The sequence below is a fragment of the Streptomyces sp. NBC_00086 genome, assembly GCF_026343255.1.
GTDB lineage: Bacteria > Actinomycetota > Actinomycetes > Streptomycetales > Streptomycetaceae > Streptomyces.
Map to the genome: position 1 here is coordinate 5,415,500 of NZ_JAPELZ010000001.1, position 57,265 is coordinate 5,472,764.

At 72.5% G+C, this 57,265-nt stretch carries 51 protein-coding genes and 1 tRNA gene; 15 read left to right on the forward strand and 37 right to left on the reverse strand.

The annotated features are described in order from the left end of the window. Positions 1-82: 82 nt before the first annotated feature. Complete coding sequence (locus tag OG276_RS24335; protein ID WP_266908719.1) at positions 83-2,383, reverse strand: MMPL family transporter; 2,301 nt, start codon at positions 2,381-2,383, stop codon at positions 83-85. 368 nt (positions 2,384-2,751) lie between these two features. On the opposite strand from OG276_RS24335, the gene OG276_RS24340 reads away from it, so the two are divergent. Continuing rightward, positions 2,752-3,735: a BTAD domain-containing putative transcriptional regulator gene (locus tag OG276_RS24340; RefSeq protein ID WP_266908721.1), complete on the forward strand. Its 984-nt coding sequence runs from the start codon at positions 2,752-2,754 to the stop codon at positions 3,733-3,735. Positions 3,736-3,834: 99 nt separating this feature from the next. Here OG276_RS24340 and OG276_RS24345 read toward each other — a convergent pair. Beyond that, positions 3,835-3,907 (reverse strand) — tRNA-Arg (locus OG276_RS24345). Between the two features lie 332 nt (positions 3,908-4,239). On the opposite strand from OG276_RS24345, the gene OG276_RS24350 reads away from it, so the two are divergent. The 5 genes from OG276_RS24350 (at position 4,240) to OG276_RS24370 (ending at position 11,213) form a co-directional block, all read left to right on the forward strand. Next, positions 4,240-5,865, forward strand: coding sequence for a GTPase domain-containing protein (locus OG276_RS24350; protein WP_266908723.1), 1,626 nt, complete (start codon positions 4,240-4,242; stop codon positions 5,863-5,865). A gap of 4 nt (positions 5,866-5,869) precedes the next feature. Beyond that, positions 5,870-7,696, forward strand: coding sequence for a GTPase (locus tag OG276_RS24355; RefSeq protein ID WP_266908725.1), 1,827 nt, complete (start codon positions 5,870-5,872; stop codon positions 7,694-7,696). A 136-nt stretch (positions 7,697-7,832) separates the two neighbouring features. After that, complete coding sequence (locus OG276_RS24360) at positions 7,833-8,240, forward strand: single-stranded DNA-binding protein (RefSeq protein WP_243334947.1); 408 nt, start codon at positions 7,833-7,835, stop codon at positions 8,238-8,240. Between the two features lie 68 nt (positions 8,241-8,308). Further along, positions 8,309-9,649: a thioester domain-containing protein gene (locus OG276_RS24365; RefSeq protein ID WP_266908731.1), complete on the forward strand. Its 1,341-nt coding sequence runs from the start codon at positions 8,309-8,311 to the stop codon at positions 9,647-9,649. 70 nt (positions 9,650-9,719) lie between these two features. Next, on the forward strand, positions 9,720-11,213 hold the full coding sequence (locus OG276_RS24370; RefSeq protein ID WP_266908733.1) for a bifunctional phosphatase PAP2/diacylglycerol kinase family protein: 1,494 nt from the start codon (positions 9,720-9,722) through the stop codon (positions 11,211-11,213). Between the two features lie 67 nt (positions 11,214-11,280). On the opposite strand, the gene OG276_RS24375 is transcribed toward OG276_RS24370, so the two are convergent. The 18 genes from OG276_RS24375 to OG276_RS24460 all read right to left on the reverse strand — a co-directional run bounded on the left by OG276_RS24375 (position 11,281) and on the right by OG276_RS24460 (position 24,988). Then, a complete protein-coding gene (locus OG276_RS24375) occupies positions 11,281-11,874 on the reverse strand; it encodes a hypothetical protein (RefSeq protein WP_266908735.1) in 594 nt (197 codons plus the stop codon). Between the two features lie 231 nt (positions 11,875-12,105). After that, on the reverse strand, positions 12,106-13,371 hold the full coding sequence (locus tag OG276_RS24380; RefSeq protein WP_266908737.1) for a tyrosine-type recombinase/integrase: 1,266 nt from the start codon (positions 13,369-13,371) through the stop codon (positions 12,106-12,108). A 73-nt stretch (positions 13,372-13,444) separates the two neighbouring features. Continuing rightward, positions 13,445-13,681, reverse strand: coding sequence for an AlpA family transcriptional regulator (locus OG276_RS24385; RefSeq protein WP_266908739.1), 237 nt, complete (start codon positions 13,679-13,681; stop codon positions 13,445-13,447). A gap of 452 nt (positions 13,682-14,133) precedes the next feature. Next, positions 14,134-15,609, reverse strand: a complete 1,476-nt coding sequence (locus OG276_RS24390) for an ATP-binding protein (protein ID WP_266908741.1) — start codon at positions 15,607-15,609, stop codon at positions 14,134-14,136. A gap of 2 nt (positions 15,610-15,611) precedes the next feature. After that, complete coding sequence (locus tag OG276_RS24395) at positions 15,612-16,454, reverse strand: bifunctional DNA primase/polymerase (protein WP_266908743.1); 843 nt, start codon at positions 16,452-16,454, stop codon at positions 15,612-15,614. Beyond that, on the reverse strand, positions 16,451-17,185 hold the full coding sequence (locus tag OG276_RS24400) for a DNA methylase (RefSeq protein ID WP_266908745.1): 735 nt from the start codon (positions 17,183-17,185) through the stop codon (positions 16,451-16,453). The genes OG276_RS24395 and OG276_RS24400 overlap by 4 nt, the downstream gene beginning before the upstream one ends. 97 nt (positions 17,186-17,282) lie before the next feature. Continuing rightward, complete coding sequence (locus tag OG276_RS24405) at positions 17,283-17,438, reverse strand: hypothetical protein (protein ID WP_266908747.1); 156 nt, start codon at positions 17,436-17,438, stop codon at positions 17,283-17,285. A gap of 12 nt (positions 17,439-17,450) precedes the next feature. After that, complete coding sequence (locus tag OG276_RS24410; RefSeq protein ID WP_266908749.1) at positions 17,451-17,786, reverse strand: hypothetical protein; 336 nt, start codon at positions 17,784-17,786, stop codon at positions 17,451-17,453. A gap of 130 nt (positions 17,787-17,916) precedes the next feature. Beyond that, positions 17,917-18,375 carry a hypothetical protein gene (locus OG276_RS24415; protein WP_266908751.1) on the reverse strand — a complete coding sequence of 153 codons (459 nt, stop codon included), beginning with the start codon at positions 18,373-18,375 and terminating at the stop codon, positions 17,917-17,919. After that, positions 18,372-20,543: a type IV secretory system conjugative DNA transfer family protein gene (locus OG276_RS24420; protein WP_266908752.1), complete on the reverse strand. Its 2,172-nt coding sequence runs from the start codon at positions 20,541-20,543 to the stop codon at positions 18,372-18,374. Before OG276_RS24420 ends, OG276_RS24415 begins: the two co-directional genes overlap by 4 nt. A gap of 13 nt (positions 20,544-20,556) precedes the next feature. Further along, the gene (locus OG276_RS24425) at positions 20,557-20,949 is read right to left on the reverse strand and encodes a hypothetical protein (protein WP_266908754.1); all 393 of its coding nucleotides are present in this window, start codon (positions 20,947-20,949) and stop codon (positions 20,557-20,559) included. Positions 20,950-20,957: 8 nt separating this feature from the next. Further along, complete coding sequence (locus tag OG276_RS24430) at positions 20,958-21,965, reverse strand: hypothetical protein (RefSeq protein WP_266908756.1); 1,008 nt, start codon at positions 21,963-21,965, stop codon at positions 20,958-20,960. Between the two features lie 148 nt (positions 21,966-22,113). After that, positions 22,114-22,329 (reverse strand): hypothetical protein, encoded by a 216-nt coding sequence (locus OG276_RS24435; protein ID WP_244291186.1) that lies wholly within the window; start codon positions 22,327-22,329, stop codon positions 22,114-22,116. Position 22,330: 1 nt separating this feature from the next. Then, the gene (locus OG276_RS24440) at positions 22,331-22,951 is read right to left on the reverse strand and encodes a hypothetical protein (protein ID WP_266908759.1); all 621 of its coding nucleotides are present in this window, start codon (positions 22,949-22,951) and stop codon (positions 22,331-22,333) included. Positions 22,952-23,020: 69 nt separating this feature from the next. Beyond that, entirely contained in the window at positions 23,021-23,383 is a 363-nt protein-coding gene (locus OG276_RS24445; RefSeq protein WP_266908761.1) for an RRQRL motif-containing zinc-binding protein, read from the reverse strand. Then, positions 23,380-24,390, reverse strand: coding sequence for a DUF2637 domain-containing protein (locus OG276_RS24450; RefSeq protein WP_266908763.1), 1,011 nt, complete (start codon positions 24,388-24,390; stop codon positions 23,380-23,382). The genes OG276_RS24445 and OG276_RS24450 overlap by 4 nt, the downstream gene beginning before the upstream one ends. Continuing rightward, the gene (locus tag OG276_RS24455) at positions 24,387-24,722 is read right to left on the reverse strand and encodes a hypothetical protein (RefSeq protein WP_266908765.1); all 336 of its coding nucleotides are present in this window, start codon (positions 24,720-24,722) and stop codon (positions 24,387-24,389) included. Before OG276_RS24455 ends, OG276_RS24450 begins: the two co-directional genes overlap by 4 nt. After that, the gene (locus tag OG276_RS24460; protein WP_266908767.1) at positions 24,719-24,988 is read right to left on the reverse strand and encodes a DUF6284 family protein; all 270 of its coding nucleotides are present in this window, start codon (positions 24,986-24,988) and stop codon (positions 24,719-24,721) included. The genes OG276_RS24455 and OG276_RS24460 overlap by 4 nt, the downstream gene beginning before the upstream one ends. Before the next feature lie 500 nt (positions 24,989-25,488). On the opposite strand from OG276_RS24460, the gene OG276_RS24465 reads away from it, so the two are divergent. Then, positions 25,489-26,355 (forward strand): GntR family transcriptional regulator, encoded by an 867-nt coding sequence (locus OG276_RS24465; RefSeq protein WP_266908769.1) that lies wholly within the window; start codon positions 25,489-25,491, stop codon positions 26,353-26,355. Next, entirely contained in the window at positions 26,339-27,055 is a 717-nt protein-coding gene (locus tag OG276_RS24470) for an HAD family hydrolase (RefSeq protein WP_266908771.1), read from the forward strand. Before OG276_RS24465 ends, OG276_RS24470 begins: the two co-directional genes overlap by 17 nt. Here the strand turns inward: OG276_RS24470 and OG276_RS24475 are convergent. Next, positions 27,052-27,387, reverse strand: coding sequence for a hypothetical protein (locus OG276_RS24475; RefSeq protein ID WP_266908773.1), 336 nt, complete (start codon positions 27,385-27,387; stop codon positions 27,052-27,054). The two genes, OG276_RS24470 and OG276_RS24475, sit on opposite strands and share 4 nt — an antisense overlap. Before the next feature lie 298 nt (positions 27,388-27,685). On the opposite strand from OG276_RS24475, the gene ettA reads away from it, so the two are divergent. The 3 genes from ettA to OG276_RS24490 are packed head-to-tail and all read left to right on the forward strand — an operon-like array spanning position 27,686 to position 30,552. Continuing rightward, entirely contained in the window at positions 27,686-29,350 is a 1,665-nt protein-coding gene (ettA, locus tag OG276_RS24480; protein ID WP_266908775.1) for an energy-dependent translational throttle protein EttA, read from the forward strand. Positions 29,351-29,368: 18 nt separating this feature from the next. Continuing rightward, positions 29,369-29,842 carry a thioesterase family protein gene (locus OG276_RS24485; protein ID WP_266908777.1) on the forward strand — a complete coding sequence of 158 codons (474 nt, stop codon included), beginning with the start codon at positions 29,369-29,371 and terminating at the stop codon, positions 29,840-29,842. Continuing rightward, positions 29,839-30,552, forward strand: a complete 714-nt coding sequence (locus OG276_RS24490; protein ID WP_266908779.1) for a hypothetical protein — start codon at positions 29,839-29,841, stop codon at positions 30,550-30,552. Before OG276_RS24485 ends, OG276_RS24490 begins: the two co-directional genes overlap by 4 nt. A 52-nt stretch (positions 30,553-30,604) precedes the next feature. Here OG276_RS24490 and OG276_RS24495 read toward each other — a convergent pair whose 3' ends face one another. Further along, positions 30,605-31,009, reverse strand: coding sequence for a globin (locus tag OG276_RS24495; protein ID WP_266908781.1), 405 nt, complete (start codon positions 31,007-31,009; stop codon positions 30,605-30,607). A 123-nt stretch (positions 31,010-31,132) separates the two neighbouring features. On the opposite strand from OG276_RS24495, the gene OG276_RS24500 reads away from it, so the two are divergent. From OG276_RS24500 to OG276_RS24510, 3 genes are read left to right on the forward strand one after another with little or no spacing between them, the layout of a single operon-like run. Then, the gene (locus tag OG276_RS24500) at positions 31,133-32,119 is read left to right on the forward strand and encodes a methyltransferase domain-containing protein (protein WP_266908783.1); all 987 of its coding nucleotides are present in this window, start codon (positions 31,133-31,135) and stop codon (positions 32,117-32,119) included. Positions 32,120-32,162: 43 nt separating this feature from the next. Further along, positions 32,163-32,576: a PadR family transcriptional regulator gene (locus OG276_RS24505; RefSeq protein WP_266908785.1), complete on the forward strand. Its 414-nt coding sequence runs from the start codon at positions 32,163-32,165 to the stop codon at positions 32,574-32,576. After that, positions 32,573-33,460 (forward strand): hypothetical protein, encoded by an 888-nt coding sequence (locus OG276_RS24510; protein ID WP_266908787.1) that lies wholly within the window; start codon positions 32,573-32,575, stop codon positions 33,458-33,460. The genes OG276_RS24505 and OG276_RS24510 overlap by 4 nt, the downstream gene beginning before the upstream one ends. Before the next feature lie 92 nt (positions 33,461-33,552). Here the strand turns inward: OG276_RS24510 and OG276_RS24515 are convergent, their stop codons facing one another. The 14 genes from OG276_RS24515 to OG276_RS24580 form a co-directional block, all read right to left on the reverse strand. Further along, positions 33,553-34,665 (reverse strand): FHA domain-containing protein, encoded by a 1,113-nt coding sequence (locus OG276_RS24515; RefSeq protein ID WP_266908789.1) that lies wholly within the window; start codon positions 34,663-34,665, stop codon positions 33,553-33,555. A 119-nt stretch (positions 34,666-34,784) separates the two neighbouring features. Then, a complete protein-coding gene (locus tag OG276_RS24520; RefSeq protein ID WP_266908791.1) occupies positions 34,785-36,110 on the reverse strand; it encodes a VWA domain-containing protein in 1,326 nt (441 codons plus the stop codon). A gap of 26 nt (positions 36,111-36,136) precedes the next feature. After that, positions 36,137-37,729 carry a protein phosphatase 2C domain-containing protein gene (locus OG276_RS24525; protein ID WP_266913078.1) on the reverse strand — a complete coding sequence of 531 codons (1,593 nt, stop codon included), beginning with the start codon at positions 37,727-37,729 and terminating at the stop codon, positions 36,137-36,139. A 426-nt stretch (positions 37,730-38,155) separates the two neighbouring features. After that, a complete protein-coding gene (locus OG276_RS24530) occupies positions 38,156-40,885 on the reverse strand; it encodes a tetratricopeptide repeat protein (protein WP_323182413.1) in 2,730 nt (909 codons plus the stop codon). Between the two features lie 20 nt (positions 40,886-40,905). Then, complete coding sequence (locus OG276_RS24535) at positions 40,906-42,204, reverse strand: hypothetical protein (RefSeq protein ID WP_266913082.1); 1,299 nt, start codon at positions 42,202-42,204, stop codon at positions 40,906-40,908. Between the two features lie 101 nt (positions 42,205-42,305). Then, positions 42,306-43,241 (reverse strand): glutamate ABC transporter substrate-binding protein, encoded by a 936-nt coding sequence (locus tag OG276_RS24540; RefSeq protein ID WP_266913084.1) that lies wholly within the window; start codon positions 43,239-43,241, stop codon positions 42,306-42,308. A gap of 152 nt (positions 43,242-43,393) precedes the next feature. Beyond that, on the reverse strand, positions 43,394-44,719 hold the full coding sequence (locus OG276_RS24545; RefSeq protein ID WP_266913086.1) for a hypothetical protein: 1,326 nt from the start codon (positions 44,717-44,719) through the stop codon (positions 43,394-43,396). Between the two features lie 234 nt (positions 44,720-44,953). Continuing rightward, a complete protein-coding gene (locus OG276_RS24550) occupies positions 44,954-45,979 on the reverse strand; it encodes an N-acetylglucosamine kinase (protein WP_266908793.1) in 1,026 nt (341 codons plus the stop codon). Continuing rightward, positions 45,970-47,235, reverse strand: a complete 1,266-nt coding sequence (locus OG276_RS24555; RefSeq protein ID WP_266908795.1) for a 6-phospho-beta-glucosidase — start codon at positions 47,233-47,235, stop codon at positions 45,970-45,972. The genes OG276_RS24550 and OG276_RS24555 overlap by 10 nt, the downstream gene beginning before the upstream one ends. Positions 47,236-47,240: 5 nt before the next feature. Next, positions 47,241-48,158, reverse strand: coding sequence for a carbohydrate ABC transporter permease (locus tag OG276_RS24560; protein WP_266908797.1), 918 nt, complete (start codon positions 48,156-48,158; stop codon positions 47,241-47,243). A gap of 5 nt (positions 48,159-48,163) precedes the next feature. Continuing rightward, positions 48,164-49,114 carry a carbohydrate ABC transporter permease gene (locus OG276_RS24565; protein WP_266908799.1) on the reverse strand — a complete coding sequence of 317 codons (951 nt, stop codon included), beginning with the start codon at positions 49,112-49,114 and terminating at the stop codon, positions 48,164-48,166. 4 nt (positions 49,115-49,118) lie between these two features. Beyond that, positions 49,119-50,453, reverse strand: a complete 1,335-nt coding sequence (locus tag OG276_RS24570; RefSeq protein WP_266908801.1) for an ABC transporter substrate-binding protein — start codon at positions 50,451-50,453, stop codon at positions 49,119-49,121. 246 nt (positions 50,454-50,699) lie between these two features. After that, positions 50,700-51,947 (reverse strand): ROK family transcriptional regulator, encoded by a 1,248-nt coding sequence (locus OG276_RS24575; protein ID WP_266908803.1) that lies wholly within the window; start codon positions 51,945-51,947, stop codon positions 50,700-50,702. A gap of 146 nt (positions 51,948-52,093) precedes the next feature. Further along, a complete protein-coding gene (locus tag OG276_RS24580; RefSeq protein ID WP_266913088.1) occupies positions 52,094-53,131 on the reverse strand; it encodes a mechanosensitive ion channel family protein in 1,038 nt (345 codons plus the stop codon). A gap of 324 nt (positions 53,132-53,455) precedes the next feature. Between OG276_RS24580 and OG276_RS24585 the strand changes: the two genes are divergently transcribed. Continuing rightward, entirely contained in the window at positions 53,456-54,010 is a 555-nt protein-coding gene (locus OG276_RS24585) for an HNH endonuclease (RefSeq protein WP_266908805.1), read from the forward strand. A gap of 202 nt (positions 54,011-54,212) precedes the next feature. Here OG276_RS24585 and OG276_RS24590 read toward each other — a convergent pair whose 3' ends face one another. Continuing rightward, positions 54,213-57,263, reverse strand: a complete 3,051-nt coding sequence (locus tag OG276_RS24590) for a beta-N-acetylglucosaminidase domain-containing protein (RefSeq protein ID WP_323182364.1) — start codon at positions 57,261-57,263, stop codon at positions 54,213-54,215. Between the last annotated feature and the right edge of the window lie 2 nt (positions 57,264-57,265).

Below are 57,265 nucleotides of genomic sequence, written 5' to 3' on the forward strand. Positions count from 1 at the left end.
GTAGTGGACGGCGGCGGAGCCCACCAGCATGAGCGCCGTCACTCCGAATCCCAGCATGTCCCTCTCCCTCGCGCCGGATGGATCAGGCGCGGTCGGCGCCGACGCCGACCCTTGCCGTGGAGGGCTGCCCGGAGGCACCGGCACCGGCACCGGCACCGGCACCGGCATCGACGGCCGGTGCGACCGGCGCCGACGCCTCGGAGATGCCGAACCGCTCGTGGAACGCGCGCAGAGGCGCCGGCGCCCACCAGTTGGCCTTGCCTGCGAGTCGCATGGAGACCGGTACGAGGACCGCGCGGATCAGCGTGGCGTCGACCAGGATGACCACGACCATGCCGATGCCCAGCATCTTGAGGAAGACGATCTCGGACGAGGCGTACGTGGCGAACGAGGCCGCGAGGATGACCGCCGCCGAGGTGATCAGCGGTCCGCTGCGCTCCAGGCCGACGGCCACCGCGCCCGCGTTGTCGCCGGTGAGCTCGTACTCCTCCTTGATCCGCGACAGCATGAAGACCTCGTAGTCCATGGAGAGGCCGAAGGCCACGCAGAACATCAGGATCGGGATGCTCGGCTCGATCGAGCCGCTCGGAGTGAAGCCGAACAGGCCGGCCAGGTTGCCCTCCTGGAAGATCCACACCAGGACGCCGAACATCACGCCCATGCTCAGGGCGTTCAGGAGCATGGCCTTCGCCGGGAGGAGCAGGCTGCCGGTCATCAGGAACAGCACGAGGAACGTGGTCACCAGGATCAGCTCGAAGACCAGCGGCAGCCGGTCGACCAGCTCGGAGCGGAACTCGCCCAGTTCGGCGGGGTAGCCGCCGATCTTCACCGCGCCCGGCTCGGCGCCCTGGGCGGCGGCGGAACGGATCTCGGAGTGGGCCCGGTCGATGTCCCGGGCGACCGTGCGGTGCGTGGCGACCACCGAGTACCAGGTGCTGCGCTCGCCCGCGAACCGGCGGGAGGATTCACCGGGTTCGGCGATCTTCCGCCCCCGCGCGTACGAACCGGTGAGGGCGTCGACCTGGTGGATGCCGGACACCTGGGACAGCTCGGTGGCCGTGGCCTCGATCGAGGACCGGTTGGCGTCGGTCCCGGCCTGGCCGGTGCGCAGGACCTTGATCGCGCTGGTTTCCTCGGCGGCGAAGTTGTCGAGGATCTGCTGCTGGACCACCCGGCCGGACACGTCACGGGGCAGCACCTGCGCACCCGGCACGCCGAAGGCGAGCCCCAGCGCCGGTGAGGCCAGCCCCAGCAGCACCACCAGTGCCGGGATTCCGTACAGCAGCGGCCGGCGCATCATGCGCAGCGCGGTGTGGTGCCACCAGCCCTGCTCGGGACGGGAGTTCTCGTTCCTGCGGGTGACCTTGCGGCCGAGGCGGGCCAGCGAGGCGGGCAGGATCACCAGGGCCGCGAAGACCGAGGTGAGGACCGTGGCGATACCGGCGTACGCGAACGAGCGCAGGAAGGGGAACGGGAAGAGCAGCAGCGCGGCCAGCGACAGGATCACGGTGAGACCGCTGAAGGCGACGGTGCGGCCGGCGTTCGCGACGGACCGCTCGACGGCGTCGGGGACCGACAGGCCGGCGCGCAGTTCCTCGCGGAAGCGGTTGATGACGAAGAGGCTGTAGTCGACGCCGAGCCCGATGCCCATCACCAGGGCCAGGTTGGCGGCGAAGGTCGAGACGTCGGTGATGTACGTGAGCCCGCGCATCAGCGCCAGCGTGGTGATCACGGAGAACAGGCCCATGCCGAGGGTGAGGAAGGCGGCCGAGAACCGGCGGTAGAGGGCGAACAGCAGGAGCAGCACCAGGGGGAGGGCGATCATTTCGGCCCGCAGGAAGTCCTTGCGGGACTGCTCGGCGGCCTGCCGGAACACCTCGTCACCGCCACCGACCTGGACCTTCAGCCGGGCGCCGTCCCGGGTGAAGGCGGGCGAGATGTCCGCCAGCCTGGTCCGGGCCTCGGTCACCGTGCCCGACATGCGGGCGATGATCAGGGCCTGCTTGCCGTCCGTGCCCCGCATGGTGGGCGAGTTGCCCCGCGACCAGTACGAGAAGACCTCGGCGACCCCGGCCTGCCCGGCGAGCTCCCGCTCCAGGGCGCGGCCCTCGGACGCGACGGCGGCCTCGTCCACGCCGCCCCGCTTGGCCGTGACCATCAGCAGCACGCTGGGCGTGCCCGCCTCGAACTCCTCCTCCAGGACGGCCCGGGTGGTGACCGACTCGGATCCGGGGGTCTCGAAGCGGCTGAGGACGAGGCGGTTCATGGTCCCGGCGGCCAGGACCAGGCCCAGTACGGCCAGACCGATGCCGACCCGGACCACGAGCCGGGAGCGCGAGGCGGTCACCCGTCCCCAGCGCTGCAGTGCGGGGGGACGTTCCACGGGGTCGGTGCCAGGGGACTGCGGCGTTCTCGGCATGCTCTGCTCTCTGGGTGAAGGGGGATCCGCGGGTGGCGGGCGGAGCCGCGGGGGTGGCGTCCGGCACGCTCGCGATCACCTTGGAGGACGGGGTTTGACCAGCCGCTGGAGTAATCGCTGACCGTCCGCAGGAGGGCCTCCGGGCGACGTCCGGCCGATCTCCGGACGGCACTTGGCGCGCCGTCGCCGCGGACGCGCACCGTCCTCCGATCTCAACTACCGGACGGCGTCAAGACGTCACGCGATATGACCTCCCTCTCATCCCGTTGTCGGACGGTGAGAACCAGTCGGTAATGCCTAGCCTTGCGAAGGCTTTACTCGGGGGAGCGGAAATGTCTGGTGTATTGCTGCGCGAGCGCGGCTTCGAAGAGGGCGACGGATGCTCGTCGGGACTGCGGTTCCGCCTGCTCGGACCGCTCCAGACCAGTCGGGGAACGAAGGTGCTGGAGCTGGGTCCGCCCAAACAACGGGCCCTGCTGGCGGTGCTGTTGCTCAGGCCGGGCCTGGAGACCGGTGTCGATCAGCTGATCGAGGCCCTCTGGGGGGAGGACCACCCGGCCTACGCGAAGAACCTGATCCAGAAGTCCGTCTCGGGCCTGCGCGGCCTGCTGTCGTCCGAGGAGGTCGGCAAGGACGGCAAGGACGGCAAGGGCGGCAAAGACGGCAAGGACGGCAGGGTCGGTAAAGGCGGCAAGGGGGACGCCCGGGGGGTCGTCCTGGAGTGGTCCGCCGGCGGCTACCGGATGGACATCGGCGACTCCGAAGTGGACCTGTACGCGTACGAACGCCTGGCGTCCGCCGGCATCGCCGCCGCGCGCAAGGGGGAGATCCCGCAGGCGGTCGCGCTGCTGGAAAAGGCGCGCACGATGTCCACGGGTCCGCTCGCGGAAGGCCTTGAGGGCCCCATGCTCGACCGTGAACGGCTCTACCGCCAGGAGCGTTTCCTCGCGGACATGGAGGTGCGCGCCGAGCTGGAACTGGAGCTGGGCAGGCACCGCAACGCCGTTCCGTACCTGTACTACGCGGTGGACAAGTACCCGCTGCGGGAGCGCTTCCTGTGGCTGCTGATGCTCGCGCTCTACCGCTCGGACCGCGGCAACGAGGCGCTGACGGTGTACGGAGTCCAGCGCGCCCGTGTGGTCCAGGAGCTCGGCGTGGAGCCGGGCCGGGCCTTGCGGGCGCTCCACGGGCGACTACTGCTCCAGGACCCCCAGCTGATGGTCATGTCGGCCCTGCGCCAGGACAGCGGGGCGGCGGAGGACGAGTTCGTCCCCGTGCCCGGCCTCCCGCCGGCCCGTCGCGGCCCCTTCGGCTGACCGCCGGGCTTACGCCACCGCTACGGCATCGGCGCTAAAGTGCCCTGACCTGCACGAAAGCCCTCCGCGGGGGAGGGCTTCGGGGTGGTGCGGAAGAAGTGCCCCCGGCAGGACTCGAACCTGCGGCCAAGTGCTTAGAAGGCACCTGCTCTATCCACTGAGCTACGGGGGCCGGAAGGTGGCCGTGGTGGCCTGGAGCCCCTGGGCGGGGGTGGGGCTTTGGTCCGTGCCGGGTCAAGGATAGGGCTCCGGTTGCCTTGTCCCGGTTGCTTCACTCGCGTGCCACGATGTGGAGGTTCGGTGAAGCGGTCCCGATAATCGCAGGCAGGTGCGATTCTCGCACCGCTTTTGCGTCGTGGCGCCCCGGGTGTTGTGCACTCGTTATGCCTGCGCCCCACTCGTCCGCTGTGTCCGGGATGTGCCGCTGGAGTAGCGCTCGGCGCGCAGAGGACGTATAAGCTTCAAAAATGCTCCTAAATTGGGCATTCTTCGCATGTGGTGACCTTGGATGTTCGGCCTCAGCTGCTCGATGCCCTGTCCGCCCTGCGCGACCGGGTCGCGTCCGTGCGTCTGCCGCTGCCCCTGCCCGGCGCCCCTCGCGCCCGCCAGACCAGAGCGGAGCTGCTCGCGCAGCTCGACGACTATCTCGTACCCCGGCTGAAGGCGCCGGAGGCGCCGCTGCTCGCCGTCGTCGGCGGGTCCACCGGGGCCGGTAAGTCCACCCTCGTCAACTCCCTCGTGGGGCGCCAAGTGAGTGAAGCCGGCGTGCTCCGGCCCACGACGCGCACCCCCGTCCTCGTCTGCCATCCGGATGACCACCACTGGTTCGCCGGAGTGCGGGTACTGCCCGATCTGATGCGGGTCTGGGCACCCCAGGACGACGAGGACACCCCCGCGTCCGCCCGCAGGCCCCACCGGCCGGGCGGCCACCACGGGCACGGGTACCCGCCCGCCACCCGCGAGGTGCGGATCGAGACCGTCTCCACCCTGCCCCGCGGCCTCGCGATCCTCGACGCCCCCGACATCGACTCCCTCGTGGTCGACAACCGCACGCTCGCCGCCCAGCTCATCTGCGCCGCGGACGTCTGGGTGATGGTCACCACCGCCTCGCGGTACGCGGATGCCGTGCCCTGGCACCTGCTGCGCACCGCCAAGCAGTACAAGGCCACCCTCGTGACCGTCCTCGACCGGGTCCCGCACCAGGTGCTCGCCGAGGTCTCCCGTCAGTACGGGGCCCTGCTCACGCGGGCCGGGCTGGGCGAGGTGCCCCGGTTCACGGTTCCCGAGCTGCCCGAATCCGCCGGCGGGGGCGGGCTGCTGCCCGCCAGCGCCGTGGCCCCGCTGTTCGCCTGGCTCGCGCACCACGCGCAGGACCCGGCCGCCCGCCAGTACGCCGTCGGGCGCACCGCGCTCGGCGCGCTCGACTCCCTCGGGCGCCGGATGCCGGAGCTCGCGTCGGCCGTCGCGGCGCAGCACGCCGCCGCCGTACGGCTGACCTTCGCCGTCGAGGACGCCTACAAGCGGGAGGGCAAGCGGGTCCGGGGCCGCCTGGACCGGGGCGCCGTACTCGCCGGGGACGCGCTGACCCGCTGGCGCGGCTACCCGCTCGACACCAGCGCCGACGAACTGCTCGACTCCCTCGCGGAATCCCTCGCGGCGCTGCTCCAGTGCGCCGTCGCCGCCGCCGACGAACGCATCGCGGAGGCCTGGCGGCGCGAGCCCGCCGCCGGCGCCGTGTCCCTGCCCGCCCCCGACCGCGAGGCGGCGGAACGTATCGGCATGGCCGTACGCCGCTGGCGGCGCGTGCTGGAGGAACTCGCCGAGGAAGAGGTCGCGCGGCTCGACAAGCAGCCCGCGCCCGACCCCGACGGGGTCGCCGCCCTGCTCGTCGCGGCCCTCCTCGGCGGCAAGCGGGCCCGGCCGGCCGGGGAGAAGCTCGCCGAACGGATCGGAGTACAGGCCGCCGTACGCCTGCGAGACCGCGGCGGCGAGCTCGTCGCCGAACACCTCGACCAGGTGCTGCGCGCCGAACGTGACCGCCGGCTCGCCCCGATCGAAGCGCTCGAAGTGAGTCCCGAACCCCAGGCCGAGCTGATCGCCGCGCTGTCCGTACTGCAGAAGGAGAGGTGACGCGGTGACCGCCCTGACCGACCGCACCGACGACCGCTGGGACGACGGACTGATCGCCCGCTCGCGCCCCCGGACCAGCGAGGACGACTGGCCCGCGAGCGGTGACGAGGAGGGCGACGAAGCACTCGTACGGGCGGTTTCCGGCGCCGGAAGCGACGGCGGCAAGGCCCCCGCGCCCCCGCTCAGCCCCGAGGCGCAGGCCCTGCGCGTCCGCCTCGACGCGCTGCGCCAGCTCATCGGGCTGTCCCGGACCAGGATCCTCGACGGAAAGACCCTCGCCGAAGCCGGACGCGTCCTCGACGAGGCGGCCGCGCGTCGCGGGCTGTCGGCGCAGCACACCGTCGTCGCCATCGCCGGAGCCACCGGAAGCGGCAAGTCCACGCTCTTCAACTCGCTCGCCGGAGTGCAGATCTCCGAGACCGGGCTGCGCAGGCCGACGACCGCCGCACCCATCGCGTGCAGCTGGTCCGACGGCGCCGCGGGACTGCTGGACCGTCTGGAGATCCCGGGACGGCTGCGCCGCCGCCCCCGGGAGACCTCGGAGGCCGAGGTGCTGCGCGGCATGGTCCTCGTCGACCTGCCCGACCTGGACTCGGCCGTCGGAGCCCACCGCGACCACGTGGACCGGGTCCTGGCCCTGGTCGACGCGGTGGTGTGGGTGGTGGATCCGGAGAAGTACGCGGACGCCGTCCTGCACGAGCGGTACCTGCGCCCCCTGGCCGGGCACGCCGAGGTGACCTTCGTCGTGCTGAACCAGGTGGACCGGCTGCCCGGGGAATCCGCCGATCTCGTCCTGGACGACCTGCGCCGGCTCCTCGACGACGACGGGATCGCGCTCGGCGAGCACGGCGAGCCCGGAGCCACCGTCATCGGACTTTCCGCCCTTACGGGTGAAGGCGTCGGGGAACTGCGCGAGATGCTCGGACAGTTCACCCAGGAGAAGGGCGCCGCGACCCGCCGCATCTCCGCCGATGTCGACAGGGCCGCCGCCCGCCTGCGGCCGCTCTACGTGGCCGACGGCCACGCCGGGCCGGAGATCGGGGAGACCGCGCGCGCCGAGTTCGAGGACCGGCTCGCCGAAGCGGTCGGGGCGTACGCGGCCGGGCTCGCCGCCGAGCGGGCCTGGCGGCGCAACGCCGGAAAGGCCTGCGGCACCCCGTGGCTGCGCCTGTGGCGGTGGTACGAGAGCCGGCGCTCACCGCGCTCGCTGGCCGGACTCGCCGCCCTGGCGGCGCTCGGGCGTTCCCCGGTGGCCTCCGAGCCGCCGGTCGAGGAGGAGGTGACGGCCCGCCAGCGGGTGGAACAGGCCGTACGGACCGTCGCCGACGAGGCGGTACGGGGCCTGCCCGATCCCTGGGCGCAGGCCGTACGGGAGACCGCGGTCCGCGGCGCCGAAGGGCTGCCCCAGGCGCTGGACGAGATCGCCGTGACCCTCGGGCCGGCGGTCGCGGTGCCCAGCGCCCGTCCGCCGCGCCCCTCGTGGTGGCCGGCGGCGGTGCTGGCGCAGGCGGCCATGACGCTGCTCCAGATCTTCGGCGGGCTGTGGCTGGTCGGGCAGATCGTCGGGGTCCTGGAGCCGCGCCTGATGCCGCCGGTCCTGCTGATGGTGGCCGGAATCATCGGCGGACCGCTGGTGGAATGGGCCTGTTCGATCGGGGCCCGGGGTCCGGCACGGCGCTACGGGCAGGACGCGGAGCGGCGGCTGCGGCAGGCCGCGGCCGGCTGCGGGCGGGCCCGGGTACTGGAGCCGGTGGCGGCCGAGCTGCTGCGCTACCGGGAGGTGCGCGAGCAGTACGCGACGGTGGCGAAGTTGTCCACAAGCCGTCAGTAGTCCACAGGCTCCAGCGGGTTCCGGCGGCCCGGGCCAGCATGGTCGTACCTCGTGCGGATGGTCCGGACGGGTACGGAACGCGGGTCGGGGCGGTGCGTGGTCGAGCGCGCCGCCGGGCCCCGGAAGGGCGGCCGGGATGAACGACACCCAGGTGACGCTGGTGGGCTACGTGGCGACGCAGATCGACTACAAGGACACGGCGAGCGGACCGGCGGCCCGGTTCCGCTTCGCGGTCACCCCGAGGTACTACGACCGGAAGAAGGAGACCTGGGCGGACGCGCCCACGAGCTTCTACACGGTGTGGGCCCGGCGGGGCCTCGCCGTGAACCTCGCCGGATCCGTCTCCGTCGGTGAACCGCTCGTGGTCCACGGAAGGCTGCGGGTGCGGGAGGACCCGCCCGACGGGGAGGGCAACCGGTGGTTCTCGGCGAACATCGACGCGACGGCCATCGGGCACGACCTGAACCGCGGCACGGCCGCCTTCCGGCGGGTGGTCAGGACGGACGTGCCGCTGATGGGCACTCAGAAGGCGGCGGTGGTCTGAGTGTTCGAGGAGGCTAGGATTCCCCGGTACTCACGGGCACCTGGGCCTTCGGCCCGAAGGGGAAGACTGTGTCGATTGCCGTTCCCGCACCCTCCGTTCCTGTCGCCGTCGTTGGCGTTGCCCCTGTCGGCGCTCCGGGCGGTGTTCCCGTTCCCGCTGCCGGTCAGGCCTGCGGCGCACCGGCGACGCGCACCACGGTCGCCGCGGCCATACGGGGCTCCGTACGGCGGCCGATCGCGCTGGCCCTGCTCGCCGCCGCGCTGGCCGGGGCCCCGGGTGCGGTGGCGGCCGCCGACGCCGGCCCGGCCGCGCCCCGGACGCCGGAGGGAGCGAGCGCCGTCCTGGACGGGCTGAAGACCTACGGACAGGCCGTCCTGCACGGCACGGACGGAACCGTGCGGCAGATCCCGGCCGGGCTGTACGAGATGCGGGTCGACGGCGGCGGCATGCTCCAGACGTACGGAGTCGGCGTCACGGGCGACGCGCAGCCCCAGGCCCGGTTCACGGAGGCCGGATGGACCGGCACGCCGCTCGCCGCGAACGGCGAGGCGGGCCGGATCCGCTGGGTGCTGGAGCACTCCTACCCCCAGCTGAACGATCTGGCCGGGCTCGCCAAGGCGGCCGGAGCGGTGGCGCTCACCGCGGAGAGCGCCGCGGCCGGGACCCAGGTGGCCATCTGGCGGCTGGCCGAGGGCGTACGGGTGGAGGCCGTCGACCCGGAGGCGGAGAAGCTGGCCGACTACCTCCAGCGGGAGTCGCGGCGGCTGCCCGAACCGCCGGCGTCGCTCGCGGTGGATCCCGGTGAGGTGTCGGGGCCACTGGGCACCCGGATCGGGCCGGTCACCGTGCGGACGGGCGCGCAGAGCGTGAGCGTGACCCCGGACGCGGCGGCCCTGGCCATGGGGGTGCGCGTGGTGGACGCCCGGGGGCTGCCGGTCACCTCCGCCGTCAACGGCGCGAAGCTGTTCTTCGAGGTGCCGCAGGGGACCCCGGACGGCAGCGCCGAGGTCATCCTCCGCGGGTCCACCCGGGTGCCGGTCGGCCGGGTCTTCACCAGCGGGGTCCCGGCGCAGGTCCAGATCGTGGCCGGCTCCAGCCAGTCCGCCACGGTGGCCACGGCGACGGCGCAGTGGCCGTTGCTCCCCGCCGCCCAGCCGGTCGACGCAGTGGCGCAGAGCGGGGCGACGGCCGCGCTGGGGACCCTGGGCACGCTGTCGGAGTCTGCTGCGACCTCGGATGCGGACACCTCGGAGGAACGGCTCGCCGCCAGCGGCAGCTCGGCGGCCACCCCGGTGATCGCCTCCCTGGCGGTGGGCCTGGTCGTCCTGGGCGGCCTGGTCGTCCTCCTCCTGCGCAAGCGCCCCCTGGAGGACGGACCCGGCCCGCAGCGGTCGGCGGATCCGGAGTAGGGCACGAGCACGGACCCGGGCTCCTGCCCGGGGCCTGGTTCGGATCCGGGGGTTCGGGTAGAGGCAAGGGATGTCTGATCAAGAGCTGACCTGGCGGGGCGCGGTCGCACGAGGGGACCGCTGGCTGTTCGACGTGGTGGCCCGGCGGCACTGGCCGGGGGCCGACCGGGTGCTGCCGCGGCTCGGGCGGGCCGCGAACCACGGGCTGCTCTGGGGCGGCGCCGCCGTCGGGATCGCCGTCCTCGGTTCGGCCGGGGCCCGCAAGGCGGCCGTGCGCGGGGCCGCGTCGCTGGCGCTGGCCTCCGCGACCATCAACACCGTCGGCAAGTGGTCCGTACGCAGGCCCCGCCCGGTGCTGGACGGGGTGCCCGCCACGCGGCAGCTCGCCACGCAGCCGCGTACCACCTCGTTCCCCTCGGGGCACGCCGCGTCCGCGTTCGCCTTCACCGCCGGAGTGGCGCTGGAGTCCCCGCTCTGGGGCGCCGTACTGGCCCCGGTCGCCGCCTCCGTGGCGTTCTCACGGGTCTACACCGGCGTCCACTACCCCTCGGATGTGGCCGCGGGCGCCGCGCTGGGGGTGGCGGCCGGGTTCGTCGTCCGCCGGCTCACCCGGGACGCCGAGGTGGCCCGGATCGTGCCCGGCGACGAGCGGGCAGCCGTGGGGGCGCCCGCGCTGCCCGACGGGTCCGGGCTCACGGTGGTGGTCAACACCGGGTCGGGCACGGCCGCCACGACGGGGCTCGACGTACTGCTGCGGGAGCGGCTGCCGAAGGCCGAGCTCGTCGAGTGCCAGGGGCCGGAACTCACCGAGGAGCTGGCCGCGGCCGCCGAGCGGGCCACCGTGCTCGGCGTGTGCGGCGGCGACGGCACCATAAACGCCGCCGCCACCGCCGCACTGCGCGCCGGGATCCCCCTGGCGGTGTTCCCGGGCGGCACGCTCAACCACTTCGCGCTCGACCTCGGCCTCGCCGGGATCGAGGACACCTGCCGGGCCGTGGCGGCCGGCCACGCCGTCCACATCGGCGTCGGCCGCTTCACCCCGGGCCCCGGCCCGGACCCCGAGGACACCAGGGCCGGGTACTTCCTGAACAACTTCAGCATCGGGGCCTACCCCGAGCTGCTCGGCACCCGGCTCCGCTGGGCCCCCCGGATCGGCGGCGGCCCCGCCGCGCTCCTGGCGGCCTGGCGGGTGCTGCGCGCGGAGCGACCGGTACGGCTCAAGCTCGCCGGGAAGCCGCGCAGCGTCTGGCTGCTCTTCGCGGGCAACGGCACCTACCAGGGCACCGGCCCGGCGCCCCGCTACCGCAAGAGCCTGGGCGAGGGCCTCCTCGACGTCCGGCTCGTCCACGGCGGCGGCCGCCCCGGCCCCCGCCTCCTCGCCGCCGCCTTCGCGGGCCCGCTGACCCGTTCCCCGGTCCACGTGGCCACCCGGCTGCGCAGCCTGCGCGTGAGCGACATCCCGGCCGGCACCCCGCTCGCCTACGACGGCGAGTACGCCCGGGCCCCCGAGGCCCTGGTCCTCGAAGAGATCCCGGACGCCCTCACCGTCTACCGCCCGCGCTGAGGCGCGCCACCCCGGCCCGGCCACCCCCGCCGGAACCGCCGCCCCGCCCCGCCCCGGCGGGCGGGCGTCACGGACTCGGCGGCACGGCGGGCGGGGAGGGCGGGCCCGTCACCGGAGCGGCGTCCACGCCCAGATCGGTCCGCATCACGCCGCGCATGACGTCGGCGCGCGTCGTGAGCTCGGTGAGACGGGTGTGGATCTCCTCGAAGGAGCCGTCCGGGTGCGGGGAGCCCTCCGCCAGCCGCATCGTGCGGGCGTAGGCCCCCGCCATGCCCCGCGTCATGATGTCCAGCTGGGCGAGTACGGCCTCGGAGGCGATCATCTGGGCCTCCGCGAAGACGGTGTGATGGACGTTGCGGACCTCCTCCAGCACGGCCCGCTCCTCCGGGGTGACCTGCGACCTGTGGACGAGCCACAGGAAGGACATGAGGCCGATCCGGTAGCGCCGGTACGCGGCGTTCGCCGCCGCGTAGCACTCGCGCCGCCGGGCCAGCTCCGCCAGCTCCTGTTCCCGCAGCCACCGCGTGCGCTCCACCTGCTGCTCCCGATCGAACTGCGCCGCCTGCACCCGCGCCAGCATCCGCTGCGAAAGCACCGTCGCCAGCAAAGTTCCGGCCACGCCGACCACGGCGGCCCCGAGCGCGATCAGTCCGCTGTCCATACGTCCCCACGTCCCCCACCTCGGCCGCAGCCCCCGGCCGCGCCCCCGTCGATGGCATCCTGCCGTGCGGCACAAGGCCTCGGGGCGGTTTCACCGACCTCGGTCGGGTGGTCTCGGGGCCGAACGGGTTTCCCCCGAGGGATGGACGTCAGGCAAGATGGGGTGTTACTGGCCACCGGAACCCGGAAAACCGCCCCCCACCTGCGGCGGAACCGTGAGCGGGGGGCCGTCTCAAGCCGCCTGGGCCGTCTGTGGGCCGTCGTCTGCCTCACCGGGCCCCTTGAGGACGCTGTCGACCGCCTTCCGGGTCCGCCCCTCGCTGCTCGGCATGAGGTGCGTGTAGACCTTCAGGGTGAACCCGGGGTCGCTGTGCCCGAGGTAGGTGCTGAGCGCCTTGATGCTCTCCCCGGCGTCCAGGAGGACCGAGGCGTAGAAGTGCCTCAGGGCGTGCATCCCGTGCTCGCGCGCCGATGCGTACCGCTTGCCCTTCTCCGGCTCGGGGATGATGCCGGCGGCCGCGAGGGCGGGCTTCCAGGTCTGGTCGTTGAATGCGCTCCGCCACACCGCGTTGCCCGTCGTGCTCGTGAACAGGAGCGTCTTGGTCAACGGGGGCCCATCCGGCGTCAGCCACGGCAGGGTGACCTTGGCCGGAGGGAAACGGCGCATGTGCTCCGTGAGTGCGTGCGCGACGGTCTTGGGCAGGGGAACGTCACGGACCTTCCCGCGCTTCGGCGGAGCGAAGACGAGCGTCCCGTGTACACGCTTGACCTGGAAGCCGACATGCAGCCAGCCCGTGAGGAAGCCGACTTCGTCAACGGGCAGCCCGAAGATCTCGCCCTGCCGCAGCCCGCAGCCGCTCCCGAGGTCGGCCATTGCGCGGTAGCGCGCCGGCAGTCCGGCTCGCACCCCGAAGAGTTGCTCCGTCGTCCAGGGCTTGACCCGGGAGGGCACTGCCTGAGGCGACTTGACCGACGTGGCTCGGCACGGGTTCTGCCGGAGGATCCCGTCGTCCACCGCCGCGTTCAGGACCGAGGACGCATTCTCGAAGATCGCCCGCCGGTAGTTCGCGGACAGGGATGCCGCGGCCAACTCGCCGAGCCAGTCGCGAATGTGCGCAGGCTGGAAGGATCCGAGCGGGCGGGAGCCGATGTGGGGGTACGCGTGTAGGCGGAGCCGCGACTCGACCGCCGTACGGCTGACCTCGTCCGAGGTCAGCTTGGACACCCACTTCTCGGCAAACTGCTTGAACGTGATGCGGCCGGCACGCGGGTCGACGTACTGGCCGCGAGCCATGTCCGCCTCGACCTGGGCGAGCCACTGGTCCGCGAGGCGCTTCTCGCGGTCGCGGAAGGACTTGCTCTTCTCAGTGCCGTCGGGGCCGATGTACCGGGCGCGGTAGCGCAGGCCGGTGCCGTACCGGTCGGTCTTGATGCGGACGGGCTTGCCGTTGGCGTCGGGCTCGGTCTTGTACCAGCGGTCTTGGATGTGGCCTGCCACGTGGTGTGCCTTTCCGGGCGTACGAAGAGAGGGCGGGCCCGGTTGGGCCCGCCCTCGGCGGTTGTGGTGGGGCTCAGGCGGCCTGGCTGAGGTCCGCCCGCTTCTGTTCAGCGATCCACGCGTAGACCTCGGCGGGGTCGTACCGAACGTGCTTGCCGATCCGGAACCCGGGTGGCCCGGTGCGCTTCTTGCGCCATTGGTAGACGGTCTCCAGCGGAACGTCGAAGAGTTCGGCGATGTCGTCGGGGGTGAGGTAGCGGTCGGGGAGTCCGCCGCGCAGCGTGGCGCGGGGGTCGTGTTGATCGGCCACGGTGCTCTCCAGCGGGGTCCGTGTGTGTCCGAGGTGGGGATTTCTGCGTCACCGCGTCAGCTGTGTCACTTACCGGTCTGACCTGCGGCTTTCGGTGACGTAGCGGGTGTTCTGTGTGTCACCGGGCTGCGTCATCGTCACCGGGGTGACGCAGCCCGGTGACGTGGGTGACGCGTGATGACGCAGCCGTTGGTCGTCTGCGTCACCGGCCTACCGGCAGGTCACGGGCCGTTTGGAGGCAAGCAATGACGTAGGTGACGCAGCATCTCTTCTCTTAGGAAAAAAGAGGGGTTGCTGTTGTGTTGCGGTGCGTCTTCGAGCGTGAAGAAGGAGCCGCTGCGCGGCACGTCTCCTGCAGCGGCGGCAAGCCGCCGGAACAACAAGAGGAGCACGCACCGGCCGGGGGACGGGTGCTCCTCTTGCCTGTACCCAGCCGGTCGCGGCGGCGCGGGTTAGAACGCTGCCTCCTGCTGGCCGGGCGGTGGGGCTGCCGGGCGGGTCATCTCGATGTAGCGGGCGGTTTTGGTGCGGCCCCAGTCGACGAGGACGCCGCGGGCGGCAAGGGTGGGCTGGAGGCGCTTGAGGCGATCGGAGAAGACCTTGCCGGTAGTGGGCCAGCCCTTGGGCAACGTGCGGAAGTCGTCTCCGGTGTAGAGCTGGGTGAGAGCGTGCAGCCACTCGGTGGAGGTCATCTTGACTTCGGTGCCCGGTTCGAGGCCGGCGGCGTGCTTGAGGACGGTCTGTGCGAGGAGGTCGCCTTCGATGACGTCGTCGTTGAGTTCGTCCAGGGCGGCCCGGTAGGCGCTCAGCGCTCCTAGGCCGGTGGCCGTGTCGAGCTGGGCGCACAGGTGGGCGAAGTCGGCCATGCGCAGGTCGGCGGGGATGTCGGCCTGCGTGGCACGGACCTGGACGGTGAGGTCGAGGAAGGAGCCGAGGATGACCGGCAGGACCTCCGTGTACTCCGCCCACAGCTCCGCTTCGGTCCGTCGTACCCGGGGCCGTTCCAGGCGCAGGGGAAGGAGCCGTTCGGCGAGGTCGGGGCGGATGACGCCCACGTCGATGCCGGTCAGCAGCAGCGGGCGGCGGTAGCGGGAGAGGTAGACATCCCCGTCACTGAACAGAGCGCGCTTGACGCTCTCGGCCCCAGTAACGATGCAGCACATCAGGTCCGACAGGTCCGGCGGCAAGTGCGAGAGGTTGTCCAGCGCGGTGACCCAACCGGCGGCCACGGCCGTGATCAGGTTCTCCTCGTCCTTTGGCGCCCGACGCAGGTCACCCTTCATGCCCTCGATGATCCGCACCAGCATCCGCCCGCCGGTCGACTTGCCAGCGCCCTGGGGGCCAGTGAGGAACGGTGCGGGGACGGGTACGGACGGCTCCAGGCAGCCGATCACCCAGGCGATGGCCAGGCACTCGCTCTCGGCGCTGGCGTAGTTGCACAACCTGAGCAGCCGGTCGATGCCCTTGCCCTCGGTGTTCTTCTCGGGGAGGGGGAGTTCTCCGGTGAGCTGAGTGCGCCTCCAGGAGACCTCGCGCGGGTCGGGGATCAGGATGTCCCAGCCGGTGGGGTGGATGCGGACGGACTGGCCGTCGTCGCGGCCCAGGTCGAGCCAGGTCGCGCCGTCGAATCCCGGGGCGACCCGGATGTGGGTGGCCTGTACGTCCTGGCTGAGGGCGAGCGCTTCGATCAAGTCCAACGCCTCCTTCAACGCGGTGCCGTTGAACACGCCGAACCCGTCCCGGAAGAGACCGACCATGAGTTCCTGGCGGTGGCTGCCTGTCGTGCCCTGGGAGCGGATGGGGCGGGCTACGGGGTGGCCGTTCTTCTGCGCGTAGACGGTGCCTTCGGGGGTGCGGAAGTACCGGAAGTGGTCCTGCGCGTAGTCGGTGATGATCTGCCGGGCCGGGTTCTTCTCGTCCTCGGGCACGGTCACATCCCCAATGCGGTGCGGGCGTTGGTCCAGGCGACCTCGCAGTGCCGGGCAGATTCGCCCTTGCCCTGCGCGGCCGTGAACAGGCGCGCGGTGTGGGTCTCGGTCAGGCAGCCGCACCGGCCATGGGCCGACAGCACGGCGAGGAACGTGCGGTACACGGTCGTGTGGATGGCCTCGCGGGCCCCGGTGATGCGCTGTACGGCCATGGCGATGCCCCGTTCCAGGTAGGCGGGCGAGCGGTGCGGGCAGTGCCCGCCTCCTGCCGGCACTGCCGCGATGACGGGGCGGGTCTGCCGGACGGCGGGTTCCTTTACCACGAGCGCGCGTACGACGTTCGGCAGGGTGGCCATCGTTCCGGCGCCGGGGCCTCGCCAGCGGACGTAGGACATCGTGGACTTCACGTCTACCTCGGGGCGGACCCCGTTCTTCGACTGCATGGCGCCCCGGTAGATCCAGTGCTCGCCCCGCGTCGTCGGCACGACCGTGGTGGCGGGAAGGGTCTGGCGTGCCCAGGCGACGGCTTCGGCGTCGTCCAGGTCCACCACGGTCAGACCGGCACCGCCCGGGTGGTAGGCGACCGCTCCGGCCTGACGCCATGCGCGGTTCCAGGCCGGGCCGGTCAGGATGTCGGGGTCGGTGGTGGCGGCGCCCCAGGCGTGGCAGGGGGCCGGGCACTGGCAGGGGCCGGCGGCCTTCATGTGGGGCCGGTCCCCGCACGCCGAGTGGATGCAAGCCGGACAGTTTCCGAACGGCTCCTTGCCCTGCCTCAGGGGCAGGACGGGCAGGCCGATCCCGGCGAGCCAAAGCGCGGTCCGCAGGTGCCCGGTAGCGGCGCTCACGCGGCCACCGCCCCGGACAAGGTGCGGGCGAGGAAGGCGCGGCCGATCCACTCGGAGTAGGCGGGCGGGATGGCCTCGGTGAGTTCTTCGTGGACGTCGGTCCAGTCGATGCCCATGGCCTGCTGCATCTCGGGGACGGTGGCCTTGCCGCCGCCCTTGCCGTAGGCGGCGACGTACGGCCCGTCGTGGTACTTGCCGTGACGCCACCCGCGTACCCGGCCTCGGTGCTTTAGGTGCGTGGGCTTGGGGGTGCTCCAGCCTCCGAGTTCGAAGTTGCGGTGACGCAGGACGCCGAGGCCGAACATCTCGCCGCACAGGGTGATGTCCTTGCGGACGTCGGCCTTGCCGTCGGGCTGCTCGATCACGTACGGCAGTTCGGACGCGTCCAGGAGCTTGCGGGTGGGGGCGACGAGGTCGACGTGCCGGCCGCCCCAGCCGCGGGACTTGTTGGTGCCCACGGTCAGCGCGCACCGCTTCTGGCAGGGCGGGGAGGCATGGACGGCGGTGTAGCGGCGGATCTCGCCCGAGGCGATGAGTTTGGCGAGGACGGTGAGGGCGTTGCCCTGGATGAAGGTGAAGGGGTAGTTCGGACGGGGGCGGATATCGACGCCTTCGACGGCGAATCCGGCCCGTTCGTAGCCCCGGCCCGCGCCGCCGGCGCAGGAGTACAGGTCCAGCAGTAAGGGCCGGGGGCCGGTGTGGTCTCGCCGGATGTCGGTGGGTTGGGTCATGCTGGGTTCCTCCACAGGTCTGTTGATGGGTTGTGGATGAGGGCGGCCCCGCTTCATTGGCGTGAGAGGGGGCCGCCTTCGTTGTGTCTGTCGGGGCTCAGGTGCGGATCTGCCTGCGGACCTCGGCGACGAGGCGGAGGATTTCGTGCGCCATGTCGGTGATGGCCTGGAGCTGCTCTTCGACCTCCTCCGGGCCGGTGAAGGAGAAGGAGGGTTCGCGGTCGGGTCTGGGGTTGGTGAAGGAGAACGACACGGAAGGTTCCTGTCAGAGGGCGGCGGAGATGACGGTGATGACCAGGGCGGCGGCGCCGCCGATGACCAGGGCGGCGGTGGCGGAGGCCCACAGGGGGCGGCCCATGTCCGCGGTGTTGCGGAGGTCGGCGAGGGTGTCGCTGAGGCGGGCGTGCAGGGTGGCGAGCGGGCCAAGGGAGACGTACCAGCGGCCGAGGCGGTCTATCTCGCCGGCGTGCTCCCCGTCGGGGAAGTGACCGCCGTGCAGGGCCTTGCGGTGGCCTTCGGCCTCGGCGGCGAGGTCTTCGAGGTGAAAGGCCGTCGGGGACGTGGTCAGGCAGACGGAGCAGCGGTACCGGTAGCGGCGCACGGGTCTTGGTCTCCTGATGGTCGGAGTTGAGGCAGGGCAGGACAATGCGGCGCCCCGCCCGGAAGGGGTTCCGAGCGGGGCGTGGGGCTGAGCTGAGACGGGTGTCGGCAGGCCTGCCGGATGCCGCCGGTCAGATGTTCATGTGGTGGGCGCGCCGGATGGCGGTCTCCCACACGCTGCGGACCTGCGCTCCGGTGTGGGAGTCGTTCCAGGCCGGGATCGCCTCCCACCCCTTGCCGTGCTGCTGGCGGGCTTCGTCCAGGAGGAGGTTGCCCGCGTCGCGGTAGGCGTCGTTGCGGGCGCCGGCCGCTGCGCGCAGGGCGCCGATGGAGCAGCGGGCGCCTTCGGGGTGGATGAGCCTGCCCTTGGCCCAGCCGTGGTCGTCGAGGAAGGCCAGAGCGTCGGTGAGGGTCTTCTCGACGGCACCGGGCCGATGTACCGGCGGGGCGGCCAGGACGAAGGAGACCGGGGCCGGAGCGGCGGGGGCCGCCTGGGCGACGGGTTCCGGCGCGGGGTCAAGCAGCGCGAAGGCCTTCGCGTACAGGTCGGGGTCGATGTGGGTGAAGTCGGTATCGGTGCAGGTGTTCATGCTGCTGACCTCCACAGTCCGTTCTCGTTGGTGACTTCGTCCCGCTTCTTCAGCTCGGTCAGGCGGGGCTTGATGTGGTTCACGGGCGTGCCCAGCTTTCGGGCGATGGTCTCCACGGTCATGGGCATGTTCCCGTTCCGAAGGAGTGCGAGGATGCGCGGCTTGATCGGCTCCAGTCCTTCCGAGCCCGCAGGGCTTGCAGGGCCGGTGGAGCCCTGTTGGGGGCGCTGCTGGGGCTGCGCGGTCGGTCCCTGCTGTGTCCTGTGCAGGAGGTCGGTGAGGCTGCCGACGAGGTTCTTGCCGCGCTGGTCGACGAGCGGGGTCTGCGCGATCACCTCGCGATGACGCCAGGCTTCGCAGTCCTCGACGGCGACGGGGGTCAGGCCGGCGGCGAGGGCCACGGGCGCGACGTCCAGGTGCAGGGAGCGGAACTGGACGGCCTGGCTTCCGGGGGTGAGGAGGTAGCCGAGCCCGAACGTGCCGTCCTCCGGCCGGGCGGACGCTGTGGTGTCCAGGCCGCTCATGTCCCGGTCGGCGACCTTCTGGGCCTGGCCGGGCCAGGAGTCGGGGATCATCGACAGGTCGATGCCCTCCGCGCCCTGGACCGCGTTCGCGCCGACCAAAGAACCCTGGCCCTTCGCGCAGCGCAGGAACACGGCGCCGCCGCCGATCAGGAGCTGGGAGCGGATGATCGAGGAGTTGCCGAGGTCTTCGGCGAGCGGGGTCTGGGTGGCCAGGACCACGCCGATGCCCCGCTTCAGGGCCCGGCGGGTGAGCTGCTCGACGATCGCTTTGGCCTCCGCGTGGTACGGGGAGGAGACCGACAGCAGCATGTGGGCTTCGTCGATGATGAACGTGATCAGCGGGTCGGTGAAGGGGAAGGACGGGGAGCGGTAGCGGGCCTCGCGGTCGAGCATCATCGCGTAGGCCAGGCGCAGAGCGCCCATCGCCTCGTCCAGCCCGTCGCCGCAGTACGCGGTCAGACTGGCTCCGGCGATGGTGCCGGCCTGCGGGGAGGCCAGGATCACCGCGATGCGGGACTTGAGGGCGGAGAGCAGGATCTGCTCCAGGACTCCGGACTTCCCGGAGCGGGACCCGCCGACGAGGTACAGGTGGCGGGCGCCGGAGCCGGGCTGCGCGAGGGGGACCAGGGCGGCGTTGGCGTCGATGTAGGTGCCCAGGCGGACGTATCCGCGCGAGTCCATGGCCAGCTCGTCCACCACGTCGGAGAGCATCGTGCCGTGCATCAGCGCGTGCTCCTTCATCACGCGCACCCCCATCTGCGAGGGCCTGTCGGCGGGAGCTAGAGCGACCTGGATCGTCTCCAGGTTCAGGTTCCCCGCGAGGTCCTGCAGGTTGACGGTCCCGATTGCCTTGCGGTCGCGGGTGGCGATCCCTTCCCAGTCCAGCGGGCCGTCGTAGCGGGTCAGGGTCAGGGTGGTGCCGGGCATCGCGCCGTCCGGGATCGCGACGTACGTGGCCCACACCTGCTCGGGCGTCGTCGGGGCGCCGGCCGCGATCTCCGGCTGCGCCGCCGCCTTCATGAGGTGCACAAGGACGGGCAGCGCGTTGGGCGCGTAGTGCTTGGGGTCACCCATCTCCACCTGCGAGATGGGAACCCCGTAGACGGAGGCGATGTCGGCCGCCTTCACCCGGACCTGCTGCCCCTGGGGCAGCGTGATGACCCCGGTGAAGGCAACGTGGTCGTCCCCGACGTCGAGACTGAGCTGTGCGAGCTCGGCGCCGGCCTGGATGAGTTTGCGGCCCTCGGTCTGGGTCGGACCGGAGATGAACTCCTTCCAGTAGGCAGTGATGATCTGCGCCTGCGAACTCTGCCCCGCCGAGGTCGTCGTGGCGGGGAGCGCGGAGAGCTGGCCGGCGGTGTTGCGGTGGTGGGCCAGGGCGGCTGCTCCGGCCGGGACGGCGAGCCCGAGGGCGAACAGCGGGTTCATGCCCGCGGCGAGGACTTGGTGGGCGGCGATGCCGCAGCCGGTGCCGGTGAACCCGCACGCGATCAGGGAACGCAGAGCGGGAGCGGAGGTGTTGATGGCCCAGGCTCCCGCTCCGGCCGCTGCGGCGGCGAGTGCGGACCAGGGGCCGGCGGCGGCTGCTGCCAGCGCGAGGGCGGCGGGCGCGTACTGGATGAACTGTGCTCGGGTCGGCCCCATGGTCCGGTTCTCCTTACTGCTGGGCGTAGAAGGTCGCTTCGGCCATCTCGACGGGGGAGGTGTCCACGGCGTCCGCGATGCCTCCGTGGTCGGACTCGACGGTGGTCTTCGCGTCGTCGGCGGCCGCGGCCGCGCTGTCGGCCGCGGAGTTGTACTCGCCGGCCGCTTCCTTGGCGCCGGTCATGGTCAGGGCGGCGTCCGCGAACTCGGCGGTGGTCGCGTCGTCGACGGCGAGTGCCTTCATCGTTTCGGAGGCGTCCTGCATCTGTTCCGCGGTCTCGTCGACGTCGGCGGCGAGCTTGGTGACGGTCTCGCCGTGGACGTGGACCTGGTGGGTGAGCCAGGCGAGCTTGGTACGCAGCAGCGCGTAGGTGGCGGCGTCCTTGAGGGATTCGGTGGCAGACATGCGGTCTCCTATCGGGCGTTGTAGAAGTCGCGCTCGGCGGGCTTGGTCAGCGGGGAGTCGGCGACCGCGCGGAAGATGCCGCCGTGGCGGACCTCGGCGTTCTGGGAGGCGGTCCGGCAGGCTTCCTCGCCGCCCTGGATCTGGTCGTGGAACTTCTTGGCGGCGGCGGCCTGGAGGTCGAGCTGCTCCTTGAGGTGCTCGCACTTGCCGATGAGGTTCGCGCCGACTCCCTTCTCGGTGATCTCGGCGATCAGCACGTCGCAGTCCGCGGCGAGCTCCGTGGACTCGTCCACGAGCTCCAGGGCGGACTCCGCGCTGGACTGGCACAGGGTGGCGGCGCCTTCGGCGAGGTCGATGACCTGGGTGAGGTTGATGACCTCGCCGCTGCTGTAGGTGCGGGACTTTCCCGCGGCGGTGGTGACGTGGACGCCCTTGGTGTCGACGGTCGCGGTGTGCGGGGTGGGCGGGTTGGGCTGCATCGCGGGGTCCTTCCGGATGTGGTCGGGGAGCGTGACGGTCGGAGGCGGCGGCACGGTGCCGGGCGGCGGGATCGTCGGACCCGGCGCGGACGTCGGAGGAGCGGACGGCGGCGGCGGTGCCGGGGGCGTGGTCGGCTTCGGCGGCGTAGTGGCTGTGCTGGGCTTCGGCGGCGGGGCCGTCGCCGTCGGGGGCGTGGTGGGCTTCGGCGGGATGGTGGCCCCCGACAGGGGCCCAAAGGATCCCGAAGGAGCCGCACCGGAAGACGAACCGGAAGGAGTGGGTTTCGGCTTCTTCAGGTAGGCGGAGCGCCACCCGTCGCGCAGACCCCCGGCCCAGTGGGCTCCCGCGAGGAGCCCGTAATGCGTTTTCGCCGCCGCGTTGTAGGAGGCGTTTCGGAAGGTGTCCGGCGCCTTGGTCGGCTCCCATTTGGATTTCGACTTCGGCGAGGGTTTCTTGATTCCCGCCTTCTCGTATTTGTCGTGCGTGTTGTCGACGCCCACGAGGTACGTGATGGCGAGGAGTATGAGGAGTTCCACGAGCCTCCCTCGGTGACACTGCGTAGCTGTGAGCGGTTACCGGTTACCGGTTACAGCCCCTGTGGACGCCGGTTCGGGGCCCCTGGGTCGGGGTCGAGGTGGTGTCTGGGGCCTGTAACCGGTAACCGGTAACCGTGCGGCTGGTTGCCTAGCGTGACGTTCCGACGTTGCTGACGGTGGTGTTCGCGGTGTTGAAGACCGATTCGAGGGTGCCTCGGATCTCGTCGCTGAACGGCGTGTACGGCAGGAAGATCCCGGAGACGATCAGCATCACGCAGATCGCCATCTGCTTTCCCTTGGTCTTCTTGAAGGTGAAGAAGAGGGCCCAGCAGAACAGTGCGAGAGCGAAGAACTGGAGCGTCATTTCATGCACCCTTCTCGAAGGTGAATCCCTTGTTGTTCGCGGAGACGGCAGCGCTGGAACCGGAGGAAGCGGCGGACACGGAGAGCTTCTTGTAGGCGAAGAGGCCACCGCCGCCGACGAGGGCAACCCACAGCCAGGGGCTGGAGGTGATGTCGCCGCCGGACTCGGTGGTGGCCTCCTGCTTCTTGGGGGCCGCACCGCTGAGGGTCGGGGCGGCGCACGAGGCGATCCTTGAGACGTCGTAGGAGGAGGCCTTGGCTACCGCTGCCGCCCGGATCTTCATGCACTCCAGGTAGACGGTCATCTCCCGCTCGTAGAGCGTCTTCGCCGCCGCTTCCTCGGCCTGGGCCCGCTGCTTGTCGGCCTCGACCTCGACCAGGGCGTTCGTGGCCTTCTCCCGGGCACGGGCACTGTCCTGGGCGGCCTGGTCGCTCTGCATGCTGGTGACGGCCACGACCGTGCCGCACACGGCGAGGACGGCGATCGTGCCGCACACGGCGAGCGCGGCGGTGTTGCGGCGGACCCCGCCGAGCTTGACGGAGAACTTGGACGACGTGCTGGGCTTCTCAGCGGTCTCGGGGTTCATGCGGGTGAACTCCTCGTCCCAGTCGATTGCTGACACGGTGGTTCCTCCTTCCAGTGCTGTGTGGGTGTGGTCGGTGAAGCCCGCCCCCGGTAAGCCGGGGGCGGTTCAGGCGGCGTGCTGTTCATCGGGGTAGGCGCAGGGGACGCACATGCCGAGCGATGCCGGGATGACGTATCCGGCGTCACGCGAGCAGGCGGGGCAGGTCCGGCGGGCCGTGTTCGCCTTCGCCAGAGCGGCGGCCTTGGCCGGTGTCATCGGGCGGACCGGGCGGGCCAGCTCTATCCGGTAGAGGAAGGCGACTAGCGGGCCGCGCCGGTAGCGGGGGCGCTCCACCTGAGCGACGACGTCCTGCCCGCCGGGCCGGAGGCCGGCGGCGCGGAGCTGGCGGCGGGTGGCCAGGCCGTCCGGGGCCAGGCGCCAGGAGTAGATGGGCAGGGTCGCTGCCGCACTGAGCGGGGTCGGCCTCACGACGTGGCCACTTCAAGAGCCTGGACGGTGGGGCTGTTCGCGTCGCGCAGTTCCTGGTAGCGGCCGGAGGCCCAGCCGACGGACCAGCCAGTCAGCTCCGCGGCCACCCGCACGGGGAATCCCGCGTCGAACGCGGCCCGAACGGTGGCGAGGGCCTGGCCTTCCTTCAGCTTCTCGGCCGGGGGTCCGGCGGCGAGGAGAGCGGCACGTTCACGCTGGACCCGCTCCTGTTCACGGAGCTGTTCACGGCGTTCACGCTCAGCCCGGTCTCGGGCCTCCGCCTCGCGCTTCTGCGCAGCCCTGCGTTCAAGCTGTTCACGCTCGATCCGCTGCTGTTCACGCTCGTGTTCACGACGTTCACGGGCCTCGCGCTCCACCCGCTCGGCAGCTTCGGCCTGCGCCAGGTTCTCGCGGCGGATCTGGTCCTGCCGGTCGGCTTCCTCGCGGACCAACCGGGCTTCGTGTTCACGCTGTTCACGGGCGATCGCGGCTTCGTGCTCGCGCTGTTCACGCTCGGCCCGCAGCCGGTTCTCCTCCCGCTCCGCCGCGGCCCGGTCCCGGGCATCCTGCTCCGCCCGCTTGCGGGCTTCCACGGCGAGGACGGCGGCGGTCAGGGCCCGCCGGTAGGCGAGCCCTGCCTCCGCGGTGACGATAAGGAGGAGGGGTGCGACGGAGTGGACGGCGACCCCGACCATGTCCCCGGCCAGCGCGGATACGCCGATGTTCAGGGCGAGGGTCATGGTGCCGGTCATCCACCGCAGCGCGACGGGCCAGGCGCCGCCGTGCCCGCCGAGACGGGCCAGGACGGAGTCGAGGCGGACCACGATGACCACGGCCGCATCCACGACGAGCGGCAGGATCGGTGCCGTCCACCGCCACTCGGGCTGGGTGTGTGCGGCCATGAGCGGGGTGACAGTGAGGACGGAGTAGAGCATCGCTCCACCGACGATCAGCCACGTCCCGAACGAGAGCGCGCGCTCGGATGAACGGATCTGAACGCTGTTCACGATGCGGCCCCCACCCATGAACGCGCATCGTCGACCGTGGGGATCCTGGTGTAGCCGACCAGCTTCAGGCGTGCGCCGGCGTGGTCGACCTCCGTCTCCAGCCGGTGCGTACGGCCACCGTTCTGAACATCGTGGCTCACGCTCTCGGGGGCGATATCGAGAGCTTCGCGCCATGACTCGAAGGCGGCGAGGTCGTCGTGGAAGGCGAGCTCCAGTCGATCCGGCCAGATCGTGGTCACCCGTACGCAGGGGGCCGGCAGGTGAGGGAACTCGGCGGCGAAGATGCGCAGGACCCTCAGGGGTGCGTCCAGCGAGGCGAGGGTGGCGTTCATGCGGCACCGCCCGGCATGCTCGCGGCGGCGGCCTGGTTGGTCAGCGTCCGCCGCACGGTCAGCGCCTTGCGGCGGGCCCGGCGGATCCGCCGCTCGTCCAGCTCGGAAGGTGTACGGTCCAGCACGGCGATCTCCGCGTCGAGCAGGTCGACCTCCGCCAGGATCAGCGGCAACTCGAACTCGATCGAATCCAGCTCCGCGTCCGACGGCTCCAAGCCATCCGACCACGGGGTAACAACGTTGTGAAGTGCAGCGATGGACTTCATGGGTCTTGCTCCTTCTACCGAGGAACGGGACTCAGCAGCCCCCGGCGTTCGAGCGCCAGGGGCTGCACTTCGTTGGGGGTGGAGCGGTCGTGCTCGGCTCCCTGCGACCCCGCCCGTCCGACGCCGAAGCGCCGCATGGGCGGAGGAGGCAACCGGCCGTAGCGAACTACGGCGGTGCTGAGCTGTGGTGTCTCTTTCGGGGACGCGGCTGCCGGTTCAAGGAACAGCTCGCTAGGGCCCCGCTCTAGGCAGAGACCAGACCTTTCGGTCTGCCGTACGGACTGACCAGGGCCGCAAGCGGCTGTCCGCCATCCTCAGCCCGCTCTATCCCGGGCCCCTGTCCCCTGAGCTGCACCGATGCGAGGCACAGCTCTCCCGTTCAGCCTGACTTACTTGGCTAGCCCGGTGGGCATGAGGAAAACATAGCCAGCTTGGCTAGTCACGTCAACATGTGGCTATCCAGGCTGCTCAAATAGTCAGGTTGGCCGTAGCATCAGCTCATGACGTTTGCGCTTGAAGCCCTGGACCCGGACGACGACCGGCCCCCGTACGAGCAGGTGGCGCGCAGCCTCGGGGCTGCGATCAGGACGAGGAAGCTCGCACCAGGCGAGAAGCTCCCGTCTCACAAGATGCTGACCGATCACTACGGCTTCGCTCGGGCGACCATCCAGCGGGCGCTGCGCGACCTCGAAGACGAGGGCCTCGTTGTCTCGCGCAAGGGGAGCGGGGTCTTCGTCCGGAACCGGACCGAGCGGCCGGCGGGTCTGCGGCCCTACGTCGAGCAGGCCTTCGCCAGTCGGAACGTGACGATCGACTTCGCGGGCTTCTCTAGCGAGACGCTGCACGGCGCGCTGCAAGAGCCGCTGGATAAAATCCGCATCGGGCGCCTCACACCTGCGAGCATCCGGATGCGCATCCTCGTGCCCGACATGGCAGTGCCGCAGGCTGCTCCTGTGCGGCGAGAGGACTGCGGGGACGACCCCCGGATCCGTGCTCGCATGCACGACATCATGGTCGGCTACACGCGGAGCATCTCGGATGCCATAAGCGAACTCAGCCACCTTGGCCTCGTCCAGGAGAGCAGCGTCAGCGTCCGCGTCCACAGCGGGACGCAGTTCTTCAAGCTCTATGTGATCAACAACCAGGACGCCTTCTTCGGCTACTACCCGATCCGGCCCAACAAAGTGGTCGCTCAGGGTGAGCCCATCGAGATCTTCGACCTCGTGGGCAAGGACACGATCCTCTTCCACCACTCGCTCAATGACGGAGACTCCTCCGGCGGCGCGCAGCAGGTCGAACAGGCCCGTATGTGGTTCGACAGCATTTGGGACACGATCGCGAGGGACGCCGATGCAGGAACTCTCTGAGGCCCTGGCCGAGGTGCTCGCTGCCTCCCGTGCTGTCCTCTTCGACTTCGACGGACCGATCTGTGACGTGTTCCGTGGGCTGCCGGCTCCTGGTGTCGCAAAGGAGCTAGCGGACCTCGTAGCCCTTCACGACCCGCAGCTCGGGGAGCGGGCTCGCGGGACGGACGACCCCATGGAAGTGCACCGGATCTCCGTGGAGGGTGGGCCGTCGCTGCTCGGCGTCGTGGAGGACGCTCTCACCGCCGCAGAACTCCGGGCGGTCAAGGTGGCCGGCGCACCCGTGGCGGGGGCCGTCCAGGCGCTTCGGGCGGCTCGTGGCGCGAAATGGCGCGTCGCAGTGGTGAGCAACAACTCTGCCGAGTGCGTGAGGGCGTTTCTGGCGTCCAACGGCATCGCGGATGCAGTGGACGAGGTGATCGGGCGCCCCAGGCTCCGACCGGACCTCATGAAGCCGGCGCCTTACCCGCTCCTGACCGCGGCGAAGACCCTGGGTGTCGATCCCGCAGAAACGGTCCTCATCGGGGACGCGGTGACCGACGTCGCGGCCGCCAAGGCGGCCGCCGCACGGAGCATTGGCTTCGCCAACAAGCCGCCGAAGCGGTCGACCCTGGCTAACGCCGGGGCCGACGTCGTCGTTCTCGACATGTGGGTCGTGGCGGATGCCTTGGCCTTGAGGGGGCCCGAGGATCGCCAGGACTAGCTGGCGTCGTTCTCCGCGTGCACCCACGCCAGCTGCGCATCGCTAAGCGGGGGGGCGAACCCTTCGGGGAACATCAGCATGAGCGGCTGCGGCCACATGTTCTCCGGCCCGTGCTCCGCACAGTGCAGGGCGACCAGATGAGGTCCTTCCCCGCAGGACTCGTGCCAATAGGGCCGGTCATGCGCCTGGCAGAAGTACCCGAACCTCACACAGTCGTCCTCGTCGGTCGGCTCGTAGAAGCCGGGATCGCAGACGATGCTGGTCACCCGCTCCTGCCGGTTGAACCGGGGGATGGGCCGGGGGTCACACCACAGCAGTCGGGGAGGGAGCACGCGCCCCATCCTGCCCCGAGGTCGCCCCCTCGGGGCATCGGATTGTTGGCCACTCCCGAATCTTGGGGGCGCTCACCTGCAAGAACGGATCCCACGACGACTGCCGCCGGGCCGTCCCTGGGCCGTCGGAGGGGGCCCAGGGACGGCCAAGGACGACCAATGACGGCCACGACCGTCAGGTGCCCCTCCGGTCGGTGCCCAGGTCAGGGCGCCGGGACCATACGGGTTTCCCCCGAGGGATGGACGTCAGGCAAGATGGGGTGTATCTGCCCACCATCGATCTGCCGGACGGTTTCTCTTGGCTGAGTTCATCTACACCATGCGCAAGACGCGCAAGGCGCACGGCGACAAGGTGATTCTTGATGACGTCACCCTGAACTTCCTGCCCGGCGCGAAGATCGGTGTGGTCGGCCCGAACGGCGCCGGTAAGTCCACCGTCCTCAAGATCATGGCGGGGCTGGAGCAGCCGTCCAACGGCGAGGCCTACCTGTCTCCCGGCTTCACCGTCGGCATCCTCATGCAGGAGCCGAAGCTCGACGAGTCCAAGACGGTCCTGGAGAACGTCCAGGACGGCGCGGCCGACATCATGGCCAAGCTGAAGCGCTTCAACGAGGTCGCCGAGGAAATGGCGACCGACTACACCGACGCGCTGCTGGACGAGATGGGCAAGCTCCAGGAAGTCCTGGACCACGCCAACGCCTGGGACCTCGACGCCCAGCTGGAGCAGGCCATGGACGCCCTGGGCTGCCCGCCCGGCGACTGGCCCGTCACCAACCTCTCCGGTGGCGAGAAGCGCCGCGTCGCGCTCTGCAAGCTGCTGATCGAGGCCCCGGACCTGCTCCTCCTCGACGAGCCCACCAACCACCTCGACGCCGAGTCGGTGAACTGGCTGGAGCAGCACCTTTCGCAGTACAAGGGTGCCGTCGTCGCCGTCACCCACGACCGGTACTTCCTGAACAACGTCGCCGAGTGGATCCTCGAACTCGACCGCGGCCGCGCCCACCCGTACGAGGGCAACTACTCCACCTACCTGGAGAAGAAGGCCACCCGTCTCAAGGTCGAGGGCCGCAAGGACGAGAAGCGCCAGAAGCGCCTCAAGGAAGAGCTCGAGTGGGTGCGGTCCAACGCCAAGGGGCGTCAGACCAAGTCCAAGGCCCGCCTCGCCCGCTACGAGGAGATGGCCGCCGAGGCGGACAAGATGCGGAAGCTGGACTTCGAGGAGATCCAGATCCCGCCGGGCCCGCGTCTGGGCTCGATCGTGGTCGAGGTCAACAACCTCAACAAGGCGTTCGGTGACAAGGTCCTGGTCGACGACCTGTCCTTCACGCTGCCGCGCAACGGCATCGTCGGCATCATCGGCCCGAACGGCGCCGGCAAGACCACGCTCTTCAAGATGCTCCTGGGTCTGGAGGAGCCGGACTCCGGTTCCGTCAAGATCGGCGAGACCGTCAAGATCTCGTACGTCGACCAGAGCCGCGCCAACATCGACCCCAAGAAGTCCCTCTGGGCCGTCGTGTCGGACGAGCTGGACTACATCAACGTCGGCCAGGTCGAGATGCCGTCGCGCGCGTACGTCAGCGCCTTCGGCTTCAAGGGTCCGGACCAGCAGAAGGCCGCCGGCATCCTCTCCGGTGGTGAGCGCAACCGCCTGAACCTGGCGCTGACGCTCAAGGAGGGCGGCAACCTGCTGCTCCTCGACGAGCCCACCAACGACCTCGACGTCGAGACCCTGTCCTCGCTCGAGAACGCGCTCCTGGAGTTCCCGGGTGCGGCCGTGGTCATCTCGCACGACCGCTGGTTCCTGGACCGAGTCGCCACGCACATCCTGGCGTACGAGGGCGAGTCCAAGTGGTACTGGTTCGAGGGCAACTTCGAGTCGTACGAGAAGAACAAGGTCGAGCGGCTCGGCGCGGACGCGACCCGTCCGCACCGTGCCACCTACAAGAAGCTCACCCGAGGCTGAGGGCCGAGGAAACGGGCCATGGCCAGACACCACTACCGATGCCCCCTCCGCTGGGCGGACATGGATGCCTTCGGGCACGTCAACAACGTCGTCTTCCTCCGCTATCTGGAGGAGGCGCGGATCGACTTCATGTTCCGCCTCGCGCCGGGGGAGGGCAGTGAGTCCTTCACGGGCGGTTCCGTCGTGGCCCGTCACGAGATCGACTACAAGCTGCCCCTCGTGCACCGTCACGAGCCGGTGCTCATCGAGTCCTGGGTGACCCGGATAGGCGCCGCGTCCCTGACCATCCGCTACGAGGTCAAGGACGAGGCGACCGAGGACGGGCCCGAGACGGTGTACGTGCGCGCCGAGACCGTGGTCGTGCCCTACAACCTCGCTGAGGGGCGGCCCCGCCGCATCACGGCCGAGGAGAAGCTCTTCCTCCAGGAGTACCTGGACGAGCCGAAGGCACAGCCGAAGACCGGTGCCCCTGCCGGGGGCATCGCGGCATGAACGAGCAGCTGCACTTCGCCGACTCCGGGGAGGCGGCGGACCTCGCCGCCTTCCTGGGCCGGCTGGTGCACTACGACCGCGCCGCCGCCGTCCGCCTGCAGGCGCAGGCCGGCGGCGGTGCGCTCGCCGTCTTCGGACGGCCGCCGTCCTTCGACGTCCTGGCCGTCCGCACGGTGCGGCTCGCCGCGCCCCTCTCCGCTCCGCTCGACCTGACCGTCTCGGCCGGGGAGCTGCTGGAGTCCGTGGACGAGGGCGAGCGGGCCGGCGCCGCCGTCCCGGCGGCCGTCACCGGACCGCCCTGGGCGGGCGTGCTGCCGCCCCGCGGCGGCTGGACCCCGGTGGCCGGGCTGCCCGGCCCCGAGGCGATGGCCAAGGCCCTGGCCGCCGCCGTCGCCGAATTCCGGGCCCGCGACGAGGCCCTGCCCCCGCAGCACCGGACCCGCTCCGAGCGCGACCGCATCGGCCGCGAGATCTGGTCCCGCACGCTGGGGGACACCGAACTTCCGCTGCGCGCCGTGCACGCCGCGCAGTCCCTGGGCTTCCTGCGGCCCGTACGGTCCACCGTGCCCGCCGTGCCTGCCGGGACCGGCGCCCCCGAGCCCGTGGCCCTGTTCGCCTCCGGCGGCTGGCTGCGGCTTCGCACCCCGTACGGGTCCGTGGCCACGCGCCGCCCGGGCGGCCTCGGCACCCTGCTCGTCCGGCCGGTCTAGCCGGCCGCGCCGTACGGGGACCCGCGCGCGGGATCCCGTACGGGGCCGGGGGCTAGCCCGCGGTGTTGATCATCGACGCGGCGGCGTACGTCAGGTACCGCCACAGCTGCGCCTCGTGCTCCGGCGCGAGGGCGAGCTCGTCCACCGCCACCCGCATGTGCTTCAGCCACGCGTCGTGCGCGGCGGCGTCCACCTGGAAGGGCGCGTGCCGCATGCGCAGGCGCGGGTGGCCGCGGTTCTCGCTGTAGGTGTTCGGGCCGCCCCAGTACTGCATCAGGAACAGCGCGAACCGCTCCTCGGCGGGCCCGAGGTCCCCCTCCGGGTACATCGGGCGCAGCAACGGGTCCTCGGCGACGCCCTGGTAGAAGCGGTGGACCAGACGGCGGAAGGTGTCCTCGCCGCCCACCAGTTCGTAGAAGGTCTGCTCCTGGACCGTGCCCCGCGGAATCTCATTCACCCGACCATCGTCTCAGACGCCCGGACGGAGGACCCCGGTCCCAGGTCGTCCGGGTCCCGCGGACACCGCCCGGGTGTCCGCGGCGCGGTCGCACGCGGACGGTGTCCGCAGGACAGTGGAGACATGGGCGCACACGCCGAGGTACGCGACGTGCGGGAAACCGCGCACGCCGCCCAGGTACGGGAGCTGACCGCCGCCGGGGCGCTGGAGGATCCGCGCTGGCGGGCGGCCTTCACCGCCGTGCCCCGGCACGTGTTCGTCCCGTACTACTACACCGGCCGCGGCGCCGGACACGAGCGGCTGTGGGCCGAGGACCCGGACCCCGAGCTGCGGGCCCGCTGGCTGCGCGGGGTCTACACCGACGCCCCGCTCGCCACCCGGCTGCGCGACGGCGAGCTGGTCTCCTCCAGCAGTCAGCCCTCGCTGATGGCGAAGATGCTGGATGCCCTGGACGTGCGCGACGGGGACAACGTGCTGGAGATCGGCGCGGGCACCGGCTACAACGCGGCCCTGCTGTGCCACCGGCTCGGCGACGGGCTGGTCACCACCGTGGACCTGGACGAGGAGATCACCGAGTCGGCCCGCGCGCACCTGGACCGGCTCGGCTACCACCCGGCCGTGGTCACCGGCGACGGGGCGCGCGGCTGCCCCGCCCGCGCCCCCTTCGACCGGATCCTGGTGACCTGCACGATCCCGCTGATCCCGCCCGCCTGGCTGGGCCAGTGCCGGCCCGGGGCCCGGATCCTGGCCCCGCTGTCGACCGGGCTGATCGCGCTCACGGTGCGGGACGCCGGGTTCGCCGAGGGCCGCTTCCTGCACACCTCCGCCTACTTCGTGCCGCTGCGCGGGGCCACGGCCGCGCCGCCGGGCACGTACGGGATGCCGCAGGGGATCCCGTACGAGCTGGTGGAGAACGAGCGCTTCCAGTTCATGCTCGTGCTGACCTCGGGCGCGCTGCACCCGAGGGAGGCGCTGGACCTGTGGCGGCGCGAGGACCGGCCGGCGCGCGAGCGCTTCGGGGTGACGGTCGGCGAGGCGGGGCAGTGGTCCTGGCTCGACGATCCCCAGGGGCCCTACGTGTGGCCCCTGGGGGAGGCCGGAGCGACATAGGTCGGCTATCGACATATGTCGGCTGCCGAGTTATGGTCGGGGTGTGAATGATCAAGCTCTCCGCGAGCCGACCCTGCTGATCCTCACGGCGATCGCCGATGCCCCGCGGCACGGTTACGCGATCGCTCAGGAGGTCGAGAAGATTTCGGAAGGCCGCACCAAGATGCGCACCGGAACGCTCTACGGGGCCCTGGAGCGGCTCCTGGAACAAGAACTCATCGCCGTCCACGAGGAAGAGGTGGTCGACGGACGCAGGCGGCGCAGCTACGCGCTCGCCCCCCGCGGGCGGGAGATCCTGGCCGCAGAGGCGGCCCGGCTCGCACGCACCGCCCAGGAGGCGACCCGGCGGCTGGGACTCGGCGGGGCGGGCGCCTCCTTCGGCACCTCCCTCCGGGTCTCCGTCGGCGGCGCCCTCGGCGGCTCCTTCGGCATCGGCGGCGCGGTGGTGGGCTCATGACCACGCTGCTGAGGCTGTATCCCGCCGCCTACCGGCGGGAGTTCGGCGACGAGATCGCCTACGCGTACCACGAGGCCACGCGGGGGGCGGGGGCGCCCGCCCGAGTGCGAGAAGGCGCCGACGTCGCCGGACACGCCCTGCGGATGCGGCTCGGCCTGGGCTCCACGGGACGGCCCGGCCGCCTCCTGGCGGCGCTGGCGCCGTTCGCCCTGGTCGCCATCGGGGCGTGCGCGGCCGGCTGGATGGGACTGATGCGCTACGCCCTCTTCGGCGGGGGACCGGTCGGCGCCGGCTTCGTGCTGCTGGCGGCGGGATACCTGGTCATGCTGTTCGGCGCATTCCTCGCACTGGCGGGCCGCTGGTCGGCGGGCAGTTGGACCGTGCTGGCCGGAGTGGTCGTGGAGCTCGTCGCCACCACGATCCGGATGGGCATCGGCGGCATCGGGATCCAGGCGCTCTCCAGCACCCCGATGCTCGTCCTGGGTCCGGTCCTGCCCCTGGCCCTGGTGGCGGTGGCGTGCCCGCCCGACCTGCGGCCGGCCCCGCGGATCCGCACCCGGGCCGGGGTGGCCGCGGTGCTGGCGTGGACGCTGGTCCTGGCGGGCGCCGTGCTGACGGTCCCGCTGGTGTACCCGTTGACCTGGCTGCGCTTCGTCGTCCCGGTGGCCGCCGGACTGCTGCTGGCCGGACGCCCGGCGTTCGCCCGGCTGCGCACCGCACCGGCCGTCCTGCTCGCGGGACTGCCGTTCCTGTACTTCGGCGCCACGCCCGGGTCGCTGCCCCCGCTCACCCTCGCCGGCCTGCTCATCCTGCTGCCGGTCACCGCCGTGGTGGTGAGCGTGCGGCGCCGGCGGGGCGCGCGGGACCCCTTGGTCGGCGGCTGAGCCTTCCCGGCCCGAAAACGAAGCCCTCCGGTGTCACCGGAGGGCTTCGTCGCGTTCAGGACCCGCGGCCGCGCCGGGTCAGCCGTGCGGGGTCAGCCGCGCCGGACTGTGATCGTGGTCCAGGCACCGACGTGGACCCGGTCCCCGTCGGCGAGCGGAACCGGCACGTACGGCTGGATCGAGTCCTCGCCGTCGTTGATCGTGGTGCCGTTGGTGGAGTTCTGGTCCACCACGGCCCAGCTGCCGTCGGGCTGCTGGACGAGCACCGCGTGCTGGTGCGAGACGCCCGGGTCCTCCGGCGGCACCGACAGGTCGATGTCGGGGGACTCGCCCGTCGAGGCACGGCGGCGGCCGATGGTGATCTGGCCGCCGACGAGCGGGAGGTGCTGCTCGGGGGAGTACGCGGGCAGGTCGAGCCCCGCCGCTTCGGGGCCGCTGCGCTGCATCATCGCCATGAAGTACGTGCGGTCCGGACCGATGGTCGCGGTCCAGGAGCCGCCGCCCTGGGGCTGGTAGGGCTGCTGGTACGACTGCTGGGGCTGGGGCGCCTGGTGCTGCTGGTGCTGCTGGTGGTGCGGGGGCGGCTGCGGCGGCTGGTACTGCCCGGTCTGCGAGGGCTGCTGCTGGTACGGCGGCGGAGCCTGCTGCGCCTGCGGCTGCTGCTGGTGAGCCTGCGGGGGCGGCGGCTGGTGCGGCTGCTGGTGCTGCGGCGGCTGCTGGTGCTGGGGCTGCTGGTGCTGCCCGGGCGGCGGCTGCTGCTGGTACGGGGGCTGCTGGAAGTCCTGGCGCGCCGGAGGCGGCAGCATCCAGTCGTCCTCGCGCTGCAGCGGCTCGGCCGGGCGGTTGACCCGCGAGGGCCGAGAGCCCTGGTAGTCGAAGTGGTCCTGGGAGTACGCCGGCGGGGCCGCGGGCGCGCCCCGGGAGGGGGGCGGCGGCGGGGGCAGGTCCGGGGAGAGCGGTGTGTACGAGGTCGCCGCGCGCGTCAGGAAGTTGTACCGGCACTCCTCGCAGAACGGGGCCATGGCCTCGCGCGGGGTCCGGCACTGCGGGCAGAGCTCGGCCTGTGCGGTCGGCTCGCCGGTGGGAGGGTAGCCGTAGCCGTAGGAGGGCGCCCCGGGGGTGCCCGTAGGGGCGGCCATGCGGTGGCCGCAGACCTCGCACCAGTCGTCGGAGGCGGACTGGTGCCCGTTCGGGCAGGTCGGCATCGCGGCGCTTCCTCCTTCTTCCTGCGTCAACGAGGCAGGGTCTTCTTCTTCTGCTGCTTCTTCATCGCGTCTTCTTCGCGTCCGATCAGAGCGTCACGATCAGAGCGTCAAGCTTTACGTCAAGATTTTCGCACTCGAACGGTTTGAGTGGAACGCGTTTCTAGTGTCATCTCGTCCGCGTCGGCGACCTTTGCCTTCAGTCGCACAGTACCCGCCGCCGCATCGACGACATCCACCACCTTGGCGAGCAGCTTGGCGGTGTCGGCGTTGCCCGAGGAGCTCGCCAGCTGCACGGCCCGGCCGAGCTTGGCCGTGGCCCCGCCGACGTCTCCCAGTTTGCGGGCCTCCAGACCCTGCTGGATGGCCTGCGCGAGCTCCGCCTGCCCGGTGTAGTGGGCCACCTGCGGGTTGATGGCGGTGGACGCGGCGAGATCGTCCGTCCAGACGGCGCGGACCAGGCCTTGAGCCAGGACGGCCGGGTCCTCGCCGGGCGCCCCCGGCATGAGCAGGGCGGCGCGGGCGGCGAGCATCTCCTGGCCGACGGAGGCGCCCGGGACCCGTACGCACACGTGGTACTCGCGGGACTCGTCGCCCCAGGAACCCGTCGGATAGTCCCCGGCGCGCGGGGTCGCCTCCGTGCGGCGTCCGGTCAGGTCCTGCACGGCGGGAGCGACCTGCTTGACGTACAGGACCTCCGCGCCCACCGGGGTCCACAGGCGCAGTGAGACGTCCGCCACTTCCTTGCCCATGACCTTTTCCATCATGTGCGTGAAGTCCTCGGTCAGCCGGGCCGGATCGGCCACGATGTCGGCCGTGCCGAGCAGCGCGCTCGCGATGCCGGTGACCTCCTTGACCTCCCAGTCGGTTCCCACGCCGCGGGCGTCACAGGTGAAACGGCCCGCGCAGGCGTCGAGCGTGGCGCGCAGCACGGCCGGGTCCTCGTGCTCGTTGCGGCCGTCGGTGAGCAGGATCCCGTGCCGGATCGCCGCGGTGGACCCGCGCAGCAGGCCGTCGGCGAGGCGCAGCCAGGTGCCGATGGCGGTGCCGCCGCCGGAGGAGAGGCCGCGCAGGGCCTCCTTGGCCTGGGCGCGGGTGGTCGCGTCGGCGATGGCGAGGCGGCCCCGCCGCGGGAACACCTCCTTGGCGACGTGCGTCCCGGCGATCACGGCGAAGGCGGTGCCGTCGCGGAGGGTGTCGACGGCGGCCGCGGTCGCCTCGCGGGCGCCGCGCATCTTCTCGGGCGGGTACTCCATGGAGCCGGAACAGTCGACCATGATCACCACGGCGGCGCCGCCCGGGGCGACGCTTGTCCGGGTGGCCGTGGCCCCGCCGGTGGAGGTGACCGTGACGATGGCGTGGACGTCGCGGGCGCCCTCGGCGAGGAACTCGTTCTGGTACACCTCCACGCTGAAGCGCGGGGCGCTCGGCTTGGCGAAGTTCGCCATCGGTCGCTCCTCCTCGGGGACGGGTATCAGGCCTGGGCCTGCGGGGCGGCGGGGCCCGCGGCGCCCGCGGGCGGGGTCGGCGGGGTGGCCGCGAAGGGGACGACGGCCACGGTGACGTTGTCGTGCCCGCCGCCGTCGAGGGCGTGCCCCACCAAGACCTGCGCACTGTGCAGGGGCCGGACGGCGGCGTCGTGCGGAAGCACCTGGGCCATGTCGCGCGCGGACTCGGCGTAGTTCCACAGGCCGTCGGTGCAGACCACGACCACGCCGTCGTGATCGGGCTTGAAGGTGGCGGTGTGCGGTTCCAGGTCGTACGCGTCGGCCCCGAGCCAGCCGGTGATGGCGTGCGCGCGGACGTCCGCGTAGGCCTCGGCCTCGCCCATCAGGCCCGCCGCGACCATCTGGGCCGCCCAGGAGTCGTCCTCGGTGAGGCGCCGGGGCAGGGCGGCGCGGTCGTCGGGGACCCAGTAGGCGCGGCTGTCGCCGACCCAGCCGATGGTCAGCAGGCCACGGCTGACCACGGCGCCGACCAGGGTGCAGGCGGGGGCGTTCTGGGCGCCGGGCACCTCGGGGGCGAGGGCGTTCACCGCGGCGGCGGCGGCCAGGATCGCCTCGTGCATGGCCTCCTGGGGATGGGCGCCGCGGGGGAGGGCGTCGAGGAGGGCCTCGTTGGCGGCTCCGGCGGCGGCCGCGGAGGCCTCGTCGGGGCGGCTCGCGGAGGAGACGCCGTCGCAGACGATGGCCACGGTGGCGGCGGAGCCGTCGGGCAGCGCGGTGGCCGCCACGGCGAAGGAGTCCTCGTTGCGGTGGTGGCGCAGCCCGCGGTCGCTGACGGCGGCGACGCTCCCGAGCTCCTCTTCGAGGTGGTCCCGCTCGCGGGGCTGCGCGTGGCCGCAGTGCTCGCAGTACCCGTCGGTGTCCACCCGCCCGGCGCGGCAGGCCACACAGGTCTTCCCACCGGCCTCCCCCTGCGGGGCGGCGCCCTGGGGGGCTTCGCCCCCGGGGCCGTGGCCTTGTCCCGCGGGGCCGCTGCCGTACGGGGCTTCGCCCTCGGGGTTCCCGCCCTGGGGGGCGGGGCTGCCGTACGGGGCTTCGCCGGCGGGCGTGTCCCCCTGCGGGGCGGAACTGCCGTAGGGGGTGCCGCTCTCGGGGTTCCCGCCCTGCGGGGCTGAGCTGCCGTACGGGGCTTCGTGTCCCGGGCCGGGGCCCTGGGAGCCGCCGTACGGGGCTTCGCCGCCGGGGCGGTGCCCCTGCTGGGCGGGGTGGTCGTAGGGGGAGGCGTGCTCTCCCGGGCCCGGGGTGCCGTACGCGTCGTAGCCGTCGTAACCCGGTCCGCCCGCGGAACCCGGGCCTTGGGCGCCGGCCCCGTAGGGGGTGGTGTCCGCCGGGTGCCGGCCCTGAGGGGGTGCGGTGTACGGGCCCTCGGGGGCCGGAGGCGTGCCGTGGGGGTCGGACCAGCCGGAGGGGCCCGACACCAGGGTGGGGGCGGCGGTGGAGACGCTGCCCCAGCCGGGCGCGGCCTCGCCGGCGTACCCGGGGGCCGCCGGTTCGGCGTAGCCGCCGGAGTGCCGGGGTGCGGGGGCCTCGTCGGGCGACGGGCGCCCGCGCGTGGCGGGGATCCCGCCCGCCGGGGTGGCCTGGCCGGTCGCGCCCGCGTGAGCAGCTTCGGCGGCCGGGGCAGGGGCGGCCGGGGGCATGTGCGCCGCGCCCGCCGGGGCGAACGGCTCCGCCGGGCCGGCCGCGGCCGGGGTGCCCTGCTCAGCCGGATCCGCCGCGAACCGAGCGGGGGAGGGCGGAGCCGCCGGGGGCACGGCCGCGCCCGGACCGGCCGAGGGCGGGAAGCCCGCCGCGGCCGAGGGCGCGCCCGCCGGGGGCACGGATGCCGCGCCCAGCGGGGGCGTGGGTGGTGTCGCCCCTTGCGGGGCGCGGGGCTCCGAGGGGGCGGTGGTGGTGAGGGCGTAGCCGCAGAGGCCGCAGAAACGATCACCCTCCTCCAGCGGTTCCGCGCAGCTGGGGCAGCCCGACAGCCGATGCATCGACATCAATCACACCCACGTCCGGGGACGGAAACGGTTTGCCCGCTCCACCAGTTCGATCCTCTCCTCGCCCCGCTGCGCCAGCCGTGCCAGCACGCGGAACGAGCGCTCCAGGCCGAAGCGCAGCCCCCGCTCGTCCAGTTGGCAGCCGAGCAGCGAGGTAGGCCCGGGGTCGGAACCCCGGCTGCCCGACAGTACCCAGTCCAGCGCCGAGCCCAGAACTTCCGCCCTGAGCCGCTCGTGGCGCACCGAGTCCAGGCCGAACCGCCCCAGCCCCTCCACCTGCGCCGCTGCCGCCGTCAGATCGGGCAGCAGCGCCTCCTGCGGAGACCGGTCGCGCAGGCGTGCCCGTACGGCCGCCACCCGCGCGGCGGTGTGGTGGATCGACGCCTCCGGTACGGATTCCAGCGTGCGCACGGCTCCGGCCCGGTCCCCGGCGGCCAGTTGCACCCGGGCCAGCCCGAACGCCGCTCCGACGAACCCGGGGTCCGTGGCCCACACCAGCCGGTAGTACTCGGCGGCGTTGTCCAACTGCCCCAGCACCTCCGCGCAGAGGCCCAGCGCCAGCTTCGGTGCCGGTTCGCCCGGGAAGGCGTCGTAGATGGCGTCGAAGGACACGGCCGCCGTCTCGTCCTCCCCGACGGCCAGCGAGGAGATGCCCCGGGCCCACACCACGCGCCAGTCGTCGGGGTGCCGCGCTTCCAGCCGGGTCAGCGCTTCGGCGACGAGCGGCGCGTCGGCCCCGCCCAGTTCGAGCCGGGCCCGCAGCTCCCGCAGCCGCAGCTCCGCGGATTCGGCCGGCGCCGAGCCCAGCGCGGCCAGCAGGTCGGCCGGCGCGGAGGCCAGCAGGCCCGCCAGGAAACCGGCGTTGGGGTCCCCTGCGTCGACCAGCGGCACGGGCAGGGCCAGCGCGGCCTCACGGGCGTCGAGCGTGGACAGTTCCGGCCGCTGCGAGGCGGTGATCTCGACGGGCGGCAGCGGCGCGGCCGCCGGAGCCCGGCGCGGGGCCGGCACGGCGGGACCGGCGGCCCGGTGCGTCGCCGTGGTGACCAGACCGGTCGTGCCGTACCCGGTGATCGGCGAAGCCGACGGAGCCGGAGGGGCCGACGGGGCCGCGGCCCCGGCCTCCATCGCCGGAGCAGCCCCCGGAGCAGCCCCCGGAGCCGGGACGGCGGCCGTGACCCGGGCCGCAGCGGCGCCCCGGCCCGCCCGCCACCGCTTCACGGGCCGCTCGCCCAGCCGGGACACGTGCGCGCCCGACCTGTCGTCGATGAACAGCCGGTCGTCCGGGACCCGCAGCTCGGGCCCGAAGAGGGTGGAGACCTGGGGCCTGGGGCGGCCCGTCTGGAGCGCGACGACCTCTCGCAGCACCCCCGTCAGCTGGTCGGCCATCTCCTGCGCGGACGCGAACCGCCGTCCCGGATCCGGGTCGGTGGCCCGTACCAGCAGCCGGTAGAAGGACTCGTACCGCCCGAACACCTCGATGTGCTGCGGGTCCGGCAGCGAGTCCACGAACACGTTCGTGTAGCCCTGGAAGTCGAAGGTCAGCACGGCCAGCGTGCGCGCCACGGTGTAGAGGTCGGAGGCGACCGACGGGCCGAGCTCCGCGACCTCCGGCGCCTGGTAGCCGACGGTGCCGTAGATGGCCGACTCCTCGTCGTCCATCCGCCGGACCGCGCCCATGTCGATCAGCTTCAGCTGGTCGGCCTGCTGGATGGCGTTGTCGACCTTGAAGTCGCAGTACAGGAGGTTCCTGGAGTGCAGGTGACCGAGCGCCTCCAGCGCCTCGATGCCGTACGCGCACGCCTGCTCCACCGGCAGCGGGTCGCGGCGGCCGTCCGGCCGGCGCCTCTCGTTGGCGATCTCCTTGAGCGATTTGCCGCCCACGTACTCCATGACGATGTACCCGTCCAGCGAACCGGTCCGCTGGTCCAGGTGCTCCACGAAGTTGTAGATCCGCACGATGTTGGAGTGCTCGATCTCCGCGAGGAAGCGCCGCTCCGAGATCGCGGCCGCCATCGCGTCCTGGTCCCCGGTGTCCAGCAGGCCCTTGAGCACGACCCACCGGTCCGACACGGCCCGGTCCACCGCGAGGTAGACCCAGCCCAGCCCGCCGTGCGCCAGGCAGCCCGCGACCTCGTACTGCCCGTGGACGAGGTCGCCCGCGCGCAGCTTGGGCACGAAGGAGTACGGGTGCCCGCACTTGGTACAGAAACCTTCCGTCCGTCCCGGCCGCTCCCCTCGGGCCCGCCCCACGGGCGCCCCGCAGTCCGAGCGCGAGCAGAACCGCTTGCGCTCCGGGACCTCCGGATTCTCCAGCACCGCCGCCGAGGGGTCCGGACGAGGCACCTCCGGTACGTTCACCAGCCCGGCTCCCAGCCGGCTGCGGCCCGACCCCGAGGCGGCCGAACCCGAACTGCGCACCGACACCGACCGGGTGGACGCGGCACCGGAGAGCGCGCGGGAGAGCCGCCCGGACACGGAGCGCCGGGAGGAGGACGACCGCGACGACCGCGCCGAGCGGGAAGCCCGCGAGGAGGACGAGGAGGACGAGGACCGCCCGGACCCGTGCGAGCCCTGCGAGTCCCCGTGACGTGCCGCGCTCGTCATCGCCGTCGGCACCGACACCAGTTCCTCGGCGCCCGCCGCGACGGCGCCGGTCGGCGCCAGCCCGCAGGTGTCGCAGTAGACCTCGCCGCCGCCCATGTCCTCGTACGCCCCCGGGCAGCCGGGGCGCATGCACGCCGTTCCGATCAGACTCACGCGTCCCCCTCCCTCGGCCCGTCGGGCCACTCGCGCACCGGTCGGTGCCCCTGCTGGTCCTGCTGGTCCTGCTGCGGCGCCGGCAGCGCCTCGGCCGTCGCCCACTGGTAGCGCAGCACCGCCTGCTCGGCGGCCCGCAGATCGCAGGGCGCGCTCCACAGCATCCGCCGGGCGGTGTCGTACCGCTCCATCAGCAGCGGATCCTCCGCCATCCCGAGCCGGGCCACCTTGGCCTTGTAGGCGTCGAGCCGTCCGCGCAGCTCCGCCCGCACGGCCAGCGGAGCCGTCACCGCGGTCAACGATTCGCGGGCCCGCCGCAGTTCCTCCCCGGCCCGCTCCTCCAAGGACTCCAGCAGCGGCGACAGCCGGTGCCACTGGGCATTGCGCCGGTACTCGGCCGCCGCCGAGAGCTGCTCCTGCAGCGCCGTCGGCGGTCCGCTCACCGCGGGCACCTCGGACGCCGCGATCTTCGCCAGCACCTCACCGCGCGCCAGCCGGGCCTCCGCCAGGGTCCGGTCGGCCCGCGAGAGCAGGTCCCGCAGCCCGATCAGCCGCTGCTCTGCGTCCTGCCGGACGGCCAGCACCGCCTCGACCTCCCGGCGTACGTCCTCCAGCGCGAGCGCCGCCCGGTCGTAGCGCCCGGTGTCCGGACGGCCGCCGCCCGGCGCGGAGCTCCCGGCCACCGGGAACCAGAACGCCAGCGGGTCCTCGATCACCCGGGCCCGCAGGTCCGCCAGCTCGGCCGTGATGGCTTCCAGGTCGTCTCCCGAGGGGTGCTCTCCCGGCCGGACCCCCACCGAGTGGGCGAGGGCGCGGGTGCGGTGCAGTTCGGCGGAGAGCAGGTCGATCCGGGCGGGCAGCGCCGACCAGACGGAGTCCGCGGCGACCACCACGTCCAGGGAGCTCGCGTACAGCTCGTTCATGCGCGACACCAGCTCGGCGAGGGAGAACCGCTCCGCGAGCGGGGCCCCCTCCACCGCGGCGCCGGAGATCAGCACCCCGGGCCCGCGCAGCCGGTCCGTCAGCTCGACCAGGTCCTCGCGGCTCGGCCAGCGGCGCCGCTCGCGGATCTCCCGGGCGGCGCCGAGAGCGCCGCTGTAGGCGTCGAAGTACCGCCACAGCCGGGTGATGGCGGCGTCGGCCCCGGCCCACCGCTCCTTGGTGACCCCGGTCAGCCCGGCGCCCTCCAGGAGCCGCCGGCCGGAGTGGTCCTGGAGCGCGAGCAGCGAGGTCTCGACGGCCTCGTGCTCCGCGCCCAGCCGGGCCAGCGCACGGTCCACGCCGTCCCGGTCCATCACCGCCGGCTGCGCTCCCCAAGGCTGTGCCCCCGAAGGATGTGCCTCCACCGATCCTGCCTCCGGTCTCGTGACATCGGGCTCGGAATCCGCCACCGGCCTCAGTCCCGGTACTTGGGGGCGGGCGGGCCGCCCACACCGGGCAGCACGGGCTCCAGGTGGGCCTTGTACGCCGTCATCCAGGGGCTGTTGTCACCGCCCGCGCGGTAGTCCTCCAGCACCTTGTTGACCCGGCGCACCAGGTCGCCGGCGTCCTTGTTCATGGCCACCCCGTAGAACTCCTTGGTGAACGGGGAGCCGACCAGGCTGACCGAGGGGTCCTGCGCGGCCTGGCCGGCGGCGAGGGCGTTGTCGGTGATGATGCCGTCCACCTCGCCCAACTGCAGCCGGACCAGGCAGTCGAGCTGGTTGGGCACGCTGACCGGGACGGCGCCGTAGGACTGGGCGGTCAGTGCCGCCTCCGCCGTGGAGCCGGCCGCCGTGCAGATGCGGCGGCCCTTCAGCGAGGCGTCGTAGCCGGTGATCGTCGAGCCCTTGGGGGCCAGCACCTGCTGCCCGGCCTCGAAGTACGCCGTCGAGAAGGCGACCTCCTCCAGCCGCTTGCAATTGACGGTCATCGTGCGCACGACGATGTCGACGGTGCCGTCCTTGAGCGCGGGGATGCGCTGGCTGGTGGGGATGGCCCGGTAGATGACCTTGCCGTCCTCGCCGAATATGTCCTTCGCTATGGCCTTGACCAGCGCGATGTCGAAACCGTCGAGCTCCCCGGCCGGATTGCGGTAGCCCCATTTGAAGCTGTTCTGGTCCACGCCCGCGACGAGGTGGCCCGCGGCGCGGATCCGCTGGATGGCCGAGCCGTCCAGCCCGTTGGGGCGCAGGCTCGCCTCGGGGTTCTCGCAGGTGTCCCCGGGGGCCTGCGGAGCGACGGCCATCCTGGCCGGCTCGCGCACCAGCGAGGAGGGCCCCGGGCCGCCCGGGGCCGCATGGGCCAGGGGCAGCAGCACGGCCGCGGCCGTCGCCGCGCAGGCCACGGCCATCGCCCCGACCCCGCCCCAGCCGCGCAGCCGGCCCGTCAGCCGGCGCAGGCCGCGCGGCTCCTGGTTTTCCGGGGCGCCCTCCGCGGGGGCCGTGGCGGTCCCGGCCTCCTCGGAGCCCTCGCCCGTGCGCTTCATCCGTCCCGGCATCGCTCTCACCTGTACTCCGAAAGCCTGCGCCCGATGCCGAGCAGGGCGGCCACCGCGCCGACGACCGCGAGGGCCGCCGTGCCTGTCACCAAACCGTCGAGCGCCCCGAGACCGTCCCGCGCCGCCCGGGTGAACTCACGCTGCTCGTGGCCCACGGCCGCCTCCAGCGAGGCGTCCACCGTGTCGAAGGCGGTCCCCGTGGGCTCCTTGTGGTCCTTGTCCCCGATGACCTGCCCGACGGCGCCCTGGTAGTCGCCCTTCAAGTCGGTCTGCCGGGCCGCGGTGTGCAGTTCCTTCCACCGCTTCACGCCCTCCAGGGCGCGGGACACCGGGGTGCGGCCGGCCGGGTCGTCGGCCAGTTTCGCCGCCGTCGCCAGGCCCGCCTCCAGGTCCTTCATGTCGTTCGAGAAGTCCACGTCGTACTTGTCGGACTTCTTGTCCTCGGCCAGTACGGCGCCGCGCGAGACCAGGGTCAGGTTCTCGTTGGCCCGCGCCTGGAGCGAGGCGATCCGCGCGTCGTTGAGCACCTTGAGCGACTCCTGCCCGTCCGTGCGGGCCTCGCTCAGCCCCGACCGGGCGACCGTGTGCCCCGCGGCCAGCCACAGCAGCAGCACCAGCGAGGCGGTGGTCGCGGCGACGAGCCCGTGGTTGAAGACGCGGTTCGTACGCCGGTAGTTGCGACGCTGGGCCCAGACCAGGACGGCGAGCGCGAGCACACCCGCTCCGAGCGAGGTCAGGGGCAGCGCGCGGGCCTCGTCGTAGTCCGTGTAGAGACGGCCGGTCTCCGCCTCGTAGAGCCGCTGCGCGGCGGGCAGCAGCTGCGTGCTCATCTGCTCGTTCGCGTACCGGAGGTAGGCGCCGCCGAGCGGCAGGCCCTGCTTGTTGGTGGCCCGGGCCTGCTCGATCAGGCCGGTGTAGCGGGGGAGCTGCTCGCTGAGCAGGGTGATCTGCTTGCGGGAGTCCTCGCCGGCCGTGGTGCTGGCGGCCGCGTTCACCAGCAGCCGGGACGCGTTGGCTATGTCCTTCTCGTACCGGCTGCGGACCTCGCGGGGCTCTTCGCCGCCCGCGAGGAAGCCGCTGGAGGAGGCGGTGTCGGCGTCCGCGAGGGAGCGGTAGATGCTCGCCGCGTCGGCGCTCAGCGGCTGGCTGCGGCCCACGACGTCATCGGCCGCGGTGACCCGGCCGGAGATCTCCCAGACGGCCACCGCGCCGAACAGCAGGACCAGCGCGGCCAGGGCCGCGCCGACGATCCGCAGCCGGCCGGGCTCGGTGGTGGCGGCCGCGCGCAGCCGGTCCACACCCTCGGCCCAGGCGGTGCCCCGCCGGGGCAGCCCGTCGGGCGGCGGCGCCGGCGGCCCGGAGGGCGCCTGGACGCCGCCGGGCGCGGGCGCGCGTGATGTGATGGCCACCCTGACCTCCCCCTCGGTCCTTCGTGCTTCGCAGCAGTATGGCCTTAGTGGCGGTCCTCCACAGCACCCGGCCCGGGATCGGGCACGATCCGCCCCGATCCGTCCCCGGTACTGGTTACGCGCGGCGAGCCGCGATGGTTCCGGCTCGGGCAGGGTTCACCCGAAATGGGCACGCAGCTTCCCGTAGGCCTCGGGCCCCGCCCCGAGCGCGTCCAGGCCCAGCAGGCCGGCGCCCAGCACCGGCGGGGCCGTCACCACCGAGACCCGGGCGTACGGGGCCCGTTCGGCGAGCAGGGCCTCCACCCGGCCGTTCAGCTGCGGGTGCCGGGCGGCCAGGACGCTGCCGCCCAGCAGGACGGGTGCCTCCTCGGCCAGCAGCCCGAGCCGCTCCAGCGCCACCGAGGCCAGTGCGACGACCTCCTCGGCCTGCCGCTCGACGAGGGCCGCCGCGACCGGATCGCCGGCCGCGGCCACCGCGAACAGCACCGGCACCAGCTCGTGCATCCGTACGGACTCGACGATGCCCAGGTGCAGCGCCTCGATCAGCGAGTACACGGACTCCCGTGCGAAGTGCCCGGGCAGGGCCGCCGCGAGCTCGGTGGGACCGCCGCGCCCGTCCTCGGCGCGCGCCGCCCACCACATGGCTTCGGCGGCCAGCCCGCCGCCGCCGCCCCAGTCGCCGGAGATCTGCCCGAGCGCCGGGAACCGGGCCGTGCGCCCGTCGGGCAGCATGCCCACGCAGTTGATGCCCGCCCCGCAGACCACCGCGACCCCGCGCGGCCCCCCGGCGTCCTCGCCGAGGCCGGCCCGCAGGATCGCGAAGGTGTCGTTGCGGACCTCGGTGGCCGTGCCCCAGCCCCGCGCGCCGATGGCCTGCGCGAGCAGGGCCTCCTCCACCGGGAGGTCCGCGTTGGCCAGACAGGCCGAGACCTGCTCGGCGTACGGACCCGCGTACGGGGCTCCGGCCGCGGGTCCCGGCAGTCCGGCGGCCGCGGCGGCCTCGGCGACGGCCTGCCCGAGGACGTCCAGCGCCGCCTCGACACCGACGCGCGGGGGCTGGAAGCCGCCCGCCCGCCCGGTGCCGAGGACGCGGCCGTCCGCGGCGATCAGTGCCACGTCCGTCTTGCTGTTGCCCGCGTCGACGGCCAGGACGGCTGCCTGCGGGGGCCGGCTCACGCCCATGCCAGGTGCTGCTTGTTGTGCGCCAGGAGCCGGTCCGTCAGCCCCTCGGCGAGGTCGAACTGGCCCACCAGCGGGTGCGCCAGCAGCGCCTTGAAGACCCGCTCGCGGCCGCCCCGCAGCGCCGCGTCCAGCGCGAGGTCCTCGTACGCCGTGACGTGGGAGATGAGCCCCGCGTACAGGGGGTCCAGCCGGGGCACGGCCAGCGGCGAGGGCCCGGAGCGGTCCACCCGCGCCTGCACCTCGACGACCGCGTCGTCCGGGAGGAACGGCAGGGTGCCGTTGTTCAGCGTGTTGACCACCTGCACGGCGCTCCCGCCGTCGCCCAGCAGGGCCGCGGCCAGGTCCACGGCGGCCTCCGAGTAGAAGGCGCCGCCGCGCTTGGCGAGCAGTTCGGGCTTCTCGTCCAGCGCGGGATCCCCGTACAGGCCGAGCAGTTCCTTCTCCATCGCGGCGACCTCCGCGGCCCGCGAGGGCTTGGTGCCGAGCTCGCGGACCACCTCGTCGTGGGCGTAGAAGTAGCGCAGGTAGTACGACGGGACCACGCCGAGCCGGTCCAGCACGCTGCGGGGCAGGCGCAGGTCCGCGGCGATGGCGTCGCCGTGCCGGGCGATGAGCTGCGGCAGCAGGTTCTCGCCCTCCGGGCCGCCCTTGCGCACCCCCAGCTCCCAGGTGAGGTGGTTGAGGCCCACGTGGTCGAGGTGGATGTCGGCCGGAGTGAGGTCCAGCATCGCGGCGAACCTGCGCTGGAAGCCGATGGCCACGTTGCACAGCCCGACCGCCTTGTGCCCGGCCTGCAGCAGGGCGCGGGTGACGATCCCGACCGGGTTGGTGAAGTCGATGATCCACGCGTCCGGGTTGGAGCGCCGGACCCGCTCGGCGATGTCGAGGACCACCGGGACCGTGCGCAGCGCCTTGGCGAGGCCGCCGGCTCCGGTGGTCTCCTGGCCCACGCAGCCGCACTCCAGCGGCCAGGTCTCGTCCTGGAGCCGGGCCGCCTGCCCGCCGATGCGCAGCTGCAGCAGGACCGCGTCCGCGTCGGCCACGCCCGCGTCGAGGTCGGAGGTGGTGGTGATCAGGCCCGGGTGCCCCTGCTTGGCGAAGATCCGCCGGGCCAGGCCGCCGATCAGCTCCAGCCGGTCGGCGGCCGGGTCGATCAGCACCAGCTCGCTGATGGGCAGGGTGTCGCGCAGCCGGGCGAACCCGTCGATCAGCTCGGGGGTATAGGTGGAACCGCCGCCCACCACTGCGAGTTTCATGGTCACTAGCCTTTCACTCCGGTCAGGGTGACGCCTTCGACGAACGCCTTCTGGGCGAAGAAGAAGAGGACGATCACCGGGGCCATGACCAGCACGGTCGCCGCCATGGTCAGGTTCCAGTTGGTGTGGTGCGCGCCCTTGAAGGACTCCAGTCCGTAACTGAGGGTCCAGGCGGCCGGGTTGTCGGAGGCGTAGATCTGCGGGCCGAAGTAGTCGTTCCAGGCGCAGAAGAACTGGAACAGCGCCACGGCCGCGATCCCGGGCTTCGCCATCGGCAGCACCACGCGCAGCAGGGTGCGCAGCTCGCCGCAGCCGTCGACCTTCGCCGCGTCCAGGTACTCGTCCGGGATCGTCAGCAGGAACTGGCGCAGCAGGAAGATGGAGAAGGCGTCGCCGAAGGCCATCGGGATGATCAGCGGCCACAGGGTGCCGGACAGGTCCAGCTGCTTGGCCCAGAAGAGGTACATCGGGATGACGACCACCTGGGGCGGCAGCATCATCATGGCGATCACCAGCAGCAGCGACAGCCGCCGGCCGCGGAAGCGGAACTTGGCGAGCGCGTAGGCGACGGGCACCGAGGAGACCACGGTCAGCAGGGTGCCGAGGCCCGCGTACATCAGGGTGTTGCGCCACCAGGTCAGGAAGCCGGGGGTGTCCCACACCTTCGCGTAGTTGCCCCATTCCCAGGTGCGCGGCCACAGGTCGCGGGTCAGCGCCTGCTGGTCGCTCATCACCGAGGTCAGGAAGAGGAACACGAAGGGCAGGACGAAGAACAGGGCCGCCGCGACGCCGAGGGAGTGTACGGCCACCCAGTGCAGGGCGGCCCGCCGCCGCGCGGTGCGCACGGCATGCGCGGAATCCGGCGTACCGGAGGCGGTGGGGCGCGGGGGGCGCTCCGTGCCGCGGGTGATGGTCTGGCTCATGATCCTCAGTCACCTGCCTCGATCAGCCCGCCGCGCCGCCGCATCAGCAGCGCGGTGAAGGCCATGGAGAGGGCGAACAGCACCAGGGCGACCACGCAGGCGGTGCCGTAGTCGAAGCGCTGGAAGCCGACGTTGTAGATGACCTGGGGCAGGGTCAGCGTGGACTTGTCGGGGTACCCGGGCTCGAACTGGTCGCCCGAGCCGCCGATCACGCCGGACGCGACCTTTCCCGCCACCAGGGGCTGTGTGTAGAACTGCATCGCCTGGATGACCCCGGTGACCACCGCGAACAGGATGATCGGGGAGATGTTCGGCAGGGTGATGTGGCGGAAGCGCGCGAACGCCCCGGCCCCGTCCAGCTCGGCGGCCTCGTACTGCTCGCGCGGTACGTCGAGCAGCGCGGCCATGAAGATGACCATCAGGTCGCCGACCCCCCACACCGCGAGCGCGGTCAGCGCGGGCTTGGACCAGGCGGGGTCCGTGAACCAGCCGGGCGTGGGCAGTCCGACCGCGTCCAGCAGGGTGTTGACCGGGCCGCTGCCCGGGTTGAGCAGGAAGACGAAGGCCAGGGTCGCCGCCACCGGAGGGGCCAGGTAGGGCAGGTAGAACAGGGTGCGGAAGACGCCCGTACCCAGCTTGATCTTGGTGATGAGCAGGCCGATGCCCAGCCCGAAGGCGACCCGGCAGGCGACCATCACCACGACGAGCCACAGGGTGTTGCGCATGGCCGGCCAGAACATGGGGAGGTCGGAGAAGACGTAGGTCCAGTTGTCCAGCCCGTTGAAGACGGGCGGGCGGAAGCCGTCGTACTTGGTGAAGGAGAAGTAGACGGTGGAGACGAGCGGGTAGGCGAAGAAGACGCCGAACCCGATCAGCCAGGGCGACATGAAGGCCGCCGAGCGCATCGCCGACCTGCGGCGCCTGGCGCGCAGTTCGGGGGAGAAGGTGCCGTCCATCGGGCTACTTGGCCTTCGCGATGTCCGTGTCGATCTGCTGGTCGGTCTTGGCGAGACCGGCCGCGATGTCCGCTACCTCGCCCTTCTCGACCGCGTACGCGAAGTCCGTGAAGGTCAGCTGGTAGGTGCCGCCGTCCGCCTGCGCCGGGGTGGTGGTCGACTTCGGGTGCTTGGCGATGTCGATGAACGTCTTGAACTCAGGGCTCACCTGGAGCTTGGGGGAGTTCAGGGCGGCCAGCGTGGAGGGCACGTTGTGGATGGCGTTGGCGAACTCCACGACCGCCTCGGTGTCGGTCGTCATGTACTTCGTCAGCTCCCAGGCGGCGTTCTGCTTCTTGCTGCCCGAGGCGATGCCCATGATCGTGCCGGCGAGGTAGCCCTTGCCGTACTCGGCGATCCGGTCGTCCGGGACGGGCATCGGCGCGGTCCCGATCTCGAACTTCACCCCGGCCTCCTTCGCCATGGGGGCCCGCCACTCGCCGTCGATCTGCATGGCCACCAGGCCCAGGTGGAAGGGGTGCTCGGCACTCCACTCGTCACCGAAGGTGGTGCGGAACTTCTCCAGCTTCTCGTACCCGCCGAGCTTGCCCACCAGGTCCTTCTGCGCCGTCAGCATCTGCGCGAAGCCGGGGTCCTTGGCCAGGTTGGACTTGCCGTTCGCGTCGAAGTACGCCGGGCTCCACAGCGCGGCCAGGCGCTGGGGGGCGGTCTCGTAGCCGTGGAAGGTGGGCATGATGCCGAGCTGCTGGTACGAATCCCCCTTGGGGATCGTCAGCTTCTGCGCGGCGGCCTCGAACTGGCTCCAGGTCTTGGGGGGTTCGGTGATCCCGGCGGCTTCGAAGGCGGTCTTGTTGTAGACGAGGCCGTACGCGTCGTTCAGCAGCGGCAGCGTGCACTGGTTGCCGTTGAACTGGGTGTACTCCAGGAGGGTCTTGGGGAAGACCTTCTCCTTGTCGACCCCGGACTTCTTCAGGAAGGGGTTCAGGTCCGCGAAGGCGCCGGTGTTGCAGAACTTTCCGACGCTGTCGGTGGTGAAGGAGGAGACCACGTCGGGGGCCTTCTCCCCGCCGGCGCGCAGCGCCTGGTTGATCTTGTCGTCCGTCATGTTGCCCGTGATGTTCACCTTGATGTTCGGGTGGGCCTTGGTGAACCGGGCGATGTTGTCCTCGATGGCCTTGATCTCGCTGGGGGCGGACCAGCCGTGCCAGAAGTTGAGGGTGACGTCCTTCTTCGGGTCGTCGGCGGCCGAGTTGGAGGCGGAGCCCGTACACGCGGTGGCGAGTACGGATATCGCGGCCACTGCGGTGGCGGCGACGGTCAGGCGGCGGATTCCGGGCATGGCGGAGTCACTCTCTGCGCGGGGGGACTTCCTGGAGGGGTGAGGGAGGAGCCGTGGTGCGGTGTGGGCTCACGCGGGGGAGGTGCGGGGCAAGGGCAGGTGGTGCGGGCCTGCGGTACGGGGCTGCGTGCGCCCGGGGCTCGTGCGGGGGGTGCGGTGCGGACTCGTGCGGGAGGTGCAGGTGGTGCTGGTACTGGTGCAGGGCTGGTGGTGCGGTTCGGTGGCGGGAGCTGCCGGTGGTGCGGTTCAGCGGCGGGAGGTGTCGAAGACCTCGTCGCGGGTCGCGGCGAGGGCGCTCTCCAGTGCCCCGCGCAGTACGGGACGCTCCCGTACCTCGCCGGTCACCAGCACGGGCCGGGACGGGGCGAGGTCGGCGAGCTCGGCTTCGAGGAGCTCGCGCAGCGGCTCACCGCCCGCGATGGTCAGCGCCCCGGAGAGGATCACGATCTCCGGGTCCAGTACGGCGACCAGCGAGGCGAGACCGGTGGCGAGGGCGGTGGCGTACTCCCGCAGGAGTTCCAGGTGGGGCCCCTCGGGCGCGGCGGCGGCCTGGGCCAGCAGCGCGGCCGCGGCTTCGACCATGGCCCCGGACTCGGCCCCGTGCACGGCGCCGTGCACCGAGCCGGCCCCGGCCGCGGCGGCCGGCGGTGCGTCGACGCCGTGCCGGGCCGCCATCGCGGGCAGTACCTGTGCGCCGGCCAGCTCCTGGTAGCCGCCGGAGTTGACCCGGGTGACCTGGCGGACCAGCGGGTGCCCGGCGACCGGCAGGAAGCCGATCTCCCCGGCTCCGCCGGTCCAGCCGCGGTGCAGCCGGCCGCCGAGCACGAGGGCGGCGCCGAGGCCCTCCTCGTTCCACAGCAGGACGAAGTCCTCGTGGCCGCGGGCGGCGCCGAGCCACTGTTCGGCGACGGCGGCGAGGTTCACGTCGTTCTCGTACTCGACCGGCATCGGCAGGGCCGCGGCGAGTTCGTCGAGGAGCGTGGGGGACTGCCAGCCCTCCAGATGGTCGGCGTAGCGCAGCACCCCGGTGCGGGGGTCGAAGGAGCCGGGGGTCGCGATGACCACCCGGTGGATGTCGGCGAGGTGCAGCCCGGCGTCCTTGACGGCCTCGCCGAGGGCGCGGGTGACCTGCTCGACCGGCCCGGTGCCCTCGGCGTACGGGAGCTCGTGGCTGCCGATTACCTCGCCGGTGAGGTCGGCCACGGAGGCGAGGATCCGGCCCGGGGTGACGTCGAGCCCCGCGACGTGGGCGGCCCGCTCGTTGACGGCGTAGAGCTGCGCGTTGGGGCCGGGGCGGCCGGTGGCGGTGCCGGTGGCGACGACGAGCCCGGCGGCCTCCAGCCGGGCCAGCAGCTGGGAGGCGGTGGGCTTCGAGAGGCCGGTGAGATGCCCGATCCGGGTCCGGGACAGGGGACCGTGCGTCAGCAGGAGCTCGAGCGCGGCCCGGTCGTTCAGGGCGCGCAACAGGCTGGGCGTACCGGGGGTGGCGGGCATGGGGTGACTTCTCTCTCACCGAGGTGAACTGTTAGGTAAGTTTCCTATTGGTGGGTCGCTCGTGTCAATGGTCAGTGCGTACACCACTGCCCCCGCAGGTCGGACCTACGGGGGCAGCGGTCGTACGGGTACGAGTGCGGCGGGCGCTACTTCGTGATGCGGGGGCCGGAGGCCGAGCCGCCCGCGGCCGGCTGCGGGATCTCCGCGGTGGCCAGGGACTGCGGGGAGGTCGGGTTCGCCAGCGCCGACGGCGCGGCGACGGCGGCCGAGGGGTCGGCAGGGGCCGCGTCCTCCTCGGGCGCCGGCAGGCCCCCGACGATCCCGATGCCGGCGGCGTCGAAGGCGTCCTTGATCCGCCAGCGCAGCTCGCGCTCCACGGCGAACTGCTGGCCCGGCATCGTCTTCGCCGACACCGAGACCGACATCGAGGCCAGCAGCACCTCGTCCAGGCCCAGCACCTCCACCGGACCCCACAGCCGCTCGTCCCACGGGGACTCCTTGGCCATGGTGTCGGCGATGTCCTTGATCACCTCGCGGATGCGGGAGAGGCTCTCGGTGGGCTTGACCTGCACCGCGACGCTCGCCGTGGCCCAGCCCTGGCTGAGGTTGCCGATCCGCTTGATCTCGCCGTTGCGGACGTACCAGATCTCTCCGTTGTCGCCGCGCAGCTTGGTGACGCGCAGGCCCACCTCGACGACCTCGCCCGAGGCCACCCCGGCATCGATCTTGTCGCCGACGCCGTACTGGTCCTCAAGGATCATGAACACGCCGGAGAGGAAGTCCGTGACCAGGTTGCGGGCGCCGAAACCGATGGCCACACCGGCCACACCGGCGCTCGCCAGCAGCGGCCCCAGGTTGATGTCGAGCGCGCCGAGCACCATCAGGGCCGCCGTGCCGAGGATCAGGAACGAGGCCACCGAGCGCAGTACGGAACCGATGGCCTCGGACCGCTGCCGGCGCCGCTCCGCATTGACCAGCAGCCCGCTCAGAGCCGTGCCCTCGACGGCGTCGGCGCCGCGGTTCATCCGGGTGATCAGCTTGGTCAGCGACTTGCGGACCACCGAGCGCAGGGCGAAGGCGATGACCAGGATCAGGAGGATCCGCAGGCCCAGGTACAGCCATCCGGCCCAGTTCTCTTCTATGAAACTGGCGGCGTTCGTGACGCTCTCGTGGGTTTCTCTGATCGTTTCGGCGGCGTCCGGGTTGTCGGCTGCGAGCGGGAGCAGTGCGGCGGCAGGCCAGGGCACGGCGGGAACCTCCAGATATGGCGTCCTGCCCGCGGAAGGGGTGGGGCGGGCAGACCATCCACCCTAACGGGGCACTTGCCCGGACTTGTTGCCGTGTTCGAGGGAGAGACCAGACTCACGCGGGGATGAAGCGTGTGTGGTCGAAAACACCTCGGACCCGTTACGGGCGCGTGGTGGCGCTTCGACCAGCCGTAAGGGGAGACTGGAAAGCAGATCGTCCCGGCGCGAGCCACGCGCCGCCGGCGTACAAGGAGGCAGTCCGTGCCGCACGTCCTGGTCCTCAACGCGTCGTACGAGCCCCTCGGCGTCGTACCGCTCCGTCGCGCGCTCGTCCTCGTCCTGGAGAACAAAGCCGTCTCCCTGGAGGAATCCGGCGCCTTTCTGCACAGCGCGACAAGGGCCGTCCCCGCTCCCAGCGTGGTTCGGCTCAAGCGCTTCGTGCGGGTCCCCTACCGGGGGCCCGTTCCACTCACCCGCCGCGCGCTGTTCGCCCGGGACGGCGGTCGCTGCATGTACTGCGGGGCCGTCGCCACCAGTGTCGACCACGTCGTCCCGCGCAGCCGGGGCGGGCAGCACGCCTGGGACAACGTCGTCGCCGCGTGCCGCCGCTGCAACCACGTCAAGGCCGACCGGCACCTCGTCGACCTGGGCTGGCGGCTGCGGCACCAGCCGGCTCCGCCGTCCGGGCTGGCCTGGCGGATCATCGGGACGGGGCACCGGGATCCGTGCTGGATGCCGTACCTCCAGCCGTACGGGGCGGACGATGCGCTGGATCGCATCGGGGTCCCGCTGGCCGCCGCGGCGGTCGCGTCATAGCCCCCTGAGCCGGGCCCCCTGGGGCTCCGCCCCGGACCCCGCGCCTCAAACGCCGGCGGGGCCGGATGTGCCGCTGCGCGGCAAACTCCAGCCCGCCCGGCGTTTGAGGGCACGGGCGCGCAGCGCACGTACGGGTCCGGGCGGAGCCCGGGGAACGGTGGAAGGGCGGGTAGGGGACAGCCCCGCAGGGTTCCCCGGTCCCCTACGGGGCCACCGCGAAGGCTTCGGCGCCCAGCAGGCTGCAGCCGTAGCGGGTGGCTCGGGTCTCGCAGGTGACGCGGACGAAGCGGGCTTCCGGAGCCGCCGGGTCCAGGTGGACGGAGTCCACCCCGCCGCGCGAGGCGACCGCCGCAGACGGATGCCAGGCGACACCGTCCGCCGAGGTCTCCACCCGGAACCGGGACGGGTACGCCTCCTGCCAGCGCAGCCGCAGCAGTCCGATCCGCGCCGGAGCCGCCAGCTCCGCCTGCCACCAGGCCCCGTCGACCGCGGGCGAGGACCACCGGGTGGCCGGGGAATCGTCCAGCGCCCCCGCCGCGGGGAACGCCGGGGTCTCGTCCGCCGAGGAGGAGGCCACGGCGGAGCGCAGCAGGTTCGGGCCGGCCGTGCGCGGATGGGCGCGGACCTTCAGCGTGTGCGTCTGGGAGCCGAAGGTGACCGGAACCTCGTAGGTGCCCGGCGCCGTGCCCGCGGCCACCGCGACCTGAACCGGGACGGTCGCCGTCGTACCGCGCGCGGCCGCCGCGCTCTCCGGCAGCGTTACGGAGATCCCCGCCGGCGGCTTCGCCGACAGGGGCCCGCGGACCTCGCCGGGACGCAGCGCGGACAGCTCCGCCGGGATCCGCTGCGGGGCCCCGCCGATCTCCGCGTCCACGCTGTCGGCCAGCTCGAAGCGGGCCTCCGGGCCGTCCTCCGTCCACGGGACCACGCCGTGCACGGCCGGAGCCGGGCCCGACCAGACCAGCCGGACCGCGTCGGCCCGTAGGCCGCCCACGTCCACCTGGGTCCAGCCCGACGCCGCCGCCTCCGCGACCTTGCGCCAGCCCTCTCCCGGTACGCGGGCCTCGATCACGGCGCCCCGGCTGCCGGGCGGCAGCGGGTCGGTCATCACGGTCACCACCGACACCGGCCGGGCCCCGGACAGCTCGACCGTCCACGCGTCGGCCTGCCGGGTCACCGTGCCCGGCTCGCGGGCCGCGCCGGTCCACGCGTCGGCCTCGGCCGCGGCCCGCGCCAGGAAGGGGTCCAGTACCGCCTTGTCGACCCGGGCGGCTTCCGCCCCGGACAGTGCCGCGCGGGCGCCTGTGAGGGCCTGTGAGGCCCGCCAGGCGGCCGCTCCGTCCCCGCGGGCCTGTGCCTGGAGGACGTCGAGCGCCAGCTCTCCGGCGGCCCCGTAGCGCGCGAGCCGCGACAGCCAGGGCCCCGCCTCCTGCGCGAGCGCGGGCAGCCGGTCCGGGGCCTCGCGCAGGACGCGGAAGGCGGCGCGCAGCCGATCGCCCGCCGCCGGGTCGCCGGAGCTCCGGGCCCGCCAGAACTCCTCCATGAGCGGGACCAGGTAGGCGGACTCGGGCTGGGCGAGGCCGGAGGAGGCGTTGTTCCCGGCCAGTGCGGCCAGCGCCTCCCGCGCCTTGGGGTCGGGTCCGGCGAGCGAGGCCACGGCCGCCGCCCAGGAGTCGGCGGCCCGGTAGCCGCGCGGGTTCCACGTGAAGTCGGCCGCGGTGAACAGCGGGATGCGCGACAGCGTGCCCTGGGGCATGGCGTTGGCCAGCACGGCCGCCGAACCGCCCGCGACCACCGGGTCCCGTCCCGCGTACGGGCCGAGGAAGATCCGGCCCGGATCCCAGTCGTTGACCGGGTAGTTGTCCATGGTGACCAGCGGGTGCTGCCCGAGGGCCGAGCGCGCCCCGTTCATCTCCTGCCCGGTGATGGTGCGCGGCACCACGCCGACGCCCGTCCAGGCCACTTCCACCCGGCCGTCCAGGGCCTCGGCCAGTGCGGTCCGGTAGGGCGTCGCGCCCTCCTGGTAGTACTCCGTGGGCAGCAGCGACAGCGCGGGCGCCCCCGGGTAGCGCCGGGCCAGGTGCGCGGCCAGCTCGCCCGCGACCTCCGCGTGCGCCTTCGCGGCCGCCGCCGGGCCCTTGCCGTACCGCTCCCGGTCGGTCCGGCAGCCCCACTCGGTGTAACTGACGTCCTGGAACTGCACCTGGAACGCCCGGAATCCCAGGTCCCACATGGCGTCCAGCTTGCGGGCGAGCGCCGCCCGGTCCGCCGAGGACGCCAGGCACATCGACTGCCCGGGCGCCACCGCCCAGCCGAGCACCACCTTGTTGGCGCGCGCCCGCTCGGCCAGCTCCCGCAGCTCCGCCGCCTGCGCCGCCGGGTAGTCGCGGCGCCACTCCGTGGTCCGGTACGGGTCGTCACCGGGCGCGAGCAGCAGCCGGTTCAGCTTGGTGCGGCCCATGAACTCCACCTGCGCGAGCCGCTGGGCGGCCGTCCACGGAGTCCCGTAGAACCCCTCCGTGATCCCGCGCACCGGGGCCGTCGGCCAGTCCCGTACGAGGACGCCGGGCACCTTCCCGCCGCCCTGGGCGAGCAGTTGACGCAGCGTCTGCGCCGCGTGGAACAGCCCGTCCTCGCCCACGCCCGCCAGCGCGACCGTGTCCCGCCCCTCGACGCGGCCCACCGCCAGCCGGTAGCCGCCGGCCGGCAGGTCGCCGGCCGCGTCCGCGCCCAGGGCCCGCAGCGCCTGCTCCGTGCTCTCGTCGTTCTCGTCGTGCGGCCCCTGGAGCCGTATGACGGGTCCCGCGCCGGGCAGCGGTTCCCCGCCGGCCCGCTCGTGCAGGGTCCGTACGCCCGCCCCGTGCAGGGCGTCGCGCACCAGCTGGGCGGCGTACGGGTCCACGTCCGCGGGCAGCACCAGGACGGCCTCGGCGCCCAGCGGCACCGCGCGCGCCGGGTCGACGGCCGCCGACTGCGGCCGGGGATACACCGCGGGCCCCTCGGCGGCGGCGCGCGCCGGATCGGAGCCGGGGTCGAGCACGGGGGCGGCGGGGAGGGGGCCCGGGTCGCGCAGCGCCGCGGGAGCCGCGGCGGTGCCCGGCGCGGGCGCGCCCGGTGCCTCCGGAGTGTCCGGCGCAGTGGGTGCGGCGAAGGCGGTGGGGGGACCCACCACCGCCGAGCCGCTCAGCAGGGCGCCGATGACGGCGACCGCCGCGGCGGTCGCCGTGGCCCGCTTGCTGCCCCTGATCTGCACGG

Bases quoted from the DNA above. Each gene is read 5' to 3' on its own strand.
- OG276_RS24510 (WP_266908787.1), top strand. From the start codon at position 32,573: ATGACCACGCTGCTGAGGCTGTATCCCGCCGCCTACCGGCGGGAGTTC.
- OG276_RS24565 (WP_266908799.1), bottom strand. From the start codon at position 49,114: ATGGACGGCACCTTCTCCCCCGAACTGCGCGCCAGGCGCCGCAGGTCG.
- OG276_RS24555 (WP_266908795.1), bottom strand. From the start codon at position 47,235: ATGAAACTCGCAGTGGTGGGCGGCGGTTCCACCTATACCCCCGAGCTG.
- OG276_RS24500 (WP_266908783.1), top strand. From the start codon at position 31,133: ATGGGCGCACACGCCGAGGTACGCGACGTGCGGGAAACCGCGCACGCC.
- OG276_RS24360 (WP_243334947.1), top strand. From the start codon at position 7,833: ATGAACGACACCCAGGTGACGCTGGTGGGCTACGTGGCGACGCAGATC.
- OG276_RS24435 (WP_244291186.1), bottom strand. From the start codon at position 22,329: ATGACGCTCCAGTTCTTCGCTCTCGCACTGTTCTGCTGGGCCCTCTTC.
- OG276_RS24485 (WP_266908777.1), top strand. From the start codon at position 29,369: ATGGCCAGACACCACTACCGATGCCCCCTCCGCTGGGCGGACATGGAT.
- OG276_RS24460 (WP_266908767.1), bottom strand. From the start codon at position 24,988: ATGAAGTCCATCGCTGCACTTCACAACGTTGTTACCCCGTGGTCGGAT.
- OG276_RS24470 (WP_266908771.1), top strand. From the start codon at position 26,339: ATGCAGGAACTCTCTGAGGCCCTGGCCGAGGTGCTCGCTGCCTCCCGT.
- OG276_RS24535 (WP_266913082.1), bottom strand. From the start codon at position 42,204: ATGGACCGGGACGGCGTGGACCGTGCGCTGGCCCGGCTGGGCGCGGAG.
- OG276_RS24570 (WP_266908801.1), bottom strand. From the start codon at position 50,453: ATGCCCGGAATCCGCCGCCTGACCGTCGCCGCCACCGCAGTGGCCGCG.
- OG276_RS24370 (WP_266908733.1), top strand. From the start codon at position 9,720: ATGTCTGATCAAGAGCTGACCTGGCGGGGCGCGGTCGCACGAGGGGAC.
- OG276_RS24465 (WP_266908769.1), top strand. From the start codon at position 25,489: ATGACGTTTGCGCTTGAAGCCCTGGACCCGGACGACGACCGGCCCCCG.
- OG276_RS24575 (WP_266908803.1), bottom strand. From the start codon at position 51,947: ATGCCCGCCACCCCCGGTACGCCCAGCCTGTTGCGCGCCCTGAACGAC.
- OG276_RS24490 (WP_266908779.1), top strand. From the start codon at position 29,839: ATGAACGAGCAGCTGCACTTCGCCGACTCCGGGGAGGCGGCGGACCTC.
- OG276_RS24425 (WP_266908754.1), bottom strand. From the start codon at position 20,949: ATGTCTGCCACCGAATCCCTCAAGGACGCCGCCACCTACGCGCTGCTG.
- OG276_RS24540 (WP_266913084.1), bottom strand. From the start codon at position 43,241: ATGGCCGTGGCCTGCGCGGCGACGGCCGCGGCCGTGCTGCTGCCCCTG.
- OG276_RS24400 (WP_266908745.1), bottom strand. From the start codon at position 17,185: ATGACCCAACCCACCGACATCCGGCGAGACCACACCGGCCCCCGGCCC.
- OG276_RS24530 (WP_323182413.1), bottom strand. From the start codon at position 40,885: ATGCGCCCCGGCTGCCCGGGGGCGTACGAGGACATGGGCGGCGGCGAG.
- OG276_RS24515 (WP_266908789.1), bottom strand. From the start codon at position 34,665: ATGCCGACCTGCCCGAACGGGCACCAGTCCGCCTCCGACGACTGGTGC.
- OG276_RS24420 (WP_266908752.1), bottom strand. From the start codon at position 20,543: ATGGGGCCGACCCGAGCACAGTTCATCCAGTACGCGCCCGCCGCCCTC.
- OG276_RS24520 (WP_266908791.1), bottom strand. From the start codon at position 36,110: ATGGCGAACTTCGCCAAGCCGAGCGCCCCGCGCTTCAGCGTGGAGGTG.
- OG276_RS24340 (WP_266908721.1), top strand. From the start codon at position 2,752: ATGTCTGGTGTATTGCTGCGCGAGCGCGGCTTCGAAGAGGGCGACGGA.
- OG276_RS24455 (WP_266908765.1), bottom strand. From the start codon at position 24,722: ATGAACGCCACCCTCGCCTCGCTGGACGCACCCCTGAGGGTCCTGCGC.
- OG276_RS24560 (WP_266908797.1), bottom strand. From the start codon at position 48,158: ATGAGCCAGACCATCACCCGCGGCACGGAGCGCCCCCCGCGCCCCACC.
- OG276_RS24375 (WP_266908735.1), bottom strand. From the start codon at position 11,874: ATGGACAGCGGACTGATCGCGCTCGGGGCCGCCGTGGTCGGCGTGGCC.
- OG276_RS24550 (WP_266908793.1), bottom strand. From the start codon at position 45,979: ATGGGCGTGAGCCGGCCCCCGCAGGCAGCCGTCCTGGCCGTCGACGCG.
- OG276_RS24415 (WP_266908751.1), bottom strand. From the start codon at position 18,375: ATGAACACCTGCACCGATACCGACTTCACCCACATCGACCCCGACCTG.